At 55.7% G+C, this 57,368-nt stretch carries 52 protein-coding genes (2 of these 52 cut by a window edge); 25 read left to right on the forward strand and 27 right to left on the reverse strand.

What is annotated here, in order from left to right:
- A protein-coding gene (locus EDC90_RS00515; protein WP_132307415.1) for a DUF4422 domain-containing protein crosses the window boundary here: on the forward strand, positions 1–1,000 show its 3' portion. It extends 782 nt beyond the left edge of the window; only the last 1,000 of its 1,782 coding nucleotides appear in the window; its start codon lies off the left edge, out of view; it ends in the stop codon at positions 998–1,000.
- A gap of 62 nt (positions 1,001–1,062) precedes the next feature.
- Here EDC90_RS00515 and EDC90_RS00520 read toward each other — a convergent pair whose 3' ends face one another.
- The 4 genes from EDC90_RS00520 to EDC90_RS00535 all read right to left on the reverse strand — a co-directional run bounded on the left by EDC90_RS00520 (position 1,063) and on the right by EDC90_RS00535 (position 6,030).
- Positions 1,063–1,761 (reverse strand): LrgB family protein, encoded by a 699-nt coding sequence (locus EDC90_RS00520; protein WP_132307417.1) that lies wholly within the window; start codon positions 1,759–1,761, stop codon positions 1,063–1,065.
- Positions 1,758–2,204 (reverse strand): CidA/LrgA family protein, encoded by a 447-nt coding sequence (locus EDC90_RS00525; protein ID WP_132307419.1) that lies wholly within the window; start codon positions 2,202–2,204, stop codon positions 1,758–1,760. Before EDC90_RS00525 ends, EDC90_RS00520 begins: the two co-directional genes overlap by 4 nt.
- Before the next feature lie 104 nt (positions 2,205–2,308).
- Complete coding sequence (locus EDC90_RS00530) at positions 2,309–4,474, reverse strand: transglycosylase domain-containing protein (RefSeq protein ID WP_132307421.1); 2,166 nt, start codon at positions 4,472–4,474, stop codon at positions 2,309–2,311.
- A 167-nt stretch (positions 4,475–4,641) separates the two neighbouring features.
- Positions 4,642–6,030 carry a dipeptidase gene (locus EDC90_RS00535; protein WP_132307424.1) on the reverse strand — a complete coding sequence of 463 codons (1,389 nt, stop codon included), beginning with the start codon at positions 6,028–6,030 and terminating at the stop codon, positions 4,642–4,644.
- A gap of 474 nt (positions 6,031–6,504) precedes the next feature.
- Between EDC90_RS00535 and polA the strand changes: the two genes are divergently transcribed.
- Together polA and EDC90_RS00545 are read left to right on the forward strand one after the other, a co-directional pair.
- Positions 6,505–9,474 (forward strand): DNA polymerase I, encoded by a 2,970-nt coding sequence (gene polA / locus EDC90_RS00540; RefSeq protein ID WP_132307426.1) that lies wholly within the window; start codon positions 6,505–6,507, stop codon positions 9,472–9,474.
- A gap of 193 nt (positions 9,475–9,667) precedes the next feature.
- Entirely contained in the window at positions 9,668–10,012 is a 345-nt protein-coding gene (locus EDC90_RS00545; protein ID WP_132307428.1) for a DMT family transporter, read from the forward strand.
- A 34-nt stretch (positions 10,013–10,046) separates the two neighbouring features.
- Here EDC90_RS00545 and phnN read toward each other — a convergent pair whose 3' ends face one another.
- The 14 genes from phnN to phnG form a co-directional block, all read right to left on the reverse strand.
- Positions 10,047–10,622 carry a phosphonate metabolism protein/1,5-bisphosphokinase (PRPP-forming) PhnN gene (gene phnN / locus EDC90_RS00550; protein ID WP_165972696.1) on the reverse strand — a complete coding sequence of 192 codons (576 nt, stop codon included), beginning with the start codon at positions 10,620–10,622 and terminating at the stop codon, positions 10,047–10,049.
- 5 nt (positions 10,623–10,627) lie between these two features.
- On the reverse strand, positions 10,628–11,767 hold the full coding sequence (locus EDC90_RS00555) for an alpha-D-ribose 1-methylphosphonate 5-triphosphate diphosphatase (RefSeq protein WP_132307430.1): 1,140 nt from the start codon (positions 11,765–11,767) through the stop codon (positions 10,628–10,630).
- A gap of 11 nt (positions 11,768–11,778) precedes the next feature.
- The gene (locus tag EDC90_RS00560) at positions 11,779–12,474 is read right to left on the reverse strand and encodes a DUF1045 domain-containing protein (RefSeq protein ID WP_132307432.1); all 696 of its coding nucleotides are present in this window, start codon (positions 12,472–12,474) and stop codon (positions 11,779–11,781) included.
- A gap of 90 nt (positions 12,475–12,564) precedes the next feature.
- Positions 12,565–14,088 carry a phosphonate ABC transporter, permease protein PhnE gene (gene phnE / locus EDC90_RS00565; RefSeq protein ID WP_132307434.1) on the reverse strand — a complete coding sequence of 508 codons (1,524 nt, stop codon included), beginning with the start codon at positions 14,086–14,088 and terminating at the stop codon, positions 12,565–12,567.
- Positions 14,089–14,099: 11 nt separating this feature from the next.
- Entirely contained in the window at positions 14,100–15,068 is a 969-nt protein-coding gene (phnE, locus tag EDC90_RS00570) for a phosphonate ABC transporter, permease protein PhnE (protein WP_132307436.1), read from the reverse strand.
- Between the two features lie 104 nt (positions 15,069–15,172).
- Positions 15,173–16,078 (reverse strand): phosphonate ABC transporter substrate-binding protein, encoded by a 906-nt coding sequence (gene phnD / locus EDC90_RS00575; RefSeq protein WP_132307438.1) that lies wholly within the window; start codon positions 16,076–16,078, stop codon positions 15,173–15,175.
- A gap of 86 nt (positions 16,079–16,164) precedes the next feature.
- A complete protein-coding gene (gene phnC, locus EDC90_RS00580; RefSeq protein WP_132307440.1) occupies positions 16,165–17,037 on the reverse strand; it encodes a phosphonate ABC transporter ATP-binding protein in 873 nt (290 codons plus the stop codon).
- Between the two features lie 158 nt (positions 17,038–17,195).
- A complete protein-coding gene (locus tag EDC90_RS00585) occupies positions 17,196–17,813 on the reverse strand; it encodes a DapH/DapD/GlmU-related protein (RefSeq protein ID WP_132307442.1) in 618 nt (205 codons plus the stop codon).
- Positions 17,810–18,517 carry a phosphonate C-P lyase system protein PhnL gene (gene phnL / locus EDC90_RS00590; protein WP_132307444.1) on the reverse strand — a complete coding sequence of 236 codons (708 nt, stop codon included), beginning with the start codon at positions 18,515–18,517 and terminating at the stop codon, positions 17,810–17,812. The genes EDC90_RS00585 and phnL overlap by 4 nt, the downstream gene beginning before the upstream one ends.
- Positions 18,518–18,521: 4 nt before the next feature.
- A complete protein-coding gene (gene phnK, locus EDC90_RS00595) occupies positions 18,522–19,307 on the reverse strand; it encodes a phosphonate C-P lyase system protein PhnK (RefSeq protein WP_132307446.1) in 786 nt (261 codons plus the stop codon).
- Positions 19,304–20,197 carry an alpha-D-ribose 1-methylphosphonate 5-phosphate C-P-lyase PhnJ gene (locus tag EDC90_RS00600; protein ID WP_132307448.1) on the reverse strand — a complete coding sequence of 298 codons (894 nt, stop codon included), beginning with the start codon at positions 20,195–20,197 and terminating at the stop codon, positions 19,304–19,306. Before EDC90_RS00600 ends, phnK begins: the two co-directional genes overlap by 4 nt.
- A complete protein-coding gene (locus tag EDC90_RS00605) occupies positions 20,194–21,297 on the reverse strand; it encodes a carbon-phosphorus lyase complex subunit PhnI (RefSeq protein ID WP_132307450.1) in 1,104 nt (367 codons plus the stop codon). The genes EDC90_RS00600 and EDC90_RS00605 overlap by 4 nt, the downstream gene beginning before the upstream one ends.
- Before the next feature lie 16 nt (positions 21,298–21,313).
- Positions 21,314–21,913 (reverse strand): phosphonate C-P lyase system protein PhnH, encoded by a 600-nt coding sequence (phnH, locus tag EDC90_RS00610; protein ID WP_132307452.1) that lies wholly within the window; start codon positions 21,911–21,913, stop codon positions 21,314–21,316.
- Positions 21,913–22,392 (reverse strand): phosphonate C-P lyase system protein PhnG, encoded by a 480-nt coding sequence (gene phnG, locus EDC90_RS00615; RefSeq protein ID WP_132307454.1) that lies wholly within the window; start codon positions 22,390–22,392, stop codon positions 21,913–21,915. The genes phnH and phnG overlap by 1 nt, the downstream gene beginning before the upstream one ends.
- A 110-nt stretch (positions 22,393–22,502) precedes the next feature.
- Here phnG and phnF point away from each other — a divergent pair, with 110 nt between their 5' ends.
- A complete protein-coding gene (gene phnF, locus EDC90_RS00620) occupies positions 22,503–23,258 on the forward strand; it encodes a phosphonate metabolism transcriptional regulator PhnF (RefSeq protein WP_132307456.1) in 756 nt (251 codons plus the stop codon).
- Between the two features lie 158 nt (positions 23,259–23,416).
- Positions 23,417–24,517: a DUF1176 domain-containing protein gene (locus EDC90_RS00625; protein ID WP_132307458.1), complete on the forward strand. Its 1,101-nt coding sequence runs from the start codon at positions 23,417–23,419 to the stop codon at positions 24,515–24,517.
- Between the two features lie 15 nt (positions 24,518–24,532).
- Here EDC90_RS00625 and EDC90_RS00630 read toward each other — a convergent pair whose 3' ends face one another.
- Positions 24,533–24,832: a hypothetical protein gene (locus EDC90_RS00630; protein ID WP_132307460.1), complete on the reverse strand. Its 300-nt coding sequence runs from the start codon at positions 24,830–24,832 to the stop codon at positions 24,533–24,535.
- Between EDC90_RS00630 and EDC90_RS00635 the strand changes: the two genes are divergently transcribed.
- From EDC90_RS00635 to EDC90_RS00645, 3 genes are all read left to right on the forward strand, one after another.
- Positions 24,792–25,178, forward strand: coding sequence for a hypothetical protein (locus EDC90_RS00635; RefSeq protein WP_132307462.1), 387 nt, complete (start codon positions 24,792–24,794; stop codon positions 25,176–25,178). The two genes, EDC90_RS00630 and EDC90_RS00635, sit on opposite strands and share 41 nt — an antisense overlap.
- A 95-nt stretch (positions 25,179–25,273) precedes the next feature.
- The gene (locus EDC90_RS00640; protein ID WP_132307464.1) at positions 25,274–26,476 is read left to right on the forward strand and encodes a pyridoxal phosphate-dependent aminotransferase; all 1,203 of its coding nucleotides are present in this window, start codon (positions 25,274–25,276) and stop codon (positions 26,474–26,476) included.
- Positions 26,477–26,676: 200 nt separating this feature from the next.
- A complete protein-coding gene (locus EDC90_RS00645; RefSeq protein ID WP_207903816.1) occupies positions 26,677–27,822 on the forward strand; it encodes a transporter substrate-binding domain-containing protein in 1,146 nt (381 codons plus the stop codon).
- Between the two features lie 5 nt (positions 27,823–27,827).
- Here the strand turns inward: EDC90_RS00645 and EDC90_RS00650 are convergent, their stop codons facing one another.
- Complete coding sequence (locus EDC90_RS00650; RefSeq protein WP_132307468.1) at positions 27,828–28,730, reverse strand: LysR family transcriptional regulator; 903 nt, start codon at positions 28,728–28,730, stop codon at positions 27,828–27,830.
- Positions 28,731–28,829: 99 nt separating this feature from the next.
- Here EDC90_RS00650 and EDC90_RS00655 point away from each other — a divergent pair, with 99 nt between their 5' ends.
- Positions 28,830–29,858, forward strand: coding sequence for an NAD-dependent epimerase/dehydratase family protein (locus EDC90_RS00655; RefSeq protein ID WP_132307470.1), 1,029 nt, complete (start codon positions 28,830–28,832; stop codon positions 29,856–29,858).
- Here the strand turns inward: EDC90_RS00655 and EDC90_RS00660 are convergent.
- The 5 genes from EDC90_RS00660 to trxB all read right to left on the reverse strand — a co-directional run bounded on the left by EDC90_RS00660 (position 29,833) and on the right by trxB (position 36,045).
- Complete coding sequence (locus EDC90_RS00660; protein WP_132307472.1) at positions 29,833–30,933, reverse strand: calcium:proton antiporter; 1,101 nt, start codon at positions 30,931–30,933, stop codon at positions 29,833–29,835. The genes EDC90_RS00655 and EDC90_RS00660 overlap by 26 nt on opposite strands.
- A gap of 31 nt (positions 30,934–30,964) precedes the next feature.
- On the reverse strand, positions 30,965–31,936 hold the full coding sequence (locus EDC90_RS00665) for a zinc-binding dehydrogenase (protein WP_132307474.1): 972 nt from the start codon (positions 31,934–31,936) through the stop codon (positions 30,965–30,967).
- An 88-nt stretch (positions 31,937–32,024) separates the two neighbouring features.
- Complete coding sequence (locus EDC90_RS00670; RefSeq protein ID WP_132307476.1) at positions 32,025–33,140, reverse strand: alkene reductase; 1,116 nt, start codon at positions 33,138–33,140, stop codon at positions 32,025–32,027.
- A gap of 1,010 nt (positions 33,141–34,150) precedes the next feature.
- Entirely contained in the window at positions 34,151–35,047 is an 897-nt protein-coding gene (locus EDC90_RS00675) for a LysR family transcriptional regulator VtlR (protein ID WP_132307787.1), read from the reverse strand.
- 20 nt (positions 35,048–35,067) lie between these two features.
- A complete protein-coding gene (trxB, locus tag EDC90_RS00680) occupies positions 35,068–36,045 on the reverse strand; it encodes a thioredoxin-disulfide reductase (protein WP_132307478.1) in 978 nt (325 codons plus the stop codon).
- A 225-nt stretch (positions 36,046–36,270) separates the two neighbouring features.
- On the opposite strand from trxB, the gene EDC90_RS00685 reads away from it, so the two are divergent.
- The 11 genes from EDC90_RS00685 (at position 36,271) to EDC90_RS00735 (ending at position 49,767) form a co-directional block, all read left to right on the forward strand.
- Positions 36,271–36,735 (forward strand): Lrp/AsnC family transcriptional regulator, encoded by a 465-nt coding sequence (locus tag EDC90_RS00685; RefSeq protein WP_132307480.1) that lies wholly within the window; start codon positions 36,271–36,273, stop codon positions 36,733–36,735.
- Positions 36,736–36,857: 122 nt separating this feature from the next.
- A complete protein-coding gene (gene zapE, locus EDC90_RS00690) occupies positions 36,858–38,030 on the forward strand; it encodes a cell division protein ZapE (protein WP_132307482.1) in 1,173 nt (390 codons plus the stop codon).
- Between the two features lie 158 nt (positions 38,031–38,188).
- Positions 38,189–39,151, forward strand: coding sequence for a malate dehydrogenase (mdh, locus tag EDC90_RS00695; protein ID WP_132307484.1), 963 nt, complete (start codon positions 38,189–38,191; stop codon positions 39,149–39,151).
- Between the two features lie 45 nt (positions 39,152–39,196).
- Positions 39,197–40,393 (forward strand): ADP-forming succinate--CoA ligase subunit beta, encoded by a 1,197-nt coding sequence (gene sucC, locus EDC90_RS00700; RefSeq protein ID WP_132307486.1) that lies wholly within the window; start codon positions 39,197–39,199, stop codon positions 40,391–40,393.
- Between the two features lie 7 nt (positions 40,394–40,400).
- On the forward strand, positions 40,401–41,306 hold the full coding sequence (gene sucD, locus EDC90_RS00705; protein WP_132307488.1) for a succinate--CoA ligase subunit alpha: 906 nt from the start codon (positions 40,401–40,403) through the stop codon (positions 41,304–41,306).
- A gap of 170 nt (positions 41,307–41,476) precedes the next feature.
- Entirely contained in the window at positions 41,477–44,461 is a 2,985-nt protein-coding gene (locus EDC90_RS00710; protein WP_132307490.1) for a 2-oxoglutarate dehydrogenase E1 component, read from the forward strand.
- Between the two features lie 95 nt (positions 44,462–44,556).
- Positions 44,557–45,783 (forward strand): 2-oxoglutarate dehydrogenase complex dihydrolipoyllysine-residue succinyltransferase, encoded by a 1,227-nt coding sequence (odhB, locus tag EDC90_RS00715; RefSeq protein ID WP_132307492.1) that lies wholly within the window; start codon positions 44,557–44,559, stop codon positions 45,781–45,783.
- 24 nt (positions 45,784–45,807) lie between these two features.
- Positions 45,808–46,422, forward strand: a complete 615-nt coding sequence (locus EDC90_RS00720) for a LysE family translocator (protein ID WP_132307494.1) — start codon at positions 45,808–45,810, stop codon at positions 46,420–46,422.
- A 17-nt stretch (positions 46,423–46,439) separates the two neighbouring features.
- Entirely contained in the window at positions 46,440–47,075 is a 636-nt protein-coding gene (locus tag EDC90_RS00725) for a LysE family transporter (protein ID WP_132307789.1), read from the forward strand.
- Between the two features lie 102 nt (positions 47,076–47,177).
- Entirely contained in the window at positions 47,178–48,584 is a 1,407-nt protein-coding gene (gene lpdA, locus EDC90_RS00730) for a dihydrolipoyl dehydrogenase (RefSeq protein WP_132307496.1), read from the forward strand.
- Between the two features lie 190 nt (positions 48,585–48,774).
- Positions 48,775–49,767 carry a lactate/malate family dehydrogenase gene (locus tag EDC90_RS00735; protein ID WP_132307498.1) on the forward strand — a complete coding sequence of 331 codons (993 nt, stop codon included), beginning with the start codon at positions 48,775–48,777 and terminating at the stop codon, positions 49,765–49,767.
- Positions 49,768–49,777: 10 nt separating this feature from the next.
- Here EDC90_RS00735 and EDC90_RS00740 read toward each other — a convergent pair whose 3' ends face one another.
- Together EDC90_RS00740 and EDC90_RS00745 are read right to left on the reverse strand one after the other, a co-directional pair.
- Positions 49,778–50,539: a DUF4239 domain-containing protein gene (locus tag EDC90_RS00740; RefSeq protein ID WP_132307500.1), complete on the reverse strand. Its 762-nt coding sequence runs from the start codon at positions 50,537–50,539 to the stop codon at positions 49,778–49,780.
- A 179-nt stretch (positions 50,540–50,718) separates the two neighbouring features.
- Positions 50,719–51,666 (reverse strand): tyrosine recombinase XerC, encoded by a 948-nt coding sequence (locus EDC90_RS00745; RefSeq protein ID WP_132307502.1) that lies wholly within the window; start codon positions 51,664–51,666, stop codon positions 50,719–50,721.
- A 142-nt stretch (positions 51,667–51,808) separates the two neighbouring features.
- Between EDC90_RS00745 and EDC90_RS00750 the strand changes: the two genes are divergently transcribed.
- The 5 genes from EDC90_RS00750 to atpA form a co-directional block, all read left to right on the forward strand.
- The gene (locus tag EDC90_RS00750; RefSeq protein WP_132307504.1) at positions 51,809–52,708 is read left to right on the forward strand and encodes a GNAT family N-acetyltransferase; all 900 of its coding nucleotides are present in this window, start codon (positions 51,809–51,811) and stop codon (positions 52,706–52,708) included.
- A gap of 81 nt (positions 52,709–52,789) precedes the next feature.
- Complete coding sequence (locus EDC90_RS00755; RefSeq protein ID WP_132307506.1) at positions 52,790–55,009, forward strand: primosomal protein N'; 2,220 nt, start codon at positions 52,790–52,792, stop codon at positions 55,007–55,009.
- A gap of 56 nt (positions 55,010–55,065) precedes the next feature.
- On the forward strand, positions 55,066–55,452 hold the full coding sequence (locus EDC90_RS00760) for a hypothetical protein (protein ID WP_132307508.1): 387 nt from the start codon (positions 55,066–55,068) through the stop codon (positions 55,450–55,452).
- 244 nt (positions 55,453–55,696) lie between these two features.
- The gene (locus EDC90_RS00765) at positions 55,697–56,263 is read left to right on the forward strand and encodes a F0F1 ATP synthase subunit delta (protein WP_132307510.1); all 567 of its coding nucleotides are present in this window, start codon (positions 55,697–55,699) and stop codon (positions 56,261–56,263) included.
- Positions 56,263–57,368: the 5' portion of a F0F1 ATP synthase subunit alpha gene (gene atpA, locus EDC90_RS00770; RefSeq protein WP_132307512.1), read on the forward strand. It continues 424 nt past the right edge of the window; the window shows 1,106 of its 1,530 coding nt (coding positions 1–1,106); the start codon lies at positions 56,263–56,265; the stop codon falls past the right edge of the window. The genes EDC90_RS00765 and atpA overlap by 1 nt, the downstream gene beginning before the upstream one ends.

Genomic DNA, 57,368 nt, shown 5'->3' on the forward strand with positions numbered 1-57,368 from the left:
AAGGCCAGCGGTTGCTCCCGAGACCGTCTTGTCTCAGGCGCGGACGAAAGCTGAGAGCAAGCGCGTCGCAAAAGTAATTGATGAAAACGACGGAATTAATGTGGTTCTGGCCGTTGATGACAACTACATTCCGCATGCGTCTGTCACAATACTTTCTGCGATTCGGACCTCATCGACGCCCAATCAGCTTCGTTTTTTCATATTAAATGGCCGGAGTGTTTCAGGCGACAACCGCACGAAGCTTAAAAAGCTGGCTGAAAATGAAGGGGCAAGGCTAACCTTCCTTGATATTGACGACCGTGACCTCCGTTGGCTGCCGTTGAACCGGGACTATATTTCGATCGCAACCTATTACCGGCTTGTGATGCATGCCTATCTTCCCGAAACGGTCAAAAAGGCTATTTATCTTGATGCCGATACGATCGTTATCGATCCTATCGAAGAACTCTGGTCCACCAGTATGGACGGGCATCCTGTTGCCGGTGCTCCCGATGATGCGGGCTTTCTGCAGGCAAGACGGCTTCAGCTGACGAGCCACCACCGCTATTTCAATGCCGGAATTATGCTTTTCGATATCGCGAAGTTCAGGGCTATGGATCTTCAGAACGAGATCATTTCGGCGTTCAGAAAGCACGGAGCCTATATCGTCTCACAGGATCAGGATATTCTGAATATTCTGTTTGAGCAGAACACGAAGATGCTGCATCTGCGCTGGAATGCCGGGTCGCGGATTTATCGGGCCAACCCGCTTGAGCCGTCTTACGATGAGCAGGAAGCATTTGAGGCGGCCAGCGATCCGGCGATTGTGCATTTCACCGACAAGCGCAAGCCGTGGCATCTGAAATGCACACATCCCTTGACCGAGCTATACTGGGACTACCGGAATGAAACGCCATGGGCCGAGACCCAGGCCGAACGCGTAAAACGCAAGACTGTATACTGGCTTCGCCGCCATCTGCGCGCCCGCGACCGGCGGTTTGACAGCAAGCTCGGGCGGTAGTGCAGCTTCCGCCCGCCAAAGCCTCTGGCAAGACCGCTGAAGCCGTGATCTGGTTGTTTATACTATAGCAGAAGAAGCCTTAGAAACGGGGCGGCGAGCACATTGACGACGCCGACCAGAACCATGACAAGGCCTGCGACGGAGCTTTCTTCCTGGCCGATCTCGGTGGCTTTGGCGACACCCGCGCCGTGTGCTCCCATGCCGAACAGTGCACCGCGTGCAAGCGCTGAGCGCAGAGGCAGAAAGCGAATAAGTGCTTCGCCAATCAGTGCGCCTGAAACACCGGTGATGACAACGAAAACAGCAGTCAGGTCCGGAACGCCGCCAATATCCTCCGACACTTCCATGGCAAACGGTGTGCTGAAAGAGCGTGGCAACAGGCTTAACCGCAGGCTTTCATCCAGACCGAGCCATGATGCCAGCCCCCAGGCGGTCAGCATGGCCGTGCCGCTTCCGGCAAGCACACCGAAAATGAGAACCGGCCAGTATCGCCGGATCATGGCGCGCTGTTCATAAATGGGCAGGGCAAAGGCCACCGTCGCCGGTCCCAGCATCAAAACCAGCCAGTGCGTTGCGTGGATATAGCCAGCATAATTTTGATGCAGTATCAGCGCCACGACGATCAGAAGACCCGGAGTGACCAGAAGCGGCGCGGTCAAAGCGGATGGAAAGCGCCGGTTCAGCCGTTTTGCAATCATGTAAAAGGCGATGGTCAGAACAGACCAGAAGGCCGTTGCCGCAATCGTTTCAAGCAGGCTCATGGCCGGGGCTTCTCAAGCCGGGCCATCATGCGGAACCCGAAGTCCACAGCCAGCGCGGTAGTGACCATGACGCAGATGACACCAACCAGGATCACTGCGAGGACTTTTACCCCCGTCATGCCAAGGAATTCAGGGTGATCAAGAACGGCGAGAACAGCCGGCACGAAGAACAGCAACAGCTCTGCCAGAAACCAGCGCGCACCGCGGCGAATACTTGCCGTTTTAACAATGCCGACCGTCAATGCGCCAAGAAGGGCAAAGAGCCCGATGACGCTTCCAGGAATCGGCAATCCCATATGGCGGGCGAGCGCGTCGCAGATAAACCAGATCGCAACAAGCACGGCAATCTGTGCGACACCGCTTTGGCGCAATTTCCGTCTGACGATCAGTGAAGGTTTATGAAGAGCAACTGTATAAGGCAGGATTTGGGGCGAGCGCAGCATCGAAGTGTCCTTTGAAAAGACACTATAAAATTATCTGTCAGCAAATGAAATTGAACAGTAAGCATGGGCAATATGCTGAAACAGCATAGCTAACATGATGAATATCAGCCGCCGCCGAACAGTTGCAGTATTCCGCGTCGCTTCTGTTGTTCCGGTGCTGGTTGTGCCTCTCCAACCGAGCCTGGCGGAACGGGCATTCCATCATTTCCGGTACTGGCATTGGTGCCGCTTTTGTTGTTTCCGTTCAGCCGTCCCAAAAGCTCGACCAGCGTTGTGCCGTTGCCATTGTCGCCGGAACTGTTTGGACGGGCGGGGGCCGGTTCGATCAGTTTGCCACCCCCATAAAGCGGTTTCGGCTTCAGACCCTGATGTGCTTCGGCCATGAAATCATGCCAGACTTCAGCCGGAAGCCGTCCGCCGGTCACATTTCTCATCGGCGAATTGTCATCGTTTCCGAGCCAGACACCGGCTGTAAGGTTCGAGGTGAAACCGACGAAAAGCGCATCGCGGGAGGACTGGGTTGTTCCGGTCTTGCCTGCGACCTGCCAGCCGGGAATTTGTGCATTATGGCCTGTACCCTCGGTGACAACCCGCATCAGCATTCCGTTCATATTGGCCGCAACCTGCGGCGAGAGAACCCGCGGCGGATTGGCATAGTCTGCCTTGTAAAGCGGCTTGCCCTTCGTCGTTTCAATGCTCGAAATCAAGTAGGGCGTTGCCTTGAACCCGCCATTCATGAAGGCGGTATAGGCACCGGTCAGCTCCAGAAGTGTGACTTCTGACGTGCCAAGCGCAAGCGAGGCATTGGCGGTTATATCGGATTCGATGCCCAGTTTGTGCGCCAGCTTGACCACTTCTTCCGGACTGGCTTCCATCACCAGCTGGGCAGCGATCGTATTGACCGATTCCGCCAGTGCCTCGGTCAGCAGCATCGGCCCTGCATAGGTTTTCTCATAGTTTTCAGGAGTCCAGTCGCCGATGCGGATGGGTGCATCATTGCGCACTGAGCTTGGGTGATCCCCGATTTCCAGAGCTTTGGCATAAACGAAGGGCTTGAAGGCCGAGCCGGGCTGGCGCTTGGCAACGGCTGCACGGTTATACTGGCTCTTGGCATAATCCCGTCCACCGACAATGGCACGGATTGCCCCTGTTGCATCAAGGGCGACAAGAGCGCCCTGGCCAACGCGGTCCTTCTTGCCGTTTTTATCGAGCGCATTCTTCAGGCTGGTTTCCGCATCACGTTCAAGGCCGGGATCGAGGGTCGTGTGCACCACGATATCGGTTTCAACCTTCCCGACGAGGTCAGGCAAGTCCTGCATCACCATATCGGCGGCGTAATGCTCAGCGCCAGACCAGTAGCTCGGAGCTTTTTTCGGCTCGCGAGCCATAGCGGTTGCCATGTCGCTATCGCTGATCATGTTCTGATCGTGCATTGCGCCGAGAACCACCTGTGCACGGGACTCTGCTGCTTGCGGGTCGCGCGCCGGCGAAAGCCTGGAAGGGGCTTTCAACAATCCAGCCAGAAGTGCTGCTTCCCCCAGCGTCACATCGCGGGCGGATTTATCGAAATAGCGCTGGGAGGCGGCCTCAACGCCATAGGCGCCGGAGCCGAAATAGACCCGGTTCAGGTACATCGCCAGGATCTGGTCCTTGGTGTATTTGTGCTCCAGCCAGAGCGCCATCAGCGCTTCCTGAACCTTGCGTTCCAGCGTCTGGGCGTGGGTCAGCAACACATTCTTGGCCAGTTGCTGGGTCAGCGTAGAGCCGCCCTGAACGACATCGCCATGCATGATGTTTGTAACCATTGCCCGGGCGAGGCCGATCGGGTCCACGCCGAAATGCGAATAGAAACGCCGGTCCTCAATGGCGACAACGGCCATCGGGATATAGGGTGACATTTCGTTGATGGAGAGCGCTTCACCGCCATTGGCACCGCGATTGGCGATCAGCGAGCCGTCATTGGCAACGATTTTCACATTGGGTGCTCGGTCGGGAATGGCCCATTCATCGACCGGTGGCAGCTTCGCGCCATAATAGATGATGATCCCTGCAACAACGATCCCGCCCCAGATGGCGGCAACACATCCCCAGTAAAAGACAAAGCGGACAGACCGGCCGAAAACGCCGCGCTTTGGTCGTCTCGTGCTCGTTCTTCTCGCGCTGGCAGTGCTGACCTTGCCGGATTTCTTTTTCGCAGGCTTTCTGGACGCCGCTGTTTTTCCGGACAGGGACGGTTCGGTCTTGCTGCGGTTCTTTTTCTTTCCGGCCATCGGCGACGTCGCCTCGAATCTTCCGTTCAGTGCTGATCCTAGATGGATCATTTTAAGTTCATATTAAGGCGAGGCTGCTGTCTCTATCTTCGGAAGCTAAATGACCATTTGTAAAGTTAACAGAAGCTGAAGGCCGGCATTTTGCCGGCCTCTGCCTGTCTGAGCTGTTATTTCGCCAGCGCATTCATGATGCGAATCCACGAGCGAATGCCCTTGTGGAAAGAGTTCATCTCATATTTTTCGTTCGGCGAATGAATCCGGTCATCATTCAGGCCGAAGCCAACCAGAAGCGAATCCATGCCAAGTTTTGACTGAAAATCGCCCACGATCGGGATCGAGCCACCCATGCCGATGACAACAGCCGGTTTGGGCCATTCGTCGCTGAGTGCCCCTTGAGCCTTTTTCAGGAAGGGTGCGTTGTAATCAAGCTGAATGGCGGGTGAGCCGCCATGGGGGTGGAAGTCTACCTTGCAGTCGTCCGGCAGTTTGGACTGAACATAGGCCCGGAAATTTTCGCGGATTTTCGCCGGATCCTGCTTGCCCACAAGACGGAATGAAACCTTTGCTGAAGCCTGAGCGGCGATCACGGTCTTGAAGCCGTCGCCAGTGTAGCCCCCGGCGACGCCGTTTACTTCTGCTGTCGGACGTGCCCAGGTCAGTTCCAATGCCGAATAACCTTTTTCGCCGGCAGGCACGGAAAGTCCGATTTCGCCCAGAAAACGCTCATCGGTTTCACCAAGCGCTTCCCATGTTTTCTTCACGTCTTCCGGCGTTTCTTCAACACCGTCATAAAAACCGGGCAGTGTCACACGGCCGTTTTCGTCATGCAGACCAGCCAGAATGTCGGCCAGAATGTGAATCGGGTTGGCCGCAGCACCCCCGAAGAAGCCTGAATGCAGGTCGCGGTCTGCAGCCGTGATGACCACTTCATCGCCAACGAGGCCGCGTAGTGTCGCTGCAATTGCAGGCGTTTCACGATCCCACATGCCGGTGTCGCAAACCAGGGCAAAGTCGGCTTTTACGAGGTCTCCATGCTCTTCCAAAAAGGCTGGCAGCGAGGGGGAGCCGGATTCTTCCTCACCTTCAAACATGATGGTGATTTTCAAAGGCAGCTCGCCTTCTTCTTCGCGATAGGCTCTGCAGGCTTGCAAAAAGGTCATCAACTGGCCCTTGTCATCGGAAGAGCCGCGCCCGGTTATGATCTTGCGGCCTTGACCCATATCCTTGATTTTCGGATCGAAAGGCTCGTCATCCCACAGGTTCAGGGGATCCACTGGCTGAACGTCATAGTGGCCATAAAACAGCACATGCGGCGCATTTTCCGGCGCATTTTCGCTGGTGGCAACGATGATCGGATGCCCCTTTGTTTTATGTGCTGTTGCCATGAAGCCCAGTGTCTTCAACTCATCGACCAGCCAGTTTGCAGCGGCGGTGCAGTCCTTCTTGTATGCCGGATCGGTCGAGATCGACGGTATGCGAAGGAGGTCAAAAAGCTTATCCAGACTGGAAGGAAGGTTGTCGTCGGCGCGTTTTAAAAGCGCATTCAGGTCGCTCATCGTAAACCTCGATCTAAGTGCAATAAAGAAAGCTATAACTGCGGCAACATAGGCCAAGCGCTACCGGAATGAAACGGTGGCATGTTGTCAGGCATTAAAGAATTATTTCTGATCTTTTTGGGAGATTTGGTCAAAATATAACCGCCATGGCCTGGAGGGGGGCGGGCCATGGCGGTACTTTAGTGGACAAAGGCCGGAGAGGGGGGATGGAGCCTTTGTCCTTTTGTCTGATGAGGCGGGGGACGAGCCTCTATCAGGCATCGGCGTTTTCGTGCGCCGTTGATTTGTATTTGTACTTCGAAATGTGTCGATTCAAGGGAAACGCAGCTGCGTTTCGTTACAAATCGGTAATAAACTCATGCTTTGTCGCTTTTTTCTGCGATTTCCGGTTTTGACGCGCATCAAAATGGACATGACGGTGATATCAAAGCTTTGTGATGGACGTTTTCGGGCGCTCGGGTTATGCCTTCTGCCATGAAAAAAGACGACCACATTTTCCTGATCGACGGCTCGGGCTTCATTTTCCGCGCCTTTCATGCGTTGCCGCCTTTAACGCGCAAATCCGACGGCTTGCCGGTTGGTGCGGTTTCGGGTTTCTGCAATATGCTCTGGAAGCTTTTGACACAGGCGCGCGATACATCTGTGGGCGTAACGCCGACACATCTGGCTGTGATCTTTGATTTCTCATCGAAGACTTTCCGCAAGGAGATCTACCCCGAATATAAGGCGCATCGTCCACCGCCGCCGGAAGATCTGGTGCCGCAGTTCGCGCTGATTCGCGAGGCAACGCGGGCATTCAATCTACCCTGTATCGAGATGGAAGGTTATGAGGCCGACGATATTATCGCGACCTATGCTGATCTGGCGGTGAAAGCCGGCGCTGAAGCAACCATCATTTCTTCTGACAAGGATCTGATGCAGCTGGTTGGGCCAAAGGTCCATATGTATGACGGCATGAAAGACCGACAGATCGGTGTTGCTGAAGTCATCGAGAAATGGGGCGTGCCACCGGAAAAGATGATCGATCTTCAGTCGTTGACCGGCGATTCAGTGGACAATGTTCCCGGCGTTCCGGGCATTGGGCCGAAAACGGCGGCGACACTGCTTGAAGAGTTTGGCGATCTCGACACACTTCTGGAGAAGGCCGAGACGATAAAGCAGAAGAAACGACGCGAGAATATCGTGGCTAACAAGGATCTGGTGAAGGTTTCGCGTGAACTGGTGACGCTGAAGCGCGATTGCCCGGTTGAACTGGATCTCGATTCGCTGGCACTGGATGATCAGGATGGTCCGAAGCTGGTCGCATTTTTGAAGGCGATGAGTTTCAATTCGCTGACGCGCCGTGTTGCGGAGGCGACGGGTACGGAAGCATCTGAGATTGAACCGGCAGATGTCAGCGTTGAATGGGGCGCGGATGCGCATGGCCCCGATCTCGATACCGGCGATGCAGATACCGAAGCATCATCTGCATCCGCGCCAAAAGCGAATGAGCCCAGCTTAAGCGGAGAAGCGACCGCGGCGGCGCTCGCCCAAGCGCGGGCTGAGCGTTTTTCCTCGCTGCCGATTGATAACAAGGCCTATGTGACCATTCGCGATCTCGATACGCTGGCAGCCTGGGTTGATGCAGCCCGCGATAAGGGATTGTGTGCGTTTGACACTGAGACCACATCTCTGGATGCGATGCAGGCAGAACTCGTCGGTTTTTCACTCGCGCTTTATGATGAAGACGCTGAAGACGACAAGCAGGTCATTCGCGCTGCCTATATTCCTCTGGCGCACAAAAGCGGACAAGGCGATCTTCTCGGTGGCGGGCTGGCAGAAGGACAGATCCCGTTTGACGATGCACTGGCGACGCTAAAAGAGCTGCTTGAAGATGAGGCTGTTCTCAAGGTCGCGCAGAACCTCAAATATGATTATCTCGTCATGCTGCGTTATGGCATTGCCGTGAAAGCCTTCGATGACACGATGCTTCTGTCTTATGTGCTGGATTCCGGCATGGGCGGTCATGGCATGGATGCGCTTTCGGAAAAATGGCTGGGTCACAAGCCGATTCCCTACAAGGAGGTCGCCGGTTCCGGAAAGTCGATGATCACATTCGATTATGTCGATATCGACCGCGCCACCGCTTATGCGGCAGAGGATGCCGATGTCACCCTGCGCCTTTGGCTGGTGCTGAAGCCACGGCTGATAGCAGAACGTGTGGCCACGGTTTATGAGCGGCTGGAACGGCCCTTACTTCCGGTTCTGGCGCGCATGGAAGAGCGTGGAATATCCGTCGACCGTCAGATTTTGTCCCGGCTTTCCGGCGAGCTGGCGCAGCGCGCCGCCGCTTATGAAGACGAGATTTATGAGCTGGCGGACGAGAAATTCAATATCGGCTCGCCCAAGCAGCTGGGCGAAATCCTGTTCGGCAAGATGGGTTTGCCCGGAGGCAAGAAAACCAAGAGCGGACAGTGGTCAACATCGGTGCAGGTGCTGGATGATCTGGCGGCTGAAGGACATCCGCTGCCCTCCAAGATCGTTGAATGGCGTCAGGTCTCGAAGCTGAAGTCAACTTATACGGATGCGTTGCCGGGCTATATTCATCCTGAGGACAAGCGGGTTCATACATCTTACTCGCTGGCCGCGACCACGACAGGGCGTCTGTCTTCATCGGAGCCGAACCTTCAGAATATTCCGGTGCGTACAGCCGATGGTCGCAAGATCAGAACCGCCTTTGTCGCCAACAAGGGCCACAAGCTGCTATCGGCTGACTACAGCCAGATCGAACTGCGCGTTCTGGCCCATGTTGCCGATATCGCTCAACTGAAACAGGCGTTCGCCGATGGGATCGACATTCATGCGATGACAGCTTCGGAAATGTTCGGCGTGCCGGTGGAAGGCATGCCCGGTGAGGTGCGCCGCCGTGCCAAGGCGATCAACTTTGGCATCATTTACGGTATTTCCGCATTCGGGCTTGCCAATCAGCTTGGTATCGAACGTTCAGAAGCAAGCGAATATATCAAACGCTATTTCGAGCGCTTTCCAGGTATCAAGGACTATATGGAAGCCACGAAGGCGCAGGCCCGCGATCATGGTTTCGTCGAGACTATTTTTGGGCGTCGCATCCATTATCCGGAGATCAGGTCATCCAATCATCAGGTGCGCAGCTTCAATGAGCGTGCGGCAATCAATGCGCCAATTCAGGGCTCGGCGGCAGATGTGATCCGCCGCGCCATGATCCGTGTGGAGCCGGCGCTTGTTGAGGCAGGCCTCGGCGATCAGGTCAAGATGTTGCTACAGGTGCATGACGAACTGATTTTCGAAATTGAAGATGCCGCTGTCGATCAGGCCAGGGATCTGATCGTCTCCGTGATGGAGAATGCGTCGATGCCTGCTGTTTCCATGGCCGTGCCGCTCCAGGTCGATGCCCGCGCTGCACTGAACTGGGACGAGGCCCACTAGAGCGCCGTGCATCCATTCGGATGCACAACGGACGCTCTGGCCTATTGAATCTAAGCATCGTGCTTTCCGAAAATCGATTCCGGTTTTGGGCCGATGCTATAGAGCATTTGGCAGTCAGACGGAAACAACTGAGGTTTGCGAAACGGCGACAGCGTTAGCAAAAGCGATATTTTAACGAATAAAGGACTTCACAATGAACCCGGCAATCGCGGCTTATAGCGCACTTGGTTTTGCAATCGTCTGCGAGGTGATCGGTTCGACCCTGCTGCAGAAATCCGAGGGATTTTCCCGGCTTTTGCCGACGCTTGGTGTGGTCGTATTTTACCTTGTGGCTTTCTTCTGCCTTTCGCAGGCGCTGAAGGTCATTCCACTGGGTATCGCCTATGCGATCTGGGCCGGGCTGGGCATTGTACTAACGGCCATGATCAGCGTTTTCTATCTGAAACAGAATCTTGATCTGGCCGGAGCGATCGGAATCGCGATGATCATTGGTGGCGTGGTGGTGATGAACCTGTTTTCCAGCGCCACTGGTCACTGAGAAAACCCGCGAAGGGCAGAGGCTTGATACTGCCCTACCGATCTGCGGTCAGGGCAGCCTTGATGACGGCAATGAGCCTGTCTCCTGCGTCTTCCAGCGCGCCGGAATTGTCGATGGTAACAACATCGAAATCGCCACGCACATCCATGGTCGAACGGGCGAGGCGCCGCAAAATGTCGTCGCGGCTTTCGCGTCCACGTGCTTCCAACCGCGCTGCCAGAATCTCTGGCCGTGCCGTGACGTTGATGACGGTCAGATGACCAAAGGCTTCCTGAAAAAGCGGCAGGGCAGAGCGCGACCCGTTGCAGATTGCTATGCCGCCGGAAAGGACGAAATCGCGGATTTCAGCTGGAATGCCGTATTTCAGGCCGTGAGCTGCCCAAGAAACGGCGAATGCGCCGTCAGCTTCTGATTGATCAAAAGCCGCCATTGTCATGGTCGCATGGTCTTCTGTCGTGCCATCGCAGGGGCGGGTGATGACGCGGCGGACCGGCTGAACCTTTTCTTCTCCATCGAAATGATCGAGCGTGTGATTGATGAGGCTGTCTTTGCCTGCACCGCTCGGGCCGACCACAACAATGATCCGCCCGCTTTCTTTCCTCTCAGCCATGGCGATTAAGCCACGCGCTTTCCACCGCGCCAGACGGCGCGCGTGACCGGAACGCCTTCCGGGCGGTAAACCCGGACCAGATCGGCGCGCAGACCCGGTGCGATGCGACCGCGATCATCAAGGCTCACCGAACGCGCAGGTGTTGACGTGACCATGCGCAGTGCTTCCGGCAAACTGATTTCCTCGACTTCATCAGAAAGGACGAAAGGTGCGTAGAGCAGCGACAGCGGTACGTAATCCGACGAGAGAACATCGAGAACCTTGTGTCTGGCAAGATCTCGGGCTGCGATATTGCCGGAATGCGATTTGCCGCGCACCACATTCGGCGCGCCCATCAGCACTGAAAGCCCGGCGCCATGTGAGGCTTTTGCTGCATCCAGTGTCGTTGGAAATTCTGCAACCTTGACGCCGTGGTCCAGCGCCTCCTGAACGTGGGCCGGTGTGGCGTCATCATGTGAGGCTACAGTGATGCCTCGGGCTTCGCAGTGATCGGCGATCATGCGACGGTGCTTATCTGCATATTTCGCTGAAGCGTCCTGACGGCGTTTGACGAACTCTTCAAACTGCGTGTCGGTCAGGCCACGTTTGGTCTTGTAGTAAAGGGTATATTGCGAAATGTCGGTGAACTGCCGCTGCCCCGGCGCATGATCCATCAGCGATGCCAGTTTCACATGCGGGTCGTTTTCGAAATCGGAGAAGTGTTCGATCACGTCAGCGGAAGAAACCTCGCAACGCAGATGCAGAAAATGCTGGGCGCGAAGCCGGTCTTCGTCTTCTGCGGTGCGGATGGCATCGGCCATATCGCGCATTTCGCCAGCCTGAAAGCCGCCATCTTCATCGGAGCCCATGCGCAGGCAGTCAAATACGGTCGTGATACCCGATGTGACGATCTGTGCATCGTGGGCCTGAACGGCTGCGATCTTGTTCCAGCGCACGCCAGGGCGCGGCGAATAGTGCCCCTCAAGATGGTCGGTATGCAATTCCACCAGGCCGGGAATGAGGTAATCGCCGCCAAAATCCTCGCCGTTTGCTACTTTGCCTTCAGAAATGTCGGCAATCTTGCCGTCGCGGATGACAAGCGTTCCGTCGAGAATGGAATCTTCGAGGACGATCTTGGCGTTGGTCAGAACAGTTTCAGCAGTCATTCTCGTATCTTTCAATCAGCGCCGCCGGATAGCGGCTGCCAGCGGTGGATGGTGAAGGGCGCACCCCGGTCTTCTTCAACGAAAAGGCCGAGACCCGAAATCGTCAGCGGCTTGCCCGCAAACGGTGCGAAATAGGCTTCCAGTTCTTTCTGGATGGCGAGGCGGTCCGTGCCCTGAACGCTGCCGGTCAGTGTCATATGAAAACGGAATTCATCAAAAACATAAGGATAGCCCCACTGCATGAGGTGGTCGCGCTGAACTTCCGTTAACGCTTCCGGCTTGCGGCGGGCAATTTCTTCTTCCGTCAAAGGCGCGCGCATCGGCTCAAAATATTCAACCGCGTGGGCGGCAAAGCTTTGAAGCTTTTCAGATGGTTGGGCTGGCACCAGCGCAAAGAATGAGCCGAGCTGGCCAATCTGGATTTCAGGAAGATCGAAAGCCTGCTGCTGACGGCAAAAAACATCGAAAGCTGCAACCAGTGCCGAAGACGTGAAGTTCTCTGCCAGACGGAACGGCGCTTTCAGCGTTGCGTGGAAGCCGTAGCGTGCAGGTGCTGCGGTAATCGCGCTCATGCGCCCTGGCTGCACGGCAATGGTTTGAGGGTAGGGAACGTTTTCACCGGTAAACGCATTATAGCCAAGCCACTGATTAACGGCAACAGTCAGCGGATCATCTTCGGCGGGTGTAAAATAAACAGCGTATCGCAACGGGACTTCCTCAAAAACGGCATTGACGGACGTCGAAACCTGACGGGATTCGACGGTTCAGACAAGTGCGACTGTACCTGCCTGAAAGGATCAATGCCGGTCGGCGTTATGAGTTCCCATTAAACGTGACCGCAGGGCGTTAGAAATGTGGTCGAACAGGAACACAACGAGCAGAATCAGAACCACCATATAAGCGACATTCTCCCAGTCGGAGTTTGTACGCATCGATTCCCACAATTTCAGCCCGATACCACCGGCGCCCACAGCGCCGATAATGGTGGCTGAACGTGTATTCGATTCCCAGAAGTAGAGCGCCTGCGAACAAAAGACCGGCAGAACCTGCGGCAGCACGCCAAAGCGCTGAACTGCAAGCGGCGGAGCGCCGACCGATTTGACGCCTTCGCGCTGCTTGTCATCAATGTTTTCAAGCGCCTCGGAGTAAAGCTTGCCGAGCGTGCCGGTGTCGGTGAAGAAAATTGCCGAAATACCGGCAAGCGGTCCGGGGCCGAAGGCGCGGGTGAAGAACAGCGCCCAGATAAACATATCGACCGAGCGCAGGAAGTCGAAAAACCGCTTTGTCAGCTGGTTCACGGGCTTGTTGCGCGTGATGTTGCGTGCAGCGATAAAGGACAGTGGAAACGCCAGAATGCCTGCAAATAATGTGCCGACAAAGGCCATGACGATGGTTTGCAGCAGCTTGGTCCAGACATCGAGATGCTGCCATGACGGATTATAAAGGAAATCGTTGGCAGCGAGCTTCCAGTTGCTCATTGCAGGGTCCAGCCTCTCGGATGAGAAAAGATGGCTTACAACCTGGCCGAATGTCATGCCAAAATAGTCGGAATTTGTGTCGAAGAAGAAGTTTTCCCAGCCCAGAAACCGCTTGTGAACGATGATCTTGTCGTCGCGGATTTCGACATATCCATCAAAGCCGAACCAGGCGTAAACCTTGGCGCCCGGACGGGCCTGCTCCAGCCACGCAGGCAGATCGCTTTCCGGATAAACCCCGTCATCATGGACGAGCGCCAGAGTGACGGTTTCTTTGCCGCGCGTCACGCGAACGGATTCCGGCAGGACTTCGACGATCTTCCGCTTGCCAATCACGATATTGGCGCTGGTAACGACATTTTCCGTTACGGTTTCTGTGGTCGGGCCGGTATCAGCCGCCGGGTCACCCTGTGCACCTGCGTTTTCAGGTGCCACGAACATGAATGAGCCGGACGATGAAGATGAGGTGGAGGGTGCCGAAGATGAGCCGCCGGTTTCAATCGTGCGGGTCATGGTCTCGCTGGTGGAGGTCAGCCAGGCCGGGTCGGGATTCTCGCCGAGCGGCGAAAAGCGCGGATACTTAATGCTCATCGCGCCATCAGCCTCGATCTCGATTGTCGGGCGGGCTTCCCATGAGACCCAGTCAGCCAGATAATTTCCGGCAATCGCCCAGTTGGCGGAGCCAAGCACTGCACCAACGGAGAAAAACCACCAGCAGAACGCCAGATAAAGTACCGCCCCAGCCACAAGCGAGAGCGAGCGGATGCGCGATTTCATTGAACCGTGCATCAGTTCAGGGTGGCGCGCGGCGATGGCTTCCATTTCAGAGGCATCGATAACGGACATGACAAAACCTCTTACATTGCCGGGGCGAAGGCTTCATTGCCGACAAGGCGGCGTCTGAGCCAGGCAGAAAACTGATCAACGGCGACGATGGTGCAGAACAGGAGAAGCACGATCGCCAGTGTCTGGGCGGCGTGGCCGCGGCTGATCGAAAGGCGCAGCAGCTCACCGATACCACCACCACCGACGGCGCCGATAATGGTGGAGGCGCGCACATTGATCTCAAGGCGCAGCAGGAAGTAGCTCATGAAATTTGGCAAAACCTGCGGCACGATGGCGAACCAGACGCGCTCAATCCAGTTGGCACCGGCGGCTTTTAGGCCTTCATCGGCCTTCATGTCGGCGTTTTCAACAACCTCGAAAAACAGTTTTCCGAGTGCGCCGATGGTGTGGATCGTCACGGCAATCATTGCCGGAATCGGGCCAATGGAAAGAATGGCGAGGAAAAAGCCCGCCAGAACGATCTCCGGAAATGCGCGCAGCACTTCCATGATGCGACGCACTGTGCCGCGCAACCAGACGTTTTTCGTCAGGTTTCTTGCAGCGAAGAAGCACAGGATGAATGCGAAGAAAAAGCCGATAATGGTCGAGGCGATTGCGATGTTGAGCGTCTGCAGCATCGCATAGAAATATTCCGGAATATAAAAATCCGTGCCGAAAAGATAGAACCGGCCGTCCGGGTAATCATATTGGAACGAGCCATCGAAATAAGGTGACGGACGATCGAACAGCGCGCGAAAAACCTCGAACGGATCGCGCGGTATCAGATCGCCGAAGAAGTCGAAGAAATGCGGCAGCCGGTCGAAGAACTTGCCGGCATTGGTTTCGTTGGCGAACCAGAGTGAGGCAGCCAGACAAACGAACAGAACGGCAAGCGTGAGAATGGTGTAGAGCCGCTTTGTCGCCGCGAGCTGACGCCAGTGGTCTTCCACGCGCTTGCCGCTTTCGCTTAGGCGCGGTGTGCTGTTCGGTCCGGTGGCCATTTTGATGTGACGTCCTGAAAAGATCGTAGGGAAATGCGTCAAAACTGCCCGCACCGCCTGGCCGGGGCCGGCAAGGCGGTGCGGATGTATTTTGTAATCAGTAATCAGCCGCCAATGGTGGCCTTACGTGCTGCGATGATCGGCTTGTAGAAGTCGACATTGACTTCGGAGAAGCCCTTGAAATCACCGCCCTGGATGGCTGCAAAGCACTCCGGATCAGTTTCCGGCAGGTTGATCATGAATTCCTTGAACTCCTGCTTGGTGTCGTCGTTCATGGAAGAACGCACAACAACCGGGCCGTTCGGGATCAGCGGGCTTTCCCACAGCTGAACCAGATCGTCCATGTTGAGGATGCCCTTGTCGACCATCTTGCGCAGGTTGCCGGATGTGTAGCCGTCTTCGAACTCACCAACACCCGAAGCCCAGGTCGTGCCGGCATCAAATGTGCCCTTGACGACTTCGAGAACGAGGTTTTCGTGACCGCCACCAAAGCCGGTTTCGGAGAAGAATTCGTCAACCGGTGCGCCGGTTGCTTCCGGCAGCGTAACGGTCGGGACGAGGAAGCCGGACGTGGAATCCGGGTCAGCAAAGCCGAGCTTCTTGCCCTTCATGTCTTCCAGCGCGGTCATGCCGCTGTCCTTGCGGGCAACCATGACGGAGTGATAGCCCATCGAGCCATCGGTCTGAACCGTCGTCAGGATCGGATCAACAGCATCGGGATCAGCAAGATAAACCTTGGCGTAGCCGGAGGCGCCGAGTTCGGCATAGTCAAGCGTGCCGCCGAGCAGGCCCTGGATCACGCCGTCATAGTCAGCAGCCGGGAACAGCGAGACTTTCTCAACGCCGAGAACTTCCGGCAGCTTGTCGACCATGCACTGGAAGTTACGCAGGCGGTCGGCTTCGTTTTCACCGCCGAGGATGCCGATGCGGAATTCATTCATATCCTGAGCGATGGCCGAGGTGCTCAGTGCAGCAAGGGCTGCGGTTGCCAGAAGAATTTTCTTGAACATGACTTTCTCTCCAGTTGTCCGGCTTTGCCGGGATTTAGGGGATAAAATGCTGCCCTTGACGCGGGCCGACGATCATAATGAAGCGGTCAGGGTGCTGCCGCTTCTGCTTCTGCCAATGGCGGGTCCCCCGCATTGGCAGATTGATTTGCAGCAGCATGACGGGCCAGCTTTTCATGGTTGATGCTGGTCGAGGTCATGCTTTCGTTGATTCCGGCACCATCCTTGTCGGAGCCGTAAATCTCCTGAACCGCAGCAGCAGTCAGTTCGCTCGGCGGACCGTCGAAAACAACAGAGCCATGGGCCATGCCGATGATGCGTTCGCAATAGGCGCGTGCGGTGTCCAGCGTGTGAAGATTGGTAATGACTGTGATGCCTTCGCGCTCGTTGATATCGCGCAGCGCATCCATCACCACCTTGGCGTTGAGCGGATCGAGCGAAGCGATCGGCTCATCAGCCAGAACCATTTTCGGGTCCTGCATCAGCGCGCGGGCAATCGCCACACGCTGCTGCTGACCGCCGGAAAGCGTACCGGCTTTCTGCAGCGCTGTCTGTTCAATGCCAAGGCGCTCAAGGGCGGCAATGGCCATGATGCGTTCTTCGCGTGTGAAGACGTTCATCAGGCTTTTGGCGGTCGAGCGGTGATTGAGGCGACCAAGCATCACATTGGTCAGAACATCCAGTCGGGGCACGAGATTGAATTGCTGAAAGATCATTGCGCAATCACGCTGCCAGTCGCGCAGTGCTTTGCCTTTCAGCTTCGATACATCGGTGTCGCCGAAGAGGATATTTCCTTCGGAAGGGTCGATCAGGCGGTTGATCATGCGAAGGAGCGTTGATTTGCCCGCACCGGAGCGACCGATGACGCCGACCATCTGGCCCTGTGGAATATCGACATTAACCGAATTCACGGCAATATTTTTGCCGAAACGCCGTGTGACGTTCTTGAGCTCAAAATTCATACCGGAGCAACTTTCGATTTGCTGGAATTTGGGTGCAGACACACCGTGTCCGGTCACTAAACCGGCTTCCCTGTGATCTTCATAAGACGCGTCATTAAAGGGAAAATGTCACTTTTGTATCAGAATTCTAACAAAACCGAGCCTTGCATGACAAAAGCTCAGTTCTCGTAACGCGACAGGAAGTCTTCCGCTGATAAGCTTCTGAAATCGTTCAGGGCCTTGCCGATGTCGTCATGGCTCCAGTCCCACCAGCAAAGCGCATCCATGCGTTGACCGATGGCCTGTGGAAAACGTCTGCGGATCAATTTCGCCGGAACGCCGCCGACAATTGTGTATGGTTCGACGTCTTTTGTGACGACCGCGCCTGCACCGATCACAGCACCATTTCCGACTGTAATGCCGGGCAGAATAGTCGCACCATGACCGATCCAGACATCATGGCCGATGACAACGCGCTTGCTGCGTCTTTGCGCGAAGAAAGCCTGGTCATGGTCAGCATCGGGCCAGTAGTCGCGCGAACGATATGTGAAATGGTGCAGGGTGGCGCGTTCGACCGGGTGATTGGTGGCGTTGATGCGAACGGCGGCAGCGATGTTGACGAATTTCCCGATTGTTGCGCACCAGGCTGAACCGTCCTGCATGATGTAGGAGTAACCTCCCATCTCTGTTTCGGCGATCCGGCAGCGCTCGGCAACTTCCGTGTAGCGGCCGAGGGTCGAGTCCGTCACCGATGCCGTCGGATCGATGCTGGGTTCAGTCCCAAGCGATTTTGTCATGCTGCCGACTTTCTCGGTGAAAAGGCCGAGACATCAATGATCGTGTCGGCGATTGCATTGCGCACTTCCTCATCATGAAAGATGCCGAGAAGTGCGGTTCCGGCCTGCTTTTTTTCACAGATCATCTCGATTACGACGCTGCGGTTTGCCGCATCCAGCGAGGCCGTTGGTTCATCAAGAAGCAGAACCGGGTGATCGGTGATAAAGCCACGGGCAATATTGACGCGCTGCTGCTCGCCCCCGGAAAAAGTTGCCGGAGGCAGATCCCACAGCGCTTCCGGCAAGTTGAGGCGGGCCAGTTGCTCTTTCGCTCTGCTTCGGGCCACTTTCTGGCTGGCACCGCATGCCAGGAGTGGCTCAGCTGCAACATCAACAGCGGAGATGCGGGGCAGGGCTCGGAGAAACTGGCTGACATAGCCGAGTGTGTCGCGCCGGACGGACAGAACCTTGCGCGGGTCGGCGCTTGCAAGATCAATAATCTGATCATGATGGCTGATCAGGATCTGGCCACTGTCAACGGCATAGTTGCCGTAGACCATCTTCAGAATGGAGCTTTTGCCGATGCCGGACGGCCCGCCAAGCACGGCGCAGCTGCCTGCTTCGACGGAAAACGAGGCATTGTTGATGACGGGAAGCGTGATGCCACCACGCAGATGCATGGTGAAGCTTTTGGTCACCTCGGAAACGATCAGCGGTGTTGCCATGTTTTCAGACCTGCAAAATGGAGGAAACGAGAAGCTGGGTATAGGGCTCGCGCGGGTCATCAAGAACGCGGTCGGTCAGTCCCTGTTCGATCACGTGACCGTCCTTCATAACCATGATCCGGTGCGAGAGAAGACGGGCAACAGCCAGATCGTGGGTGACGACAATCGCCGCCAGACCCAGATCGTTGACAAGACCACGCACCAGATCAAGCAGGCGCGCCTGCACGGAAACATCAAGACCGCCGGTCGGCTCATCCATGAAAACGAGCCGAGGCCCTGTGACGAGGTTGCGCGCGATCTGAAGCCGCTGGCGCATGCCGCCTGAAAAGGCGCGCGGCTGATCATCAATCCGGTCCTCGGAAATTTCGACGCGGTCAAGCCACTTCGTCGCCGTTTGGCGAATATCGCCATAATGGCGATTGCCGACAGCCATCAGCCGCTCGCCAACATTGGCCCCGGCAGAAACTGTCATCCGCAGACCATCGGCCGGATTTTGATGCACAAAGCCCCAGTCGGTTCGCATCAGCATGCGCCTTTCAGCCTCGCTCATGCGATAAAGGTCACCGAATCGGCCGTTGCGCATCCGGTATTCAACGGTTCCGGCGGTTGGCATCAATCGGGTCGAAATGCAATTCAGAAGCGTCGTTTTGCCGGATCCGCTTTCGCCGACGATGGCAAGCACTTCACCGGGATAAAGATCGAACGACACATCGAGGCAACCGGGTCTCGTGCCGTAAAATTTCGAGACGCCACTGACTTTTAAAAGCGAGTTTTGGTGTTCAGGGTTCATCGCTCATCTCCCTCGAAAAGACCCGCCTGATCGCCGGTATGGCCGTCTGCGCGGCGGCTTTCGCAATAGTCGGTGTCCGAGCAGACGAACATGCGCTTGCCCTTGTCATCGAGCACGACCTCATCGAGATAAACGCCCTTCGCGCCACACAGAGCGCAGGGCTGCTCGAAGTGCTGAACCTCAAACGGATGATCTTCAAAATCGAGGCTGACAACTTCGGTATGGGGTGGGATTGCATAGATCCGCTTTTCACGGCCTGCACCGAAAAGCTGCAGGGCCTCGGCCTTGTCCATTTTCGGATTATCGAATTTCGGCGTTGGTGACGGGTCCATCACATAGCGATCATTGACCTTGACCGGATAGGCATAGGTCGTTGCGATATGGCCGTTGTGGGCGATGTCTTCATAGAGCTTAACATGCATCAGGCCATATTCTTCCAGAGCATGCATTTTTCTAGTTTCGGTCTCACGCGGCTCCAGAAAGCGCAGTGGTTCAGGGATCGGCACCTGAAAAACGATCACCTGACCGGGCTTGAGTGGCTCCTCGGGAATGCGGTGACGCGTCTGGATGATCGAAGCATCGGCAGTATGCGTCGTGGTATCGACGTTCGCCACGGTCTGGAAGAATTTTCGGATCGAGACTGCATTGGTCGTGTCGTCGGCACCCTGGTCGATCACCTTCAGGCAGTCATCCGGGCCGATGATGGAGGCCGTTACCTGCACGCCGCCGGTTCCCCAGCCATAAGGCATTGGCATTTCGCGAGAGGCAAACGGGACCTGATAGCCGGGAATGGCAATTGCCTTCAGGATTGCCCGGCGGATCATCCGCTTGGTTTGTTCATCCAGATAGGCGAAGTTGTAGGTCGCCAGCTCAGAAGCATGCGCGTTCATTCCGCGGCCTCCTTTTTTTCTTCGCTCGGGCTGTTGTCTTCAAACGACCGGCGCATCCGGCGCACGAGGTCAAGCTCGGCCTGAAAGTCGACATAGTGGGGAAGCTTCAGATGCTCGACAAAACCGGTCGCCTGCACATTGTCGCAGTGGGAAATCACGAATTCCTCGTCTTGCGCCGGGTGGTTGATATCTTCGCCCAGCTCGTCGGCGCGGAGCGCCCGGTCAACCAGTGACATGGCCATGGCCTTCCTCTCCGACTGGCCAAAGACGAGACCGTAACCACGGGTGAACTGCGGCGGCGCCTTGGCAGAGCCTTTGAACTGATTGACCATCTGACATTCGGTCAGGCGGATTTCGCCGAGCGAAACTGCAAATCCCATTTCCGGCACGTCCAGCTCAACCTCGACCATGCCGATTCGGATTTCCCCGGCAAAGGGATGGCTGCGGCCATAGCCGCGCTGGGTGGAATAGGCGAGGGAGAGGAGAAAACCTTCATCGCCGCGCGCAAGAGCCTGAAGGCGGGTGTCGCGGGCCATCGGAAAATCAAGCGGTTCGCGGGTGATGTCGCCGGGGCGGTGGTCTTCCGGCAGGCTGCCATCGCCTTCAATCAGGCCTTCGCCGGCCAGAATATCGGAAACCCGCATGGCCTTGCCGTTATCGGTTTCCCGCGCTGAAGGTTGCTCCACGTCGTTTTCGCCAAGAAGTGCCGGGTCCAGCAGCCGGTGGGTGTAGTCGAAGGTCGGGCCTAAAAGCTGACCGCCGGGCAAATCCTTGTAGGTTGCCGATATGCGTCGCTCGATCCGCATATTGCCGGTGTCGAGCGGCTCGGATGAACCAAAACGGGGCAGTGTGGTGCGATAGGCCCGCAGCAGAAAGATCGCCTCAATCATATCGCCGCGCGCCTGCTTTAAGGAGAGTGCGGCCAGTTCCCTGTCATATAATGACGCTTCAGACATCACACGGTCGACCGCCAGTGCCATCTGGGCAATGATCTGATCGATGGTGATGGCCGGGAGGCTGCGATCACCACGCCTGCGGTCTGCCAGAAGACGGTGGGCGTTTTCAATGGCGGCTTCGCCGCCCTTTACTGCCACATACATGTCGTCTCACACTCCCTTAAGCTGTGATGGTTGTGCTGCGCGACAGGCAGAAAAGCTGCCTTCCGCAGGTAAAGATGATATCAATGCCGCGCGGGAAGCTTGCCCGGTTCCCAGCCCAGCGCGCGAGAAAGTGCGGCGGCAAGCCCTGCGGTGCGATTGCCCGTGTTCCGCTGATGCCAGGACCGGACAGCGTAATTGTTTCACCGCCTTCAAATGAGGGGAGTTCGATGATCAGGGTCGTGGAACGGTCGGGATATTCCTGACTGCCGGTAGCAAACAACTCGAAAGAGGGAATAGCAGCGTTCTTCTCGATGACGGCAAATCCGGCAAGCGCTTTCTCTTCGGTCTCTTTTGCCCCGCAATGAAAGGAGAGCCAGCTTTTCAAGGCCGTTGCCGACAGCGTCGATGTCAGCCAGACTGGCGTGTCGGCATCTGCGAGCGCCAGAAGGACGGCGCTCATGGCCGGTCCGACAGGTTCAGGTGCGAGGGTTTCAGCCTCTATTTGGCGGATTGTGCCCGGCTCGGCCATGCCATCCATCACAGCGCGGAAGACGGACTGTGAATCGAATACCGGATTGTCAAAACCACCGTGCAGAATTGCGTTCTTTTCTTCCATCAATTGTCTCCCCGGACCATGGTGAAGAAGTCCACCCGCGTGGCTGCCGTTTCTTCCGCCTGTTTTTTTTGTTCGCTTGCAATGCGCGTGCGCACTTTGCCAAGAAGTGTCTTTTCCAGCTTTTCAGCCATGGAAGAGCGCTGATAGAGCGCGTCAAAAATGGCGATCATCTGGGCCTTCTTTCTGTCTGTGCCGAGGCAGTGGCCATGCCCGACCAGCCCGTCTGAAAGCCTGATGCTCGCGCGGCTGACGGTGGTTTCTCCCAGGTTGAAGCCTGAGCCGCCGCCGCCAATCCTGCCGCGCAGCATGACCAGCCCGGTTTCCGGGCCGCGCAGAGGTGTGATTTCTTCATCGCCTGCAAGGGCCTGAAGAGCTGGTTCCAGTTCTTCTGAAAGCGCGCGTGCCAGCAGGCCGGAAACGGCTTTGCGTCCGTTTTGCGCGTCCTCGTTCAAAGTGTCGGTTTTCGGTTGTGCGCCCATTGTTTTATCCGCTAATGTCTATTAATGTAGACAACTATACATAGCGGTGTGATAACAGCTGCGTATGACAGGCTTATGACCTTGCCAATTGGCCAATGGACAAGAAACCTATGAACGGCAGAACTGACGGTGGTGATGGACTGGTGCGGATCAATGGTGTCGCGCTATGGCGGCAGATTGCTGACCGAATCCGTCAGTCTATCGGAAATCATGAATATGATGAAACCGGCATGATCCCGCCCGAAACTGAGTTGGCAGAACGGTTCGGCGTGAACCGGCACACGGTGAGGGCAGCCGTCGCGGCTTTGTCGCGGGAAGGTGTTTTGCGATCTGAGCGCGGGCGCGGAACATTTGTTGTGCGGCAGGAGCTGTATTCATTTCCCATTTCGCGACGCACCCGGTTTTCTGAAGGGCTGGGAGAGCAGGCGCGCGTTTTTGATGGTGACCTGCTTGAAACATGCGAAGAACCGGCCAGTGCGAAGCTGGCGGAACGCCTTGGTCTTGAAGCTGGAGCCCGAGTGATTCGCGTTGAAACCGTTCGCAGAGCCGATGGTGTTGCTCTGTCCCGGTCTTCAAGCTGGTTTCCGTCAGAACGGTTCGCCGGCATTTCAGAAGCGTTTTTGGCAACACGATCTGTCACGGCCGCATTTCGCAAGCTCGGGCTGCATGATTATGTTCGAAAACATACAGATGTTACGGCAAGCCATGCGATGCCGGATGACTGCAAGGCACTTGGCTTGTCTCCAGGTGCCATCGTTCTGATTGCCCGGTCACTCAATACTGACCTTGATGGTGTGCCGGTGCAGTATGCTGTGACCCGCTTTGCTGCGGACCGGGTCCGGATCAGTATCGACAGCGAAGCCTAGCGTATTTATTTTTTGCTGTTTATTCCGGCATGTGTTCTCCTGTCGTGACTGGCCTTTGGCGGTTTCGGTGGTATAGGGAACCATCTTCCGGCTGGCAGGCACCATTGCTTTACCAGAAGTGAACCAGCCCGGGCACCTGACGAGGGAGACTGTGAGGTATGCGCACGCCTTCATTTATGCGCCTGACCGCTTTGGCGTTGATCTTCAGCGCAGGATTTTTCGGGCGCGCTGATGCTTTCGAGTACCGTCAGATTGATGACTGGGCGGTCAGCTGCAATAACGGCTATGGCTGCACGATTTCGTTCAATCCACCTGCCGGTCAGAGTGGCCGTGCAGATATCGCTGCGATCCAGTGGCATCGCACGATCGACTCCAATGCGCCACTGACCCTCAGTCTGCCTTCACCGCCCGGCTTTGCTGAAAAGGGCGACGCAAAGGGAGAATTCAGCATTTCCGTCGACGGTGCGGATGTGTTTTCGGTGCGTGTCAGCCAGATTGTCCGCAACAATGCTTCCGGCACACTGGGCGTTTCTCAACCGGGTGAGATGATCAGGCTTTTCAGGCGCATGGCTGACGGAAAGCAGGCGACGGTAAGCTATAGCGGCGGATTAGGGGAGTTCAGTGCCAGTATCATGCTGACCGGACTTTTGGACAGCGCCCGTTTCATCGATGTTTATCAGGGTCGTGAAGGGCGCAGTGATGCCATTGTTGCACCGGGAAATATCACGCCGCCTGAAAAGGCCAATGTCTGGTCAATCGATCTCTATGAAGAACTGCCTCAGTCGATCCTGAGAAATCTCTCGGATGAAAACAGCTTCTGCTATACAGATGAGGCGCATCTTGAACAGGCTGATGCGTTTGGCTTCAAAGGAAAATCGACAACGATCATTGTGCTGCCATGTGGTGCCAGCGGTGCTTATAATCAGCCTTATCAGATCTATGTCGGGCGTGATCAGGACTTCCACCGTTCAGAATTTCCGAATTTCGGCACGGACGGTATCACCGTTCTCGATACGGTCTACAACGTCAATTTCGATCTGAAGAATATGAAGCTTTCCTCGACCTATCTGGGGCGCGGCCTCGGAGATTGTGGGCTTGCGCATTATTGGCGCATCGATCCGGAGGCGAGCGGAAACCCGTTGGTGCTGACACATGAACGTGCCAAAAACGCCTGCGATGGCAATGATGCAGGCGCTGAGAACTGGCCGTTGATCTGGCAGGCGAAAGACTTGCCGGTGCTTAAGACCGATAGCCAGTAGATGTGCTGTGTGCCATCAAAAGTCGCATAGGCTCTCGCGCTTTCTGGCTTCAGCTTCCGAGCGGATGTGATTGACGTTTTCGCGAAACAGAAATGAGGCGCCGGCGATCATCGCGATACAAATCGCGAGCATCGCGCCGATCATGATATCCCGGGCCAGGCTTTCAGACAGAAGGCTTCCAAGGGCCTGTGCGTTGTTTTTTGGCGCGAAGTTGAGATAGTCGTTGAATATCAGCGCCGGCGAATTCGACAGGGTCTGGCCGGACAGGGCGTGAATGCTGCTGTTGGCCGATGCAGCCTGCGAAGGTGCCAGCATTGCAATGACCGGGATGGCAGTGATCGAAAAAAGCGTCCGGTGCAGTTTCAAATTATTCAAAGCGCGTCTGATCCGCGTTCCAGAATGTGATTTCTTCAGCTGTGTCATCTGGCTTTTCCTGCCGAACTTTTCCAATGCTTTCATAAAGACAGGTGATTGCGACAAGATCGGGACTGGAAATGGCAACGCTGGACAGTTTTTAAGGCACATTTGTGGTAGGGTTAACAAAGTGTTTCATGCCGATGCTGTCACCGAAGCGCAACGGGGCCTGCTGTTCTGCGGTTGCGAGGCTGAAGATCGGGTCAATTTGCCTTTGAAACGCCTTAAGGTCGCGGATAGCGCTTGAAACCGCCGTCAAACTGCGCTTAGACGGTCGTCTTGAAAGCTTTCGAACTTTTTTGGAAGTTTCAGGTATCAATCTAGATTACAGGACAGTCAAATATGGCCTTTCTCGCTGACGCCCTTTCCCGCATCAAGCCTTCCGCAACAATCGCCGTTGCACAGAAAGCGCGCGACCTTAAAGCGACAGGCCGCGACGTCATCAGCCTTGGTGCTGGTGAACCCGATTTTGACACGCCGGATAATATCAAGGCCGCTGCAATCGAAGCGATTAATCGCGGTGAGACGAAGTATACGCCGGTTCCCGGCATTCAGCCGCTGCGCGAAGCGATCGTCGCTAAGTTCAAGCGCGAAAATGGCCTTGATTACAAAGTTTCGCAGACGATCGTTGGAACGGGCGGCAAGCAGATCCTGTTCAATGCCTTTCTGGCCACGATGAACGAAGGTGATGAAGTTGTCATTCCGGCGCCCTACTGGGTTTCGTACCCGGAAATGGTATCCCTTTGCGGCGGCAAGCCGGTCTTCGTTTCGACGACCCAGGAGAATAACTTCAAGCTGCAGCCGGAAGACCTTGAAAAGGCCATTACGCCGAAGACCAAGTGGTTCATCTTTAACTCGCCATCAAACCCGTCGGGTGCGGCCTATACGCATGATGAGCTGAAGGCGCTAACCGATGTGCTGATGAAGCATGAGCAGGTCTGGGTTCTGACTGACGACATGTATGAACATCTGACCTATGGGGATTTCGAATTCGTCACTCCGGCGCAGGTCGAGCCCGGCCTTTATGATCGCACGCTGACGATGAATGGCGTTTCGAAGGCTTATGCCATGACGGGCTGGCGTATCGGCTATGCTGCGGGCCCGGAGGCCCTCATCAAGGCGATGACTACGATCCAGAGCCAGCAGACTTCGGGTGCCTGCTCCATCGCTCAGTGGGCTTCTGTCGAGGCGCTGAACGGCACGCAGGATTTCATTCCTGAGCGCGCTGAAGCCTTTGAAAAGCGTCGTGATCTCGTTGTTGCGATGCTGAATGAGGCTGTAGGCATTGAGTGCCCGACGCCTGAAGGTGCCTTTTATGTTTATCCGTCCTGCGCAGGCCTGATGGGCAAGGCAGCGCCTTCGGGCAAGGTCATGGAAACTGACGAAGACTTTGTGACCGAGCTTCTGGAATCAGAAGGTGTGGCTGTGGTTCACGGATCTGCCTTCGGCCTTGGTCCGAACTTCCGCATTTCCTATGCGACCTCTGAGGCGTTGCTGGAAGAATCCTGCAAGCGTATCCAGCGTTTCTGCGCCGCCTGCAAGTAACAGCGCCTTAGGCAGATGAAAATCTCAAGGCGGAGTGTCACACTCCGCCTTTTTCATGCGCGGATTCCGGCAGAAGGCAATATGTCCTGCTATGCTTAACAAAGCCGGAGAAAGACGCTATAGCCCGGCTGAAACGTTGAGGGGCCGGTCAGTTGCAATCATTTCTGGATTATTCAGGTGCGCGCGGGCAGAATGCTTTCTTGAGATTGCCAGCGCGCGCCGGGCTGCGGATGGTGCTGGCTTTCTTGCTGGCCTGTCTAGCCCCGCTGGCCACTGTTCCGGCATTCGCACAGCAGATGCTGGAACCTGTCGCGGCCGGGAAGAGTGGTCGAGACCAGACCATTTCTGCCCAGACGCCCTTGAAAATCGGAATTACGCCGGTTGCGCCCTTCATTCTCAATCACGGAGAAGGGCAATGGTCCGGAATCGGTGTTGATCTTCTCAACCACGTCGCCAATGCGTTAAGTGTGGAATACGATTTCGTCGAGACCGCGCCTGAAAATATGGTTGATGCCGTTGCTCAAGGCCGGCTTGATGCCGCTGTCGGCCCTGTTCCCATCAATGCGCGGGACGAGCAGCGGATCGATTTCTCACAGCCTTATTACAGTGGTGGCGCCGGTGTTGCTGTCCGGCTTGCGGACCACCTTGGTCCGACCTTTATCTTTGGCCTTTTGACGTCTCCGGCCTTTTTGTCGATGCTGGGCTTGCTGACCGGCCCGCTGTTCTTTGTGGGAGCCTTTATCTGGTTGCTGGAGCGGCGCGCCAATCCGGAACAGTTTGAACCAAGACCCGGCCGCGGCATTTTCTCCGGTTTCTGGTGGGCTACGGTCACCATGACGACGGTTGGATATGGCGACAAGGCCCCTGTCACCTTTCTGGGCAGGCTTCTGGCCATGTTCTGGATGTTCGCTGCCTTGATCCTTGCAGCGATTACCACCGCTCAACTGGCCGCCGGTTTCAGTGCTTCAATCAATACCGGCATCATGAATAATATCTCGGACCTTTCGAGTGCGCGGGTCGGCACGATTTCCAATTCGGCATCGGATAAATATCTGTCGGCGATGAGTATTCACGCCAGCGATTACGCGACAGTCTCCGGCGGGCTTGAAGCACTGGAAAAGGGTGATATTGATGCCTTTGTCTATGATCGCGCCGTCTTGCAGTGGATGATTTCGGGAAACAGCGACATCTATCTGACGCCCCTGCAGTTCGGGCAGGAAAACTATGGGCTGATGCTGCCCAAAAACAGCCCGGACCGAAAAACTGTCGATATTGCCATCCTCAACACGCTGGAAACCCAGCAATGGGCGATCACCCTGGAGCGCTATCTCTCCGGCAGCCGGTGATTGTGCTACGCGGCACTGCGGCGAATATAGGCGGACATACCTTCAGCAAGGGTGTCAAAGGTTGCGCGGCAGCGCGGCGCATGGCGCAGGTCTTCATGCATGGCAATCCAGACCGGTAAAGAGAATGGTATTTTGCCTTTGAGTACCTCCACCAGGTCCGGGTTGGAACGCCCCAGCGGAACCTGGCAGAAGCCGATACCGCAACCAGCGCGGATCGCTGCAAGCTGTGCGAGGTTGCTATCGCTGCGGAAACTGAAATCCGGGATCGCAAGGCTGGGGAAGGCTTTCAGGACATCCCGGACATAGGCAAGCTGATGATCAAAACCGATACACCGCATTTTCGCGAGGTCATCGAAGCTTTCAGGCATTCCATATTCGGCAATGAAATCGCGGTGGGCGAAACAGGCGATCGGAATTCTGCCGATGAATTTCGTCACCAGTGCGTCCTGTGCCGGTTCAACCATTCTGAGCGCGATATCGGCCTGACGGTGGAGCAGGTCTTCAATCTGGTCAGAAACCGAAAGCTCAACCTTCAGCTTTTCATGAGTTTTCAGCAGCGGTGCGATGATGGGCGGCAGAACCTCAATGGCAATGACTTCGCTTGCACTCACACGCACGCTGCCGGACACAGTGCCGCTTTCTTCCGATGTGGCGCGTTTTATCGCATCGGCAGCTGATGCCATCGTTTCAGCATAGCCCTTCAGGCTGCGTGCTGTCTCGGTTGGCTCAAGGCCGCGCTGAGAGCGGGTAAATAACTGCTGGCCTGCATCCTCTTCCAGCGCTTCAATATGGCGCCCCGCCGTTGGCTGTGTGATGCCCAGCTTGCGCGCAGCCGCAGAAAGCGACCCGGTTTCGAGAACCGCCAGTAAGGTTCGGTAATGGTCCCAGCCATGATCCGGTTTCGCCATACGAATATGTATACACGCGATACTGTTTTATACAATTCCGTTTGTTTGTTTCTGGATGGATACTCGCCGCAGTGCCTCGGACGAACAAAGGAGTATGTCATGGTTCAAAACACCATAGAGCAGAAGCAGCGGTCTATTCTGGTGCTCGGCGCAACGGGCGGTGTTGGCGGTGCTGTTGCCCGGGCATTCAACAGCGCAGGCTTTCATGTCAAAGCGCTGAGCCGGAATCCGGAGCGCCATCGCGAAAGGTTTCCAGATTACGCGTGGATAGCCGGAGATGCGATGTGCAGGGAAGCGGTTGCCAAAGCCGCGACAGGCGTCGATTTCATCTTCCATGGTGTTAATCCGCCGGAGTATCGGGACTGGGACAAGCTGGTTCTCCCGATGTTGGAAAGCACGATTGCTGCCGCCAAAGCGCATAATGCGCGTATCCTGTTTCCCGGCACGGTTTACAATTTCGGTCCGGACGTTTTTCCCTCGCCTGCAGAAGACAGTCCGCAGACCGCAAAAACCCGGAAAGGGCGGATCCGCATTTTGATGGAGGAGCGGCTGCGCGACGTGGCATGGGAGGGCACGCAGGTTGTTCTGGTGCGTGCAGGCGATTTTTTTGGATCGGGTACCGGAGCCGGCAATAGCTGGTTTGCGCAGATGATCCGTCCCGGAAAATCGCTGAAGGCGGTGACAAAGCTCTCAGCGCCTGGCGTCGGCCATCAGTGGGCTTATCTTCCCGATCTTGCTGAAACCTTTGTTCGTCTCGCTGAGCGTAGTGATAACCTGCCCTTGCACAATGTATTTCATTTCGAGGGTTTCTGGGATCAGGATGGTGAGCAGATGATTGCCGCGATCCGGCGTGCGAGCGCTCAGCCGCAACTGAAGGTGAGACATTTTCCGTGGTTTCTTGTGCCGCTGCTTTCTCCGTTCGTGCCAATCATGCGGGAAATCCGGGAAATCCGCTATCTTTGGCGCCAGCCACTACACATGCAGAACGAAAAGCTTGTAGCTGTGCTTGGTGAGGAACCACGAACGCCGATCGACCTGGCCGTGCGTGCGACCCTTGAAGCTTATCGCTGCCTGCCGGTTTCAGAACTTCAGTCTTCAGAGATCAAAGCCCAAGCACGGACAGCATGATAAATGTTGCAAACAGTACGAAATGCGTCATGCCCTCAATCGCATTCGTCTCGCCGTCGTTTACATTAATGGCGGCGGCGATCAGTGTGATCGTCACCATGGTGATCTGAACCGGGGTCATGGCCATCGTGAACGGCTGACCGGTGAAAAGAGCGATGGATTCGACCACCGGCACGGTCAGGATCACCGTGGAGAGAGACGCGCCAAGGGCGATATTGACAACTGCCTGCATGCGATTGCGCAGGGCTGCGCGCAAGGCGGTCAGAATTTCCGGCCCGGCCGCAATTGCCGCGACCAGAATGGCGGTTAGAGCCAGAGGTGCGCCCGTGCCTTCAAGCCCGTGATTGAGGAAAGCGGACATGAACTCGGCTTCGGCTCCGATCAGAATAACACCGATGACGAGGACCGTGATGGAAATGGAAAGAGATGTTTTGCTGTGAGCGGGCTCTTTGCGGGGCGTATCTGACTGTGTCTGGCTCATCTTGGGGTAGCGATAGGCAAAGAAGTAGCTGTGCTGCCCAACCTGCATTTTCAGAAAAACCGCATAGAGTGCCAGCATCGCTATGATCGTAAAGGCAGAATAATAATGCCAGCTTTCCTGCGGAATGAAATCCGGCACCACCATAGAGATGCCCATGGCGGTCAGGATCATCACCGAGTAGGTTTTCCCGGAGTCGTCATTATAGGGCTGTTCGCCGTGTTTCAGGCCACCCAGAAGAGCGGCAATGCCCAGAATGCCGTTAATATCCAGCATCACAGCAGAGTAGATTGTATCGCGGACCAGCGTTGGTTGTTCGCTCTCACGCATCATAATGACCAGAATAAGCACCTCCACCAGAACAGCAGAGAGCGTCAGGATCATCGTGCCGTAGGGATCGCCCGCCTTTTCGGCCAGTATTTCTGCATGATGTGCCACGCGCATGGACGCGCAGGCGATTGATATTACGAGCAGTGCGGCAGCCAGAAGCGAGACGCTCTGACTGCCTGACAGAATATGGTGCTCCAGAAAGAAAGCAATGGCGGCAAGTGCCAGTGCCTGCACCAGAAGATATTCCTGCCTGATGAGGCCTGACATCGCGTGCTCCTTTCCGGAAGGCTGAGTGTTGTCAGCCCTTCATCATGATTTTGCCGTTACGGCCCGGTGTCAGAGCGGCATCTACGGCTTCGATAATATTATCCAGCGCATAGACGCCGCCGACATCAAGCGGAAGCTTGCCGGAGGCTGCAAGGCCAATCAGTTCCTTCATGAGCGCGGCTTTTTTCTCCGGTTCCATATCGCGGATAACACGCGCACCCCAGAAACCTTTGATGGTCAGTTGTTTAAAGATCACTTCGCCGGATGCAACCGGAACCGGTTCGCCAGTGGCTGAACCGAAGGTGACGAGGAGACCGTCATCCCCAAGAAGGCTGATGAGATCAGCCGCTGCCTTACCGCCAACCGAATCGACGGCAGCTTTTGCACCCTTTTCGCCGGTGATGGCCCGGACCTTGTCCTGCCAGCCGTCCTCAGTGGTTACGACGATATTCTCAAGATTACTGATTTCCTCCGCCGCTTCTGCGCGACGAACAAGGTTGACAACATTAACGCCGCGAGACTTCGCCAGAACGGCAAGGATTTTGCCAACGGCACCATTGGCTGCCGTCTGGATTACCCAGTCGCCTTCCGAAACATTCAGAAAGTCGTGAAGTGAGATGGCGCTGAACGGCATGGCAACCAGCTGGGCGGCGGCCTCATCTTCAATCGCATCGGGCAGGGGGATGACGGAGCCGCCTGGCACGGTAAAGTATTCGCTCCAGCTTCCGCGCACGCCTGAAGCCGTCACGCGCTTTCCCATCAGCCCTTCGTCCACGCCTTCACCAACGGCCTCAATCGTGCCGACTGCTTCGGAGCCACCGATAGCCGGAAGGTCAGGCTTGTAGCCATAAGTGCCTCGCACAGTCCACAGGTCGTGATTGTGGATCGGCGAGAGGGTCATACGTACCAGAACTTCTCCGGCTTTGGGTTCGGGTTTGGCGATCTCTCCGGCGTTCAACACGTCGCGTGGTTCACCAAACGTATCGTGTGTTGCGGCTTTCATATCTGACTCCTTTTGTCATGCCCGCTTTGTGCCGAGGGGCGGCAACGCGCGGTTTCTGCAGCCAGATTTAGGTCTTCAAATCAGAATTTCAGCCACCGAGCATCGGATAATCGACATAGCCCTCTGCTCCGCCGCCATAAAGTGTTTTCTGATCCATGGTATTCAAAGGCGCATTGATACGAAGACGGCGCACCAGATCAGGGTTGGCAATATAGGCGCGGCCAAAACAGATCAGGTCCGCGCGTTCCTTTTCCAGTGCATCGATGGCCATTGTCCGGTCATAACCATTATTGACCATCCAGGCGCCAGTGCCTTCGGTGCGATAATAGGTTTCGCGCATTTCATCATAGTTGAAGGGGCGCTCGCCCTGATAAAACGCGCGGTCGCCGCCGGTTGCACCTTCAATGATATGCACATAGGCGAGGTCATAGGCGCTGAGCTGGCTTGCCACATAGTTGAACAGCAGCTGTGGGTTCTCATCCTCGATATCATTGGCAGGCGTAACCGGGGAAAGACGAATGGCTGTGCGGCCTGCGCCGATTTCTCGCGAGATTGCACCGACAACATCGAACATGAAGCGGGCGCGGTTCTCAACCGGGCCGCCATAAAGGTCGGTTCGCTGATTAGTTCCGGAGCGCAAAAACTGGTCAATCAAATAACCGTTTGCTGCGTGAATCTCCACACCGTCAAAACCTGCCGTCATTGCGTTACGCGCCGCCTGCCGGAAATCCTCGATAATGCCGGAAATCTCAAAAGGCTTCAGCGCCCGTGGCACTGAGGTTTCGACAAAGTCCCCCGTGCCGTCAGGATAAATGACAAACGTTTTGGCTTTGGCCTGTAATGCCGAGGGCGCAACCGGCGGATCACCGAAGGGCTGCAGTGACTTGTGTGAAATGCGCCCGACATGCCAGAGCTGGCAGAAAATTTTTCCGCCCGCTTCATGGACGGCTGCTGTGACCTGCTTCCAGCCCGCAATTGCTTCGTCTGTGTAAAGTCCGGGCACATGAGAATAGCCCTGCGCCTGCGCGGTAATCGCTGTCGCTTCTGAAATGATCAGGCCGGCAGAAGCGCGTTGCCTGTAATATTCTACGTTGAGCGCTCCCGGTGTCGCGTCCGGCGCCCGGTTACGGGTGAGAGGCGCCATGACAATCCGGTTTTCCAGCGTCACGTCGCCGATTGTGATGGGGTCAAAGAGATTGGCCATGAATTCCCTTCCAGAGCCGTAAACCAAACATACGGTCAGATCACATCTGTAGCGTAAGCCCGTACTTCAGGCAATTCCACCCCGCAGATTACAGCATCGGCCAGCAGGAAGTCGGGCGCGTCTCTTGGTTTCTTTTCGGACGGAAAGTGAGGCCGTCTGCGCACAGGCAATGGCCTGCCGGAGGCGAAAGCATGCGTAGTGAAGCCCAAAAATCGCGCAAAAAAAAGGGCCTCCAAATGGGGCCCTGTATAAGTTGTGAAGGTTAAACCTCCAGAGGGGAACAGCTGCTGCGGCGGGACTGGAGAGCCAACCGCCAACGCATCAGCTGTAATTCGATATGGTTCTTTTTTGTGCGCAATGCAATAGTTTTCATCGCTTGATGCGAAAAAAAAGTTCAATTTGTGCGGGATAAAAAAAGAGGGCCACCGAAAAATCGGGGCCCTTTAAAGTTAGAAGGCTTCTCAAAACCTCCAGAGGGGAACAGCTGCTGCGGTGCACCAAGGAGAAGTTGGGCACCAACTGCATCAGCTGTGTGCGATATGCTCTTGAATTAGGCATAACACAAGTTTCCTTTGTGCATGGCAGCCATGCATTTTTTGAAAAATACCTACTTTTGTGTGCAAAATATATTCAGTGATGAATGTTGACTAAAAAATGTGCAAAATTTATCGTTTGGTTTATATTTTTTTAGAGGCTGGAACTTGTGCATTCATCTTTTTCTGTAGGTTTTGACTTACGTTTTTAGGCCGGAAAAGTTCAGGCGTGTGAAATTTCGCGCTGTTCAGAAGCTGTCTGTATGATCCCGTCGTGAAAAAAACACGATTCGCGGTGCTTCATTCTCTTGTTGGATGTTCGGGTAGGGAAGGAGCCGGGCAAGTCGGTGCAGTTAACCACAGTGACTTGATGGGCAGGCAGCGGTTGGCAGGCTCTGATCGTAACGTTCTGATGCTGTTACGAAGACCTGACCATCGCATCACGGAGTGTTTATCCACTCCCGCAGAGTTTGCTTCTCAGAAGCTCCAGTTGCGTGATTTTGACACGATAAAGTCGCGGAAGACTTTCAATTTTGCTGAATTCTTCATTTCATCCGGATAGCAGAAATATGTGTCGAAAGTCGGAACGTCGGCATGTGTTACCAATTGCAGCAAGCCGGGATCGCGACCGACAATATAGTCTGGCAGCATGGCGATACCAATGCCGAGCAGCGCTGCGCGCTTGATTGACGTTAGCGAGTTGATCTGCAGATGGGCGGGGCGAGGGTTATCAGAAGAGCGTCCTGCGATTTCCAGCCAGTTCACATCCAGCAGGTAACCCGGCGCCGGTTCGCCAAAGGAAATGATCCGGTGATTATCGAGGTCTTCGATCGACTGCGGCTCGCCGTGGCGGTTGATGTAGGAGGGTGACGCGTAGACGTGCATATGCACGGTGAACAGTTTGCGCTGTATGAGGTCCGGCTGCTGCGGTTGCCGCAGCCGGATGGCGCAATCGGCATGGCGCATGTTTACATCCAGCTCTTCATTGTCGAGAATAAGCTGGATCTGCATATCAGGATAAAGCTGCAGAAACTCCTGAACCTTGTCTGTGAGCCAGCCCTGTCCAAGTCCGACCGTTGTCGTGACGCGAAGCTTGCCCGAGGGCTTTTCCTTGGTTTCGGTCAGGCGGTTGCGAACGCCCTCCAGTTTCAGCAGAACGTCATGCGCTGTCCTGTAGAGCAATTCACCCTGCTCGGTCAGGATCAGGCCGCGCGCGTGGCGATGAAACAGTTTGACGCCGACATCCTGCTCCAGCGCGCTGACCTGCCGGCTGATGGCCGATTGTGAAAGGTGGAGCTTGTCGGCGGCATGCGTAAACGAACCGGCCTCCGCTGCGGCATGAAATATCCGCAGCTTATCCCAGTCGAGAGGCATGCTCGTGCTTTTCATTGTCTCTACTCCGCAGCCGCCAGGGTTCCGGCTTTCTGGCTGGTCAAAAAGCGTTCTGCTTCAAGGGCTGCCATACAGCCCATTCCGGCGGCTGTCACCGCCTGACGATAATTATCGTCTGTCACATCGCCCGCACCGAAGACACCTTCAATACTGGTTCTTGTCGTGCCCGGTTCTGTCCACAGGTAACCGTTCGGTTTCAGTTCCAGCTGGTCTTTAATCAGATCCACTTGCGGTGCATGGCCAATGGCGACGAAAACCCCGTCAGTGTCCAGTGTCTTCTCTTCGCCGGTTTTGGCGTTTTTCAGGCGCACCCCGGTTACCGATGGCGGAAGCGGCGGCACGGCTGCTGTTCCTGTGATTTCCTCAACCGTATGGTTCCAGATGATCTTGACGTTTTCCATCGCAAACAAACGCTTTTGAAGAATCTTTTCAGCGCGGAACGCATCGCGGCGATGCACGACCGTTACGGATTTGGCGATATTGGCCAGATAAAGCGCCTCTTCGACGGCGGAGTTACCGCCACCAACAACCACCACATCCTTATTGCGGTAGAAAAAGCCATCGCATGTTGCGCAGGCCGAGACGCCACCGCCGTTGAATTTCTGCTCGCTTTCCAGACCAAGCCATTTGGCCTGAGCGCCGGTCGCCAGAATAACCGTATCCGCAGTCCAGGTCTCGCCGGAATCCGTCGTCGCCGTAAATGGGCGCCTGGAAAGGTCGAGGTGATTGACGACATCATTGACGATGTCTGCTCCGACATTTTCTGCCTGGGCCAGCATTTGTTCCATCAGCCAGGGACCCTGTATAGGGTCGGCAAAACCGGGATAGTTCTCCACGTCTGTTGTGATCGTCAGCTGGCCACCCTGTTCCAGTCCGGCGATAAGTGTCGTCTTCATCATCGCACGGGCTGCATAAATCGCAGCGGTGTAGCCGGCCGGGCCGGAGCCAATGATCAAAACCTGCGTGTGATGGTTGGTCATGCGTAATCCTTGGGTTCAGCGCTCAACACGTCTTAATGGAATCGCCTGCGCCGATTTATATTCTCTCAGCTTCCATTTATGGCCGGACCGGCGGCAGATTCAAGGCCGGAGGTAAACCTACCAACAGTCGATTTCAATTGGTTGAAAGAATCATGCTGATTGTTGTAATTATATTGCGCATAGCCGCTCTTTCGGGCGAGTACACCGCAATTTAAGGAATATTTCATGCGCGCCGATCTCGATGTCGTTGATCTCAGGATTTTGCGTGAGCTTCAGCGCGATGGACGTATGACCAATGTTGAACTCGCCGAACGGGTTGGTATTTCGGCTCCGCCCTGCCTGCGCCGTGTGCGCCGGCTGGAGGAGGCTGGCATCATAGAGGGCTATAATGCCATGCTGAATGCCCCGAAGCTTGGCTATGATCTTGTCGCCTTCTGTATGGTTGGACTCAAGCATCAGTCTGAAACCGAGCTCAAATCCTTCGCGCAGGCTACATCGGACTGGTCAATGGTGCGGCAGGCTTGGATGACGTCGGGGGAGACGGACTTTCTGCTGCATTGTGTTGCGGAAAACCTGATGCAGTTTCAGGACTTCGTGATTGAGGTGCTGACGGCGAATGCCCATGTCGATACCGTGCGCACCATGCTGACGATCCGCCAGGTAAAGAAAGAAGGGCTGGTCGCTATTTGAGTGCGCTGCGGCCATCTGTCCTGACTGAGGGGTAAATACCAGCCACTTCGCCTTGCGGTTCTTTCGGGTTCCTGTCATGTCAAAGCCATGAACCGCCTCTCATACATTCTGTGGATTTTTTCATGACCGTTCTCGCCCTTCAAAGCGTGACTGCACGCCTTAACGCGCTCACCGAAGATGGAAGCCTGAAGGCCGATGGGGCGCAACTGGCTGTCGCTGAGAAGCTTGATCATATTCTGGGTGCACTTGCCGACGCTCCGGAAAAGAAGAATGGCGGCTTGCTATCCCGTATTCTGGGTAAAACGCGCAAACCCGGTGGGCCTGTCGTTCCGGGGCTATACGTCCACGGCTCTGTCGGGCGCGGCAAGACCATGCTCATGGATATGTTTTTCGATGTCGCGCCGATTGAAGATAAGCGCAGGGCGCATTTTCATGAATTCATGGCCGATGTGCAGGACCGGATTAATGCCTACCGCCGCAAACTGAAGGCCGGTGAAGTCAAGAAGCCCGACCCTGTACCGCCTGTTGCTGATGATATTATCGCGGAAGCGCGGCTGCTGTGCTTTGATGAGTTCACGGTCACCGACATTGCCGATGCGATGATCCTGTCGCGGCTTTTCTCCGCCCTTTTTGAGCGGGGCTGTGTACTCGTCGCGACCTCGAATCTCGCGCCCGATGATCTCTACAAGGATGGCCTCAACCGCGGGCTTTTCCTGCCCTTTATTGACATCCTGAAGGTCAATGTCACGGTAACGACACTCGATTCCGATACCGACTACCGCATGGAGAAGTTTGAGAGCCGCCCCGTTTACATGACGCCGCTCAACGATGAGACCCGGCAGAATATGGAAGAAAGCTGGATGCATCTGACGCGTGGGCGTGACGGTGAACCGGCTTCAGTGGAAGTGCGCGGCCGCATGCTTTATGTGCCGAAGGCCTGCGACAGCTTTGCCCGATTTTCGTTTTCCGATCTTTGTGAAAGCCCGCTCGCAGCAGCGGATTACATGGCGATTACACGCCGGTTCTCGACAGTCTTTATTGAGGGTGTACCGATTTTGGAGGCTGAACGGCGCAATGAAATCAAGCGCTTTATCATTCTGATCGATACGCTTTATGATCGCCACATTCGTGCCGTCATTTCTGCGGCTGCCATGCCGGAGGAACTTCTGGTTGTGCGGCAGGGGCGTGAAGGGTTTGAATTTGATCGCACGGTTTCACGACTTTTTGAAATGAGAAGTGCCGATTATCTTGCGGCGCACAAGGAGAAATGGGGCGAAATAGGTGAATTATCCTAAAAATTTTTACGTAAAAGTAAATAAAAATGGATATAACCGATTGAAAATATTGGCTTCGGAAAAATCGGTTGAATTTTAGCTCCATTGCCGATATCCCAAGCCGGACATTTGGCGGACCTTGACGTTCGTCTAGGAACAGTTTTTCAGAGGATACATTCATGGCGCGCAAAAAAATCGCACTCATCGGATCCGGCATGATCGGCGGCACGCTCGCCCATCTGGCTGGCCTGAAAGAACTCGGTGACATCGTTCTCTTCGATATCGCTGACGGCCTGCCGCAGGGCAAGGCGCTGGATATCGCAGAATCTTCCCCGGTTGATGGCTTTGACGCGAAGCTTTCCGGTGCATCCGACTATGCAGCCATCGAAGGCGCAGATGTCTGCATCGTGACTGCCGGTGTTCCGCGTAAGCCGGGCATGAGCCGTGATGATCTCCTCGGCATCAATCTGAAAGTTATGGAAGCTGTTGGCGCCGGCATCAAGCAGTATGCGCCAAACGCCTTTGTGATCTGCATCACCAACCCGCTCGACGCGATGGTCTGGGCCCTGCAGAAGTTCTCCGGTCTTCCGGCTGAAAAAGTCGTCGGTATGGCCGGCGTTCTCGATAGCGCCCGTTTCCGTTACTTCCTGTCGGAAGAGTTTAACGTCTCCGTTGAAGATGTCACCGCCTTCGTTCTTGGTGGCCACGGCGATACCATGGTCCCGGTCGCCCAGTACTCGACGGTTGCCGGCATTCCGCTTCCCGATCTGGTCAAGATGGGCTGGACCACGCAGGAAAAACTCGATGCCATCATTGATCGCACCCGCAAGGGCGGCGGCGAAATCGTTGGCCTGCTGAAGAACGGTTCTGCTTATTATGCTCCGGCTGCTTCCGCGATTGCCATGGCTGAAAGCTATCTGAAGGACAAGAAGCGGGTCATGCCTGCTGCGGCCCACCTGACCGGCCAGTATGGCGTTGACGGTATGTATGTCGGCGTTCCGATCGTTATCGGTGAAGGTGGCGTTGAGCGTGTTGTCGAGATCGACCTTCAGGGCGAAGACAAGTCGGGCTTCGATAAGTCGGTTGAGGCCGTGAAGGGGCTCTGCGATGCCTGCAAGGAAATAGCCCCCGCTTTGACATAAGTGATTTCGAAAAAAATCCCATTCTTTTAAGAGGACGGATATCTGATGAATATTCATGAATATCAGGCCAAAGCCCTGCTGAAGGGCTACGGCGCGCCGGTTGCTGACGGTGTCGCCATCCTGAGCGCCGACGAGGTCGATGCTGCCGTCGGCAAGCTGCCTGGTCCCCTTTATGTTGTTAAGAGCCAGATCCACGCCGGTGGCCGCGGCAAGGGCAAGTTCAAGGAACTGCCGGCTGACGCAAAGGGCGGCGTTCGCCTCGCCAAATCGGCCGACGAGGTCAAGGCCTTCGTTAACGAGATGCTCGGCAACACGCTGGTCACAAAGCAGACCGGCCCCGCCGGTAAGCAGGTCAACCGCCTCTATATTGAAGACGGCGCCGATATCGATCGTGAGCTTTACTGCTCGCTCCTGGTTGACCGCACGGTCGGCCAGGTCGCTTTCGTGGTTTCCACCGAAGGCGGCATGGACATCGAGACCGTGGCTGAGGAAACGCCTGACAAGATCGTCACCGTTGCGATTGACCCGGAAGCCGGTGTGACCGCTGAAAACATCAAGACGCTGAATGAAGCGCTGAAGCTTGAAGGCGACGCGGCCAAGGACGGCGAAGCGCTGTTCCCGATCCTCTACAAGGCCTTTGTCGAAAAGGACATGAGCCTTCTGGAGATCAACCCGCTGATCGTTATGGAAAACGGTCATCTGCGCGTTCTTGACGCCAAGGTCTCCTTCGATGGCAATGCGCTCTTCCGTCACGACGATATCCGCGAACTGCGCGATACGACCGAAGAAGACGCCAAGGAAATCGAGGCCTCCAAGTATGACCTCGCCTATGTTGCGCTGGACGGCAATATCGGCTGCATGGTCAATGGCGCCGGTCTTGCCATGGCAACAATGGACATCATCAAGCTCTATGGTGCCGAGCCTGCAAACTTCCTCGACGTCGGTGGCGGCGCTTCGAAGGAAAAGGTCACGGCAGCCTTCAAGATCATCACGGCCGATCCGGCGGTGAAGGGCATTCTGGTCAACATCTTCGGTGGCATCATGCGTTGTGATGTGATCGCTGAAGGCGTGATTGCGGCCGTGAAGGAAGTTGGTCTGCAGGTTCCGCTGGTTGTCCGTCTTGAGGGCACGAATGTGGAAATCGGCAAGAAGCTGATCAACGAATCCGGCCTCAACGTGATCGCCGCTGACGATCTCGATGATGCCGCTCAGAAAATCGTAAGCGCCGTTAAGGAGGCTTGAGGAACCCATGTCTATTCTGGTCAATAAAGACACCAAGGTTCTGGTTCAGGGCCTGACCGGCAAGACCGGTACGTTTCACACCGAGCAGGCGCTGGCCTATTACGGCACCAAGATGGTCGGCGGTATCCACCCGAAAAAGGGTGGCACCGAATGGTCATCCGGTGTTGATGGCACTGCTTTGCCAATCTTCGCTTCCGTTGCTGAAGGCAAGGAAAAGACCGGCGCTGATGCGTCCGTGATCTACGTTCCGCCGGCAGGCGCGGGCGCTGCGATCCTGGAAGCGATCGAAGCCGAAATTCCGCTGATCGTCTGCATCACCGAGGGTATCCCGGTTGCAGATATGGTGAAGGTCAAGGCACGGCTTGAGAAGTCGAATTCGCGGCTGATCGGCCCGAACTGCCCGGGCGTTCTGACGCCGGAAGAATGCAAGATCGGCATTATGCCGGGCTCGATCTTCTCCAAGGGGTCGGTCGGTGTCTTGTCGCGTTCGGGCACGCTCACCTATGAAGCCGTGTTCCAGACCACCAATGAAGGGCTCGGCCAGACAACGGCTGTCGGCATCGGCGGCGATCCGGTCAAGGGCACCGAGTTCATCGACATGCTGGAAATGTTCCTCGCCGACGATGCGACCGAATCGATCATCATGATCGGCGAAATCGGCGGTTCGGCTGAAGAAGAAGCAGCCCAGTTCCTGAAGGACGAGGCCAAGAAGGGCCGCAAGAAGCCGGTGGTTGGCTTTATTGCAGGCCGCACAGCCCCTCCCGGCCGCACGATGGGCCATGCCGGTGCTGTGATCTCCGGCGGCAAGGGCGGCGCAGAAGACAAGATCGAGGCGATGGAATCGGCTGGCATCAAGGTGTCGCCTTCTCCGGCCCGTCTCGGCAAGACGCTGGTTGAACTCCTGAAGGGCTGAGCCAGATAATGATCAAGATACCGTGATGGCGGCCTCAGGTCGCCATCACGGATTTGCCGTTTCGACTTGCTGCGGTCATGATCGCAGTCGAATGGTTTTCATCCGATGGCCGGCATGTTCGGACCATCTGTTAAAAATGCGGGAGGCGGACGCGATCCGCTCAGGTGCACATGGCAAGGCAAGAAGCCAACGAACAATTCCTTCTGACGTCTTTTCTCGACGGCGCCAACGCGAATTATATCGAGCAGCTTTACGCAGCTTATGAAGATAATCCGAACTCTGTTTCAGAAGAGTGGCGGTCTTTCTTCAAATCGCTGGGCGACGAGCCGGATGCGGTCAAAAAGGCAGCAGGCGGTGCTTCGTGGAAGAAAGACAACTGGCCGGTTAAGCCAAGCGACGAACTGACAGCGGCGCTCGATGGCAACTGGCATGACGTGGAAAAAGTCGTCGAGCAGAAGATCAAGGACAAGGCGGCCGCCGGTGGCAGTGCGATCTCGAATGAAGATGTGCTGCGTGCAACCCGCGATTCTGTCCGCGCTTTGATGATGATCCGCGCATTTCGCATGCGTGGTCACCTTCATGCCAAGCTTGATCCGCTCAGCCTGGCAGGCATGGCGGACGACGATTACAACGAATTGTCGCCGCAGGCATACGGCTTCACCGATGCCGATATGGATCGCCCGATTTTCATCGACAATGTTCTGGGGCTGGAATATGCCACGATCCCGGAAATGGTCGATATCCTGAAGCGTACCTATTGCACGACGCTTGGCGTCGAATTCATGCACATTTCCAATCCGGAAGAAAAATCCTGGATTCAGGAGCGTATTGAAGGCCCGGAAAAGGGCATCTTCTTCACGGAGATGGGCAAAAAGGCTATTCTTCAGAAGCTGGTTGAAGCCGAAGGTTTCGAAAAATTTCTCGATACCAAATACAAGGGCACCAAGCGTTTTGGCCTTGATGGCGCAGAATCGCTGATCCCGGCTCTGGAGCAGATCATAAAGCGCGGCGGTTCGCTGGGGCTGGAAGAGATCGTTCTGGGCATGCCGCATCGCGGACGCCTCAATGTCCTCTCGCAGGTGATGGCAAAAACGCACCGTGCGATTTTCCATGAGTTCAAGGGTGGTTCCTTCAAGCCTGATGACGTTGAAGGTTCCGGTGACGTGAAGTACCACCTTGGTGCTTCCTCAGACCGTGAGTTCGATGGCAACAATGTTCACCTGTCGTTGACAGCCAATCCGTCGCATCTGGAAATCGTTGATCCGGTGGTCATGGGTAAGGCCCGTGCGAAGCAGGATATCATCGCCACCCGTCGCGAAGGCGAGGTCGTTCCGCTTTCAGAACGCGCCAAGGTTATGCCGCTTCTGCTGCACGGTGATGCCGCGTTTGCCGGTCAGGGCGTGGTTGCAGAAATCCTCGGCCTTTCCGGCCTGCGTGGTCATCGCGTTGCCGGCACAGTGCATTTCATCGTCAACAATCAGATCGGCTTTACCACGAACCCGGCCTTCTCGCGTTCGTCGCCCTATCCCTCTGACGTTGCCAAGATGATCGAAGCGCCGATCTTCCATGTGAACGGTGATGATCCCGAGGCGGTGGTCTATGCGGCCAAGGTTGCGACCGAATTCCGCATGAAATTCCACAAGCCGGTCGTGATCGATATGTTCTGCTATCGTCGTTTCGGCCATAACGAGGGCGATGAACCTGCATTCACGCAGCCGAAGATGTACAAGGTCATTCGCGGCCATAAGGTTGTGACCGATCTTTACGCTGATCGCCTGATCGAAGAAGGTCTGCTGACCAAGGAAGAATTCGATAGGATGCGTGCCGACTGGCGCGAGTTTCTCGGTCAGGAGTTCGAAGCGGGGCAGTCCTACAAGCCAAACAAGGCCGACTGGCTCGACGGTGAATGGTCCGGTCTGCGTACGGCGGATAATGCCGATGAGCTGCGTCGTGGAAAGACATCCATGCCGATGAAAACGCTGAAGGAGGTCGGGCAGAAACTGACCGAGGTTCCGGAAGGCTTCCACGTTCACAAGACGGTCAAGCGTTTCCTCGACAACCGTTCCAAGATGATGGAAACCGGTGAGGGCATCGACTGGGCGATGGCTGAAGCGCTCGCTTTTGGCGCTCTTTGCCATGAAGGCTTCAAGGTGCGTCTGTCCGGTCAGGATTCCGAACGCGGCACATTCTCGCAACGCCATTCGGTTCTTTATGATCAGGAAAGCGAAGATCGCTATATCCCGCTTCAGAACATCCGTCCCGGTCAGGGCCGTTACGAGGTCATCAATTCGATGCTCTCTGAAGAGGCGGTGCTTGGTTTCGAATATGGATATTCGCTCGCACGTCCGAATGCACTGACGTTGTGGGAAGCCCAGTTCGGCGACTTCGCCAATGGCGCGCAAGTGGTATTCGATCAGTTCATCTCGTCGGGTGAGCGCAAATGGCTCAGAATGTCGGGTCTCGTCTGCCTCCTGCCACATGGCTATGAGGGGCAGGGGCCTGAGCACTCTTCGGCACGCCTTGAACGCTGGCTGCAGCTTTGCGCGGAAGATAACATGCAGGTTGCCAATGTGACGACGCCTGCCAACTACTTCCACATTCTGCGCCGGCAGCTGAAGCGTGACTTCCGCAAACCGCTGATCCTGATGACGCCGAAGTCTCTGCTGCGTCACAAGCGGGCACAGTCGAAGCTGTCCGAGATGGCCGGTGAAACCGCCTTCCATCGTCTGTTGTGGGACGACGCGGTTGAGAATGACACGCCAATCAAACTGGTGAAGGATTCCAAAATCCGTCGTGTGGTTCTGTGCTCGGGCAAGGTCTATTACGATCTGTTCGAAGAGCGTGAAAAGCGCGGTATCGACGATGTGTACCTGCTGCGTGTCGAACAGCTTTATCCGTTCCCGGCAAAGGCGCTCATCAACATGCTGTCACGGTTCAAGAATGCCGAGATGGTCTGGTGTCAGGAAGAGCCGAAGAATATGGGCGCATGGTCGTTCATCGAGCCATACCTGGAATGGGTTTTGACGCATATCGACGCCAAGCACAGCCGCGTGCGTTATGCTGGCCGCCCGGCATCTGCATCTCCGGCAACCGGCCTCATGTCGCGCCACCTTGCACAGCTTTCAGCATTCCTTGAAGATGCGCTTGGCGAATAACTTCAGAATGTAATACAGGCCGGTCTGCCCGGCCTGTCCAGCGCCCTTGAGGCGTTTAAGAAACGAGACACTTGTCAAAATCGGGACTTTTAGAAATGGCCACTGAAATTCGCGTTCCCACTCTGGGTGAATCCGTTACCGAAGCCACGGTCGGCACCTGGTATAAAAAAGTCGGCGATGCGATTGCCGCCGATGAGCCGATCGTAGAGCTTGAAACCGACAAGGTGACGATCGAAGTGCCGGCGCCTGCCGCTGGTACGCTTTCGGAAATCACCGCACAGGAAGGCGAGACCGTGGAGCTGGATGCTCTTCTTGGCCAGATCGCCGAAGGTGAGGGCGCTGCTGCTGCTCCGACAGCAGACAAGAAAGAGGAAGCACCAAAGCAGGAAGAGGCCAAGGCTGAAAAGCCTGCTGAACCCTCCGGCTCGGATATGCCTGCCTCTCCGTCTGCATCCAAGATGATGGCTGAAAAGAATGTTTCCGCCGATCAGGTTGAAGGTTCCGGAAAGCGTGGGCAGATCCTTAAAGGCGATGTCATTTCAGCTGTTGCAAAGGGGACGTCTGCACCGGCTGCGCCTGCTTCCAAGGCACCGGCCCGCGCACCTTCGAAGGTTGAGGATGCTGACCGCGAAGAGCGCGTCAAGATGACCCGCTTGCGCCAGACGATTGCAAAGCGTCTGAAGGATGCACAGAACACCGCGGCGATGCTGACCACCTATAACGAAGTCGACATGACTGCCGTTATGGAAATGCGCAAGAAGTACAAGGACCTGTTCCTGAAGAAGCACAATGTGAAGCTCGGCTTCATGGGCTTTTTTGCCAAGGCAGTCACCCATGCGCTCAAAGAGCTTCCTGCGGTTAATGCAGAGATCGATGGCACCGACATCATCTACAAGAATTTCTGCCATATCGGTGTTGCTGTTGGCACCGACAAGGGACTCGTCGTGCCGGTCGTTCGCGATGCCGACCAGATGTCGATTGCCGAGATCGAAGCCGAGATTGCGCGTCTGGCAAAGGCTGCCCGCAGCGGCGAGCTGTCCATGGCAGACATGCAGGGCGGGACGTTCACCATCACCAATGGTGGTGTGTACGGTTCGCTGATGTCGTCGCCGATCCTGAATGCGCCGCAGTCCGGCATTCTGGGTATGCACAAAATCCAGGAGCGTCCGATGGCGATCGGCGGTCAGGTCGTCATCCGTCCGATGATGTATCTGGCGCTGTCCTATGACCACCGCATGGTTGATGGTCAGGAGGCCGTGACCTTCCTCGTGCGCGTCAAGGAAAGCCTCGAAGATCCGGAACGCCTGGTTCTCGATCTTTAATCACAAAATGGAAGGGGCAGGGCCATGAGCATCGAGTTTTTGATAACCGCGCTGATTGTGGTCCTGGTCCCCGGAACGGGCGTGGTATATACACTCGCGACAGGTCTTTCTCAGGGGCGCATGGCATCTGTTGCCGCCGCGCTTGGGTGCACTTTGGGTATTGTTCCGGCTATCATTGCCTCAGTTGCGGGTCTGGCTGCGTTGTTTCACACAAGCGCAGTGCTGTTTCAGTCTCTGAAGTTTGCAGGCGTGGCTTATCTGCTGTTCCTGGCTTGGCAGGCTCTGAAAGAGACTGGCTCTTTAGCGGTTTCGAATGCCCCCCGTGCAAAGCGCCCGTTATCCGCGATCATTCGTGACGGTTTTCTCCTGAATATCCTAAATCCGAAATTATCCGTGTTCTTTTTGGCCTTCCTGCCGCAGTTTATCGAGCCCGGCGTTGAAAACCCGGTATTGGTTATGCTGCTGTTGTCGGCGTCGTTCATGGCCATGACGTTCATCGTTTTTGTGCTTTATGGACAATGTTCTGCGCTGCTGCGTCAGCGGGTCTTGTCGAGTGAACGGGCGATGACGTGGCTGCGCCGCAGTGTGGCTTTCGCATTCGCCGGTTTTGGCCTGAAGCTGGCCTTGTCACGGCAATAAGGACGGTTCTGGCGATGATGCACCAATATCTCGTTGAGCTCAGTGCTTTGATGGCGATTTTCGCATTTGTGATTATCGCGCCCGGCGCAGATACAGCGATGGTTATCCGGCAGGCGCTGGTGCATGGAAGACGTTCCTCTGTACTCACCAGTTTGGGCATCGGTACGTCGCTTCTTTTTCATGTGGGATACACGATCCTTGGCCTGGGCCTGATTATTTCACAGTCGGTCCTGATGTTTAACGTGATCAAATGGCTGGGGGCAGCTTATCTGATCTATCTCGGCATTCAGTCGTTCCGGACAGGCAAAGTTGAGTTTTCTGTGCGCGCTGAGGCCAGCGATAAGGCTGTTCAGGGGATGATGAAAGCGTTTTCACTCGGCTTTCTGGCCAATGCGCTGAACCCGAAACCCGTCCTGTTTTTCCTGTCTGTTTTCTCAACTGTCGTCAGTGTTGAAACGCCGTCGGCAGTCAAGCTTGGTTACGGCGCTGTGATGGCGAGTTGCCTGATTGCCTGGTTTGTCAGCGTTTCGCTTTTTCTGACGATGCCTGCAATGCGGGCCGGGTTTGAGAAGGCCAGCAAATGGATCAACCGGGCCAGCGGTGCTGTGTTCATTGTTTTCGGGCTGAAGCTCGCGACGGAAAGGGCCGGATGACCATGCACATCCGTATTGAAAATCATATGTAAGTTCGACGGGAGTCGGCCCGGTATGAGCAGTAGACCAGCCGATGACCGCAAAACGTAAGAAGGAAATCCCATGGCATACGATCTTATCGTTATCGGTTCCGGTCCCGGCGGCTATGTCTGCGCGGTCAAGGCATCTCAGCTTGGTCTGAAGGTTGCTGTTGTTGAAAAGCGCGCGACCTATGGCGGCACCTGCCTGAATGTTGGCTGCATTCCCTCAAAGGCTCTGCTGCACGCCTCCGAACAGTATGCGCATGCTGCACACGGCATGGAAAGCCTTGGTGTGAAGCTTTCCGGTGTTGCGCTTGATCACGATAAGCTGATGGCGCACAAGGACGGGGTCGTTAAGGCGAATGTCGATGGTGTTGCTTTCCTGTTCAAGAAAAACAAGATCGACGGGTATCAGGGCACCGGCAAGATCGTTGCGCCCGGAAAAGTATCCGTTGCCAAGGAAGACGGTTCTTTCGAAGAGCTGGAAGCAAAAAACATCGTGATTGCAACCGGCTCCGATGCAGCCGGTATTCCCGGCGTTGATGTCGATATCGATGAAGAGACCATCGTGACGTCCACCGGTGGCATTGCACTGAAGAAGGTTCCGGAAAAAATGGTCGTGGTCGGCGGCGGTGTGATCGGTCTGGAATTGGGCTCAGTCTGGTCGCGTCTCGGTGCCAAGGTCACTGTTGTTGAATTCCTCGATAAGATCCTTGGCGCTATGGACGGTGATGTTTCCAAGCAGTTCCAGAAAATGCTTGCAAAACAGGGTCTCGATTTCAAACTGTCTTCGAAGGTCACGGCTGTCGAGAAGACCGGCAAGGGCGCAAAGGTAACGTTTGAGCCAGTCAAGGGCGGCGACGCTCAAACGCTTGATGCCGATATTGTTCTGGTTTCCACCGGTCGCAGGCCGTTCACAGAAGGCCTTGGTCTGGAAGAAGTCGGCGTCAATCTCGATGAGCGCGGCCGCGTCGAGATCGATGGTCACTTCAAGACCAATGTTGATGGCATTTATGCGATCGGCGACGTCGTCAAGGGACCGATGCTCGCCCACAAGGCTGAAGACGAAGGTGTCGCACTGGCTGAAATTCTCGCGGGTCAGGCCGGTCACGTCAATTATGAGGTCATCCCGAGCGTTGTTTACACGCAGCCGGAAGTCGCTTCCGTTGGCAAGACCGAGGAAGAGTTGAAAGCCGCCGGTGTCGCGTACACAGCCGGTAAATTCCCCTTCATGGCCAATGGTCGCGCCCGGGCCATGGAAGCGACTGACGGCTTCGTCAAGGTTCTGGCGGACAAGGAAACGGATCGTGTCCTCGGCGTACATATCGTTGGCTTCGGCGCTGGTGAGATGATCCATGAAGCTGCTGTGCTGATGGAGTTTGGCGGATCTTCAGAAGACCTTGGCCGCACCTGCCACGCTCATCCGACGATGTCGGAAGCTGTCAAGGAAGCCGCCATGGCCACCTTCTTCAAGCCGATCCACATGTGATTTCCGAAGGAAGTCCGGATAATCAAAAAACGGTCCGCATCCGCGGGCCGTTTTTCGTTTTGAGATCAGGTGGTTTCACCATTTGTCCTATCGCAAGGGGAAGTGGCGGCCATCGCTTTAGAGATACCAGGCAAATACCGTGCGTTTGGGAGGTCGTGCGGGCGTGCCACAAAGGAAGCAAGAGAAGACAATGCACAAGAATAAACTGGTTGTTGTCGGCGTCGGGCACGTCGGCTCCTATGTTCTGGCCGATGCGATGAAAGCCGGGCTTTTTGCCGAGATTGGTGTGATCGACATTCTCGACAACGTTGCCTTCGGTGAGGCGCTTGATCAGGCACAGGCCACCGCTCTGACCTATATGAACAATGTTGATGTGCGATCGGGTGGGTATGAGCAGTGCGCAGATGCAGATGTGATTGTCATTGCTGCCGGTCCGAGCGTGCTTCCAGACCCGGATGACCCCGATGGCGAGCCGGATCGCTCGCTCCTGACGAAAACCAATTGTCAGGTTATTCGGGAGGTGATGGCGGGTATCACAAGATACACGCAGGAAGCCATCGTCATTCTGATTACAAACCCGCTGGATACGATGGTCTATATCGCCGAAAACGAATTTGGCTACCCGAAGGGTCGTGTTTTTGGAACCGGCACGATGCTGGATTCAGCGCGACTGAGAAAACTGTTGGCCGACACTTATTGTATCGATCCGAAATCCGTGACCGGTTACATGATGGGAGAGCATGGCTCTACGGCTTTTCCGGTGCTCAGTCATTTAAGTGTCGGGGGCATACCCTTTGATCAGGTCGGCGCGTATCTTGAGGCCAGTGCCGATATCAATGATCCCGATACGGTCAAGACAAAGATCGTCTCAGCGGCCTATCAGGTGCTGAACGGAAAGGGCTGGACAAATGCCGGTGTAGCGCAATCGGCGATTACAATGGCAAAGTCGGTGCTGCTGAATGAGCGCAGTATCTACCCTGCGTCAACAACACTGCGCGGACAGTATGGCCATGATGGCGATGTGGCGCTGAGCATGCCCTGCATAATCGGACGCGAAGGTATTATATGCCAGCTCGCGGTTGAGCTGAATGCGTGGGAAGCGCAAAAGCTTGAGGAGTCTGTCGCCTTTATCAAGCAGGCGATGCGCGACGCAGAAACCGGTCCTGAACACGCACCTGCCTGAACGTTCACGGTCAAAGGCTCTGATCAATCTCCAGAGAAGATGCCTGGATCTGTTCCACGCCGGCATAAGGGTTGGCGTGGATCACCAGTATCCAGAGACATAAGGTCGCGGTCATTACATAAAGTGTCAGCGCCATTCGGCCTGCACGCACACGATCGGCATGAACGGCTGCTATGGCAAATGTCGTCAGCAGGGTAAGGCTGATCAGCATATACCACTTGTACTGATCGACGGTGGTATTTGCGATTGCCAGACGGATAGATCTGGCCTCCTGCAGGTCATCAAAAATACTCACGGTCTGCGCGATAATCGCCTGCGGAGCATCCCCGCGCGCAATGTCCATGATAATGATCCGGATGCTCTGCAGAGAACGCTCGACCGAACGTGCCGGATACAGATTCTTGTTTGTCTGCCATTCATCCCGCACGACGCGTTCCTGATAGCGTTTTACGGCGTGCTCGAGTTTATGAGAGTTGAGAACTTCAGGACCCGCGTTCCCTATAAGGCGCTGGATCGCGGAACGCTCCGCACTTATGCCCCGATCAGCCTGAGCGTTCAGGGCCCATATGTCGGCTGCGACGAAGCCTAAAGAAAGTGCCCACGCGGTTGCGACAGTTCCGGTAAAGGCACCGATTGGAACTGCGTAGGAATCGCTGCCGGTGACCTTGGCCAGAAGGGCAAGAGCCATGTGGGCAATGCCATAGAGAGCAACACCGCAAAAGATGAACAGGATGATCGACAGAAAAAGGGGCAGACCGAACAGAAAAGACACGTGATTTCCTGATGTTGGACGAAAATTCCGGTGCAGAAAAAATATCGGAAAATGGGTGGTAACGTGCGAAGACGACCATGGCCTATTAATACAGTAATTTGCTGCGGTATCAATTCAATCACGATAAAGGTGGTGCTGAAGTCGTGATGCCGCCAGACCGGGAGTGCATCTGGTGGGGCTTATTGATCGTGTGTCGCACTGGGATGCGTTCGGTCATAGATCTCCAGAAGCCGGGTTGTGTCGACACCGGTATAGACCTGCGTTGTTGAAAGGCTGGCATGGCCGAGCAACTCCTGAATGGTGCGCAGATCGCCTCCCGCTGCCAGCAGATGCGTTGCAAAAGAATGCCGCAACGCATGTGGTGTTGCCGTATCCGAAAGCCCGAGTGCACCACGCAGAGCCTGCATTTCGCGTTGAATGATGGCAGGCTGCAGTTTCTTTCCGCGCAAGCCTCTGAAAAGTGGTTCTTCGTCAGGAAGATGATAAGGGCAAAGCGCAACATATTGCTCGACGGCAGAAAGTGCTGCAGGCAGAAGCGGAACCATCCGCGTCTTGTTGCCTTTCCCTGTGATCCGCAGGCTGTCTGACCTTCTTGTAAAAGCCTCTGGTGTGAGGCCGAGTGCCTCTGAGATGCGAAGCCCGCAGCCATAAAGCAGGCAAAAAACTGCTGCATTTCGTGCCGCCACCCACGGTTCTTCGGCCAGTTGTGTTCCTGCCTCGGCAAGCGCCAGAGCATCTTCAGCCTTCAGCGGCTTGGGAAGTGCGCGCGGTTGCTTGGGAGCACGCATGGCCCGGACACCGGCGGCATTGGCAAGCCCCTTCTTTTCCAGCCAGCGCAAAAAGGAGCGGATCCCTGCCAGATCTCTGCCCAGTGTTCTTGCCTGTGAACCGCGGCTTCTTCGATATGCGAGGTAGGCGCGAATATCCGCAGGCCGCAGTGTCTCGATGTCGCCAAGGCTTGCCGGTCGCGCGATATGCTGACACAGGAAGGTCAGGAACTGGCGCGTGTCACGCTCGTAAGCTTCAATCGTGTTTTCGGCAAGGCGGCGCTCGCCCATAAGAACGCCAAGCCACTCTTGACGCAGAGCAAGCAATCGCGCATCTGCAGGAACCAAAATGTTATTCATGCATTCTCCGCTTGATGTCAGGCTTGCCGGAGACAGATTTTGCAGTAAATTGGGTTACTAAAAACCTAAGAGATCAGGGAGGCGTCATTGTTTTATCATATGGATTTGCAATACAGACCTTCCAGCACAAGCAGGGCGATCAATGGCGCGTCGTGATTCTTCATCCTCGTTGGGGCAGTTTGCAGAGACTGTGGCGCTTGTGTCCCAGGGGCGTCCCGGACACATCGTTGACACGCTGATTGCAGAGCGTGGCGAAAAGATCGTCCACAGTCCGTTCTGGCCCGTTATGCGGCCTTTTCTTTATACATTGCTCGGTTATGGCAAGGCGATGGAATTCGCCAATGATACCGAGACGATGAATGGCCGTGAAGTCTTTGATTACCTGTCGGGAAAGCTGAACCTCAATGTGAACTGCACCGGGTTTGAGCGTATCCCTGAAAAGGGTGGTTTTCTGATGGTGCCCAACCACCCGACCGGCATTGCAGATGGCGTGGCTGTTTTCGATCTGCTTAAAGAGCGCCGGCCGGATATGACATTCTTCGCCAATCGCGATGCTGTCCGGGTGAATCCGCGGCTTGTGGAGATGATTATTCCGGTCGAATGGCGCGACGAATTCAAAAGCAAGATCAAGGCGCGCGAAACACTGCAGGTCACGAATCGGGCGATCAAGGAAGAAAAGGCCATGATCCTTTTCCCGTCTGGTCGCATTGCCTACTGGGCGGATGGCAAGCTGAATGAGCGGCCCTGGAAGGCATCAGCCGTTGGTTTTGCCCGGAAATACAACCTTCCTGTCCTGCCTGTGAATCTCAAAGCGCGAAACTCTGGCCTTTTCTACTGGTTCGCGAAATGGTCGACCGAGCTGCGCGATATGACCGTTTTCCACGAGCTCCTGAATAAGAAAGGCGACCGCTTCGATTTCACCGTTGGAAATCTGATCCAGCCCGATCAGCTGGCTGGCGATTCAGCCGAGGTGACAGCGGCGCTCGAGAAGCACACTGTGGTATCGTTGGCAGAAAATCCGGACGCTGAATTCAAAATCTGATTGCCCGATGCTTTTACCGCGATGCCTTTCTTCTGTTGAATGGGCTTTTCCTGACCGCCTCTGACAGGCACTGTCTTTTTCATGACACGAGATTCGTTTGATCTTTTCGGCAAACCGGCCGCACCGCCCGCTTCGCGCAGTGTTCCGGTCATGGTGCCGTTGCCGGTTCCCGGCCCTTATTCCTATGCGGTCCCTGATGGTATGCCGGTTTTCCCCGGTTCCGTTGTGCAGGTGCCCGTCGGTCCGCGCAAGGTCATCGGCATCGTCTGGGATGAGAGTGCGCAAGACGGTAACGTTCCGGCCCGCAAGCTGCGGCCGATTGAACATGTTTTTGATTGTCCGCCTGTTTCAGATGAGATGCGGAAATTTATCCAGTGGGTTGCCGGATACACGCTGACGCCGCCGGGCCTTGTCGCCCGCATGGCCGTACGCGCGCCAGCAGCACTTGACCCGGAGCCCATGGTGGAGGGGCTTGTGCTGACCGGCGAAACGCCGGATCGGCTGACACCTGCGCGAAAGCGCGTGCTTGAAATGGCTGAAAACAGTGCCGGATGGACGCGTCTGGGCCTTGCCAGGGCCGTCGGTGTGAGCGCAAGCGTCATCGATACAATGATGAAGAAAGGCGTCTTCGATACGGTTTTTCTGCCCCCGCCGCCGATTGTGGGGACGCCGGATGCCGACCATGCACCACCTGTGCTTTCCGGTGATCAGGCAGAAGCAGCAGAAGCCCTTCGCGACCTTGTGGCTGAAGGTGGTTTCGGCGTCACGCTGATCGATGGGGTGACAGGATCAGGCAAGACCGAGGTCTATTTCGAAGCCGTCGCTGAAACCCTGAAGCGCGGCAAGCAGGTTTTGATTCTGTTGCCCGAGATCGCCTTGACGTCTGTGTTTTTGAAACGCTTCGAAGACCGTTTTGGCGCAAAGCCGGGGGAGTGGCATTCCGATCTGCCACCGCGCATGCGCGAAAAGGTCTGGCGGCAGACTGCAGAAGGCGCGGTTCGTGTTGTTGCCGGTGCGCGATCAGCCTTGTTCCTGCCATTTCAGGAGCTTGGCCTGATCATCGTCGATGAGGAACATGACTCGGCCTACAAGCAGGAAGACCGGGTTTTCTATAATGCCCGCGATATGGCTGTGGTGCGGTCTCGCATTGGCGGGTTTCCAGCCGTTCTGGCTTCTGCAACGCCCTCGGTGGAAAGCCAGGTCAACGCAATGGCGGGGCGCTATGAGCGCCTGCACCTGCCCGGACGCTTTGCTGAAGCGGCTATGCCGGACCTGAAAACAGTCGACCTTCGGCGCCATCCCCCTCAGCGCGGCGGATTTCTTTCCCCCGTGATGCTTTCGGCTATAAAAGATACGGTAGGGCGCGGAGAACAGGCGCTGTTGTTTCTGAACCGTCGAGGCTATGCGCCGTTGACGCTTTGCCGTGTCTGTGGGCATCGGTTTCAGTGCCCTAACTGTGCCAGCTGGCTGGTCGAGCATCGTTTTCGTGGTCAACTGATGTGCCATCATTGCGGCCATGCCGAACCAGTGCCGGAGGCCTGCCCGGAATGCGGAACGCTTGATCATCTGGCAGCGTGTGGGCCGGGCGTTGAGCGGATCGCAGAAGAGGTCGAACAGCATTTCCCGGACAAGCGGACAATTATTCTGTCATCCGATATGGCGGGTGGGGTCAAACGTTTGCGACTGGAGCTTGATGCTGTTGCCAATGGCGAAGCTGATATCGTCATTGGTACGCAACTGGTCGCGAAAGGGCATAACTTTCCGTTGATGACACTCGTCGGAGTGGTCGATGCAGATATCGGCCTTTCCAATGGTGATCCGCGTGCCGCGGAGCGCACTTTCCAGCTTCTGTCGCAGGTAACGGGGCGTGCCGGACGGACCGGGCGAAAAAGTATCGGTTTGATTCAAACCTACCAGCCGTCACATCCAGTCATGCAGGCAATCATATCCGGCGACGCGGATGCTTTTTATGAGCGCGAAATCGCAGAACGCGAGAAGACCAGTCTGCCTCCGTTCGGCAGGCTGGCGGCCGTCATCGTTTCTTCTGAGAACCGTTCGGATGCGGAAAATCATGCGCGTGGTCTTCGTGCTGCGGCGCCCCCTTCCGCGACAATTGACATTCTTGGCCCTGCAGAGGCGCCTCTGGCATTGATCAGAGGGCGCTATAGGTTCAGACTTCTGGTTCATGCGCGCAGAAGCGATGACGTTCAGGGTTATCTCTCAGCGATGCTGGACAAGGGGCCAAAGCCCCGCGGCTCGATTCATGTCCAGCTCGACATTGACCCGCAAAGCTTTCTGTAGCTAGAAGTAAATAAGAGCCGTTCGCGGGCGGGCGTTACGGCGCAGGAGGGTTTTCCATGAGTTTTTATTGGCCGGAAAGTTTTGTCGGGCAGGTTGCCTTGTTTATGGCGATCCTGATTTTTCTATGGGGGCTTGTGGTTGCTCTTGCCCCTTTGCGGCTTTTGGGAATGGCCGGGTTTTCCGGGCTGAAGGAAGAGGGCTTTCAAAGCATCCATATCCGGTCGCTTATCGGTGGGACCTATGCAGCGATGTCGCTGATGGCGTTGCTGTTCGACCAGCCTATGATTTTCCGCACATTTGGCCTGGCGTTGATTTTCGGGTTCCTGACCCGATTGTTGTGGATGGGCACGCTGAAAAGCCGGTCGATAAAGGGCGGGATTTTTCTTGTATGTCAGGCGGTAGCTGGCGTATTTATGCTGCTCTACGGTCTTGGGTGGGCCTGACGACCGGACGAGGCTTCAATCCGCCTGATTTTCGGCTTATTAGCGTTTGTGTCGATTAAGCTATGGCGGCATTGTAAACGGGTCGTGAGCGTGTTGCGAGTCGCAAAGAGCTGTGCTAGACGAACCCCACTATTGAGAGGGCAAACAGGTTTTATAGCTGTTTCTCGGGGATATTAAGAGGTTTTGGAGGCCTTGCATCCGTTCAGCGGGTGACTTTTGAAGAGGCCGTATTTTAGGGGAAATTGTGCCTGTGGCAGACCTATCCCAATCTGTATCCGATGTTGCGCGGCGTTATGCTGCCTCATTGTTTGACCTGGCGTTGGAAGAGGGCAGCGTTGATGCAGTCAGCGCCGACCTTGAGAAAATTGACGGGCTGATCAAGGAAAGCGAAGACTTTCAGCGACTGATCACCAGCCCGGCTTTTACCGCCGATGAGCAGCTCAAGGCTGTGACCGCTATTCTTCAGAAGATTGGAATGACCGGTTACGTTGCCAATTTCGTGAAGCTGGTCGCCAAGAATCGCCGTCTTTTCACATTGCCGGGCATGGTTGTTGCCTATCGCGAAAAGCTTGCTGAGCATCGCGGTGAAATGACGGCCCTCGTTTCCGTTGCGCATGCATTGTCGGATGAGCAGAAACAAGAACTGAGCGCTGCGCTTAAAGGCGTTACGGGTAAGGATGTTACCCTGCAGATCACCGAGGATCCGTCCATTCTTGGCGGTATGATCGTCAAGGTCGGATCCCGCCAGATCGACACGTCTTTGCGCACTAAACTCTCCAAACTTAAGCTTTCACTGAAAGAGGTTGGCTGATGGATATCCGGGCCGCGGAAATTTCCGCAATTCTGAAAGAGCAAATCAAAAATTTCGGCGAAGAGGCTGAGGTCTCGGAAGTCGGCCAGGTTCTGTCTGTTGGTGACGGTATCGCCCGCGTCTACGGTCTGGACAATGTGCAGGCCGGTGAGATGGTCGAATTCGACGGTGGCGTGCGCGGTATGGCGCTGAACCTTGAAAGCGACAATGTCGGTGTCGTTATCTTTGGCTCCGACCGTGAAATCGGTGAAGGCGATGTCGTCAAGCGCACCGGCGCGATTGTGGACGTTCCGGTTGGTCCGGGTCTGCTCGGTCGTGTTGTTGATGCTCTGGGTAACCCGATCGACGGCAAAGGTCCGATCGCGTCGGAAGCCCGTGCAACAGTTGACGTTAAGGCTCCGGGTATCATCCCGCGTAAGTCGGTTCATGAGCCGATGTCGACTGGCCTGAAGGCCATTGACGCCCTGATCCCGATCGGTCGTGGTCAGCGTGAGCTGGTGATTGGTGACCGTCAGACCGGTAAAACCGCCATCATCCTCGACACTTTCCTGAACCAGAAACCGATCCATGATAATGGCCCGGACAACGATAAGCTTTACTGCGTCTACGTTGCTGTCGGCCAGAAGCGCTCCACCGTCGCGCAGTTTGTGAAGACGCTGGAAGAGCGCGGTGCTCTGGAATATTCGGTCGTTATCGCCGCTACGGCTTCCGATCCGGCTCCCATGCAGTATCTCGCACCGTTTGCCGGCTGCGCCATTGGCGAATATTTCCGTGACAATGGTATGCATGCTCTGATCGGTTATGACGATCTTTCCAAGCAGGCTGTTGCCTATCGTCAGATGTCGCTTCTGCTGCGCCGCCCGCCGGGCCGCGAAGCTTATCCGGGCGACGTTTTCTACCTGCATTCGCGTCTTCTGGAGCGTGCTGCCAAGCTCTCCGAAGAGCGTGGCGCTGGTTCGCTGACGGCCCTGCCGGTTATTGAAACGCAGGGTAACGACGTTTCTGCCTTTATTCCGACCAACGTGATTTCGATTACCGATGGTCAGATCTTCCTTGAAACAGACCTGTTCTATCAGGGTGTTCGCCCGGCTGTGAACGTTGGTCT

This window comes from Martelella mediterranea, assembly GCF_004342225.1.
Lineage (GTDB): Bacteria > Pseudomonadota > Alphaproteobacteria > Rhizobiales > Rhizobiaceae > Martelella > Martelella mediterranea_B.

What these genes read in the sequence shown, in the direction of transcription:
- EDC90_RS00745 (WP_132307502.1), bottom strand. Translation starts at nt 51,666, where the DNA reads ATGAATAACATTTTGGTTCCTGCAGATGCGCGATTGCTTGCTCTGCGT.
- EDC90_RS00655 (WP_132307470.1), top strand. Translation starts at nt 28,830, where the DNA reads ATGGTTCAAAACACCATAGAGCAGAAGCAGCGGTCTATTCTGGTGCTC.
- lpdA (WP_132307496.1), top strand. Translation starts at nt 47,178, where the DNA reads ATGGCATACGATCTTATCGTTATCGGTTCCGGTCCCGGCGGCTATGTC.
- EDC90_RS00635 (WP_132307462.1), top strand. Translation starts at nt 24,792, where the DNA reads ATGCTGCTGTTGGCCGATGCAGCCTGCGAAGGTGCCAGCATTGCAATG.
- EDC90_RS00675 (WP_132307787.1), bottom strand. Translation starts at nt 35,047, where the DNA reads ATGCCTCTCGACTGGGATAAGCTGCGGATATTTCATGCCGCAGCGGAG.
- EDC90_RS00545 (WP_132307428.1), top strand. Translation starts at nt 9,668, where the DNA reads ATGAACCCGGCAATCGCGGCTTATAGCGCACTTGGTTTTGCAATCGTC.
- EDC90_RS00520 (WP_132307417.1), bottom strand. Translation starts at nt 1,761, where the DNA reads ATGAGCCTGCTTGAAACGATTGCGGCAACGGCCTTCTGGTCTGTTCTG.
- EDC90_RS00725 (WP_132307789.1), top strand. Translation starts at nt 46,440, where the DNA reads ATGCACCAATATCTCGTTGAGCTCAGTGCTTTGATGGCGATTTTCGCA.
- EDC90_RS00670 (WP_132307476.1), bottom strand. Translation starts at nt 33,140, where the DNA reads ATGGCCAATCTCTTTGACCCCATCACAATCGGCGACGTGACGCTGGAA.
- phnG (WP_132307454.1), bottom strand. Translation starts at nt 22,392, where the DNA reads ATGGGCGCACAACCGAAAACCGACACTTTGAACGAGGACGCGCAAAAC.
- zapE (WP_132307482.1), top strand. Translation starts at nt 36,858, where the DNA reads ATGACCGTTCTCGCCCTTCAAAGCGTGACTGCACGCCTTAACGCGCTC.
- EDC90_RS00665 (WP_132307474.1), bottom strand. Translation starts at nt 31,936, where the DNA reads ATGAAAGCCGCAACACACGATACGTTTGGTGAACCACGCGACGTGTTG.
- EDC90_RS00710 (WP_132307490.1), top strand. Translation starts at nt 41,477, where the DNA reads ATGGCAAGGCAAGAAGCCAACGAACAATTCCTTCTGACGTCTTTTCTC.
- EDC90_RS00640 (WP_132307464.1), top strand. Translation starts at nt 25,274, where the DNA reads ATGGCCTTTCTCGCTGACGCCCTTTCCCGCATCAAGCCTTCCGCAACA.
- EDC90_RS00585 (WP_132307442.1), bottom strand. Translation starts at nt 17,813, where the DNA reads ATGACAAAATCGCTTGGGACTGAACCCAGCATCGATCCGACGGCATCG.
- EDC90_RS00685 (WP_132307480.1), top strand. Translation starts at nt 36,271, where the DNA reads ATGCGCGCCGATCTCGATGTCGTTGATCTCAGGATTTTGCGTGAGCTT.
- sucC (WP_132307486.1), top strand. Translation starts at nt 39,197, where the DNA reads ATGAATATTCATGAATATCAGGCCAAAGCCCTGCTGAAGGGCTACGGC.
- polA (WP_132307426.1), top strand. Translation starts at nt 6,505, where the DNA reads ATGAAAAAAGACGACCACATTTTCCTGATCGACGGCTCGGGCTTCATT.
- EDC90_RS00535 (WP_132307424.1), bottom strand. Translation starts at nt 6,030, where the DNA reads ATGAGCGACCTGAATGCGCTTTTAAAACGCGCCGACGACAACCTTCCT.
- trxB (WP_132307478.1), bottom strand. Translation starts at nt 36,045, where the DNA reads ATGACCAACCATCACACGCAGGTTTTGATCATTGGCTCCGGCCCGGCC.
- phnC (WP_132307440.1), bottom strand. Translation starts at nt 17,037, where the DNA reads ATGAATTTTGAGCTCAAGAACGTCACACGGCGTTTCGGCAAAAATATT.
- phnD (WP_132307438.1), bottom strand. Translation starts at nt 16,078, where the DNA reads ATGTTCAAGAAAATTCTTCTGGCAACCGCAGCCCTTGCTGCACTGAGC.
- EDC90_RS00735 (WP_132307498.1), top strand. Translation starts at nt 48,775, where the DNA reads ATGCACAAGAATAAACTGGTTGTTGTCGGCGTCGGGCACGTCGGCTCC.
- EDC90_RS00555 (WP_132307430.1), bottom strand. Translation starts at nt 11,767, where the DNA reads ATGACTGCTGAAACTGTTCTGACCAACGCCAAGATCGTCCTCGAAGAT.
- phnF (WP_132307456.1), top strand. Translation starts at nt 22,503, where the DNA reads ATGAACGGCAGAACTGACGGTGGTGATGGACTGGTGCGGATCAATGGT.
- EDC90_RS00525 (WP_132307419.1), bottom strand. Translation starts at nt 2,204, where the DNA reads ATGCTGCGCTCGCCCCAAATCCTGCCTTATACAGTTGCTCTTCATAAA.
- phnK (WP_132307446.1), bottom strand. Translation starts at nt 19,307, where the DNA reads ATGAACCCTGAACACCAAAACTCGCTTTTAAAAGTCAGTGGCGTCTCG.
- EDC90_RS00530 (WP_132307421.1), bottom strand. Translation starts at nt 4,474, where the DNA reads ATGGCCGGAAAGAAAAAGAACCGCAGCAAGACCGAACCGTCCCTGTCC.
- phnL (WP_132307444.1), bottom strand. Translation starts at nt 18,517, where the DNA reads ATGGCAACACCGCTGATCGTTTCCGAGGTGACCAAAAGCTTCACCATG.
- EDC90_RS00625 (WP_132307458.1), top strand. Translation starts at nt 23,417, where the DNA reads ATGCGCACGCCTTCATTTATGCGCCTGACCGCTTTGGCGTTGATCTTC.
- sucD (WP_132307488.1), top strand. Translation starts at nt 40,401, where the DNA reads ATGTCTATTCTGGTCAATAAAGACACCAAGGTTCTGGTTCAGGGCCTG.
- EDC90_RS00750 (WP_132307504.1), top strand. Translation starts at nt 51,809, where the DNA reads ATGGCGCGTCGTGATTCTTCATCCTCGTTGGGGCAGTTTGCAGAGACT.
- EDC90_RS00760 (WP_132307508.1), top strand. Translation starts at nt 55,066, where the DNA reads ATGAGTTTTTATTGGCCGGAAAGTTTTGTCGGGCAGGTTGCCTTGTTT.
- EDC90_RS00650 (WP_132307468.1), bottom strand. Translation starts at nt 28,730, where the DNA reads ATGGCGAAACCGGATCATGGCTGGGACCATTACCGAACCTTACTGGCG.
- EDC90_RS00755 (WP_132307506.1), top strand. Translation starts at nt 52,790, where the DNA reads ATGACACGAGATTCGTTTGATCTTTTCGGCAAACCGGCCGCACCGCCC.
- EDC90_RS00600 (WP_132307448.1), bottom strand. Translation starts at nt 20,197, where the DNA reads ATGAACGCGCATGCTTCTGAGCTGGCGACCTACAACTTCGCCTATCTG.
- mdh (WP_132307484.1), top strand. Translation starts at nt 38,189, where the DNA reads ATGGCGCGCAAAAAAATCGCACTCATCGGATCCGGCATGATCGGCGGC.
- phnE (WP_132307436.1), bottom strand. Translation starts at nt 15,068, where the DNA reads ATGGCCACCGGACCGAACAGCACACCGCGCCTAAGCGAAAGCGGCAAG.
- EDC90_RS00660 (WP_132307472.1), bottom strand. Translation starts at nt 30,933, where the DNA reads ATGTCAGGCCTCATCAGGCAGGAATATCTTCTGGTGCAGGCACTGGCA.
- EDC90_RS00720 (WP_132307494.1), top strand. Translation starts at nt 45,808, where the DNA reads ATGAGCATCGAGTTTTTGATAACCGCGCTGATTGTGGTCCTGGTCCCC.
- EDC90_RS00630 (WP_132307460.1), bottom strand. Translation starts at nt 24,832, where the DNA reads ATGCTGGCACCTTCGCAGGCTGCATCGGCCAACAGCAGCATTCACGCC.
- phnN (WP_165972696.1), bottom strand. Translation starts at nt 10,622, where the DNA reads ATGGCTGAGAGGAAAGAAAGCGGGCGGATCATTGTTGTGGTCGGCCCG.
- phnH (WP_132307452.1), bottom strand. Translation starts at nt 21,913, where the DNA reads ATGGAAGAAAAGAACGCAATTCTGCACGGTGGTTTTGACAATCCGGTA.
- EDC90_RS00605 (WP_132307450.1), bottom strand. Translation starts at nt 21,297, where the DNA reads ATGTATGTGGCAGTAAAGGGCGGCGAAGCCGCCATTGAAAACGCCCAC.
- phnE (WP_132307434.1), bottom strand. Translation starts at nt 14,088, where the DNA reads ATGTCCGTTATCGATGCCTCTGAAATGGAAGCCATCGCCGCGCGCCAC.
- odhB (WP_132307492.1), top strand. Translation starts at nt 44,557, where the DNA reads ATGGCCACTGAAATTCGCGTTCCCACTCTGGGTGAATCCGTTACCGAA.